The sequence below is a fragment of the Arthrobacter oryzae genome (genome assembly GCF_030812315.1).
GTDB classification, from domain to species: Bacteria; Actinomycetota; Actinomycetes; order Actinomycetales; family Micrococcaceae; genus Arthrobacter; species Arthrobacter oryzae_B.
The window spans coordinates 392931-450257 of record NZ_JAUSSM010000003.1 but is presented as its reverse complement, the minus strand read 5'-3'; the positions used below and the strand labels follow the sequence as shown (position 1 = coordinate 450257).

At 66.6% G+C, this 57327-nt stretch carries 50 protein-coding genes and 1 tRNA gene (2 of these 51 running past the window's edge); 30 read left to right on the top strand and 21 right to left on the bottom strand.

Going from position 1 to position 57327, the window contains the following annotated elements; translation table 11 throughout:
- The 5 genes from J2S97_RS08895 to dhaM form a co-directional block, all read left to right on the top strand.
- Positions 1-455 carry the 3' portion of an amino-acid N-acetyltransferase gene (locus tag J2S97_RS08895; RefSeq protein ID WP_307048430.1) on the top strand. 55 nt of this gene lie to the left of the window's left edge, so the window shows 455 of its 510 coding nt (coding positions 56-510); the start codon falls outside the window, past its left edge; it ends in the stop codon at positions 453-455.
- A gap of 134 nt (positions 456-589) precedes the next feature.
- Positions 590-754, top strand: coding sequence for a hypothetical protein (locus J2S97_RS08890; protein ID WP_307048428.1), 165 nt, complete (start codon positions 590-592; stop codon positions 752-754).
- Between the two features lie 185 nt (positions 755-939).
- Positions 940-1941 carry a dihydroxyacetone kinase subunit DhaK gene (gene dhaK / locus J2S97_RS08885; RefSeq protein WP_307048426.1) on the top strand — a complete coding sequence of 334 codons (1002 nt, stop codon included), beginning with the start codon at positions 940-942 and terminating at the stop codon, positions 1939-1941.
- A gap of 2 nt (positions 1942-1943) precedes the next feature.
- The gene (gene dhaL / locus J2S97_RS08880) at positions 1944-2576 is read left to right on the top strand and encodes a dihydroxyacetone kinase subunit DhaL (RefSeq protein ID WP_307048424.1); all 633 of its coding nucleotides are present in this window, start codon (positions 1944-1946) and stop codon (positions 2574-2576) included.
- Positions 2573-3256 (top strand): dihydroxyacetone kinase phosphoryl donor subunit DhaM, encoded by a 684-nt coding sequence (gene dhaM, locus J2S97_RS08875; RefSeq protein WP_307048422.1) that lies wholly within the window; start codon positions 2573-2575, stop codon positions 3254-3256. The genes dhaL and dhaM overlap by 4 nt, the downstream gene beginning before the upstream one ends.
- A gap of 5 nt (positions 3257-3261) precedes the next feature.
- On the opposite strand, the gene J2S97_RS08870 is transcribed toward dhaM, so the two are convergent.
- Together J2S97_RS08870 and J2S97_RS08865 are read right to left on the bottom strand one after the other, a co-directional pair.
- A complete protein-coding gene (locus tag J2S97_RS08870) occupies positions 3262-3759 on the bottom strand; it encodes a hypothetical protein (protein ID WP_307048420.1) in 498 nt (165 codons plus the stop codon).
- A gap of 77 nt (positions 3760-3836) precedes the next feature.
- Positions 3837-4655 carry an A/G-specific adenine glycosylase gene (locus J2S97_RS08865; RefSeq protein WP_373460532.1) on the bottom strand — a complete coding sequence of 273 codons (819 nt, stop codon included), beginning with the start codon at positions 4653-4655 and terminating at the stop codon, positions 3837-3839.
- Between the two features lie 255 nt (positions 4656-4910).
- On the opposite strand from J2S97_RS08865, the gene J2S97_RS08860 reads away from it, so the two are divergent.
- The gene (locus J2S97_RS08860) at positions 4911-5585 is read left to right on the top strand and encodes a hypothetical protein (RefSeq protein WP_307048417.1); all 675 of its coding nucleotides are present in this window, start codon (positions 4911-4913) and stop codon (positions 5583-5585) included.
- A gap of 78 nt (positions 5586-5663) precedes the next feature.
- Here J2S97_RS08860 and disA read toward each other — a convergent pair whose 3' ends face one another.
- Positions 5664-6740 carry a DNA integrity scanning diadenylate cyclase DisA gene (gene disA / locus J2S97_RS08855; RefSeq protein ID WP_307048415.1) on the bottom strand — a complete coding sequence of 359 codons (1077 nt, stop codon included), beginning with the start codon at positions 6738-6740 and terminating at the stop codon, positions 5664-5666.
- A gap of 358 nt (positions 6741-7098) precedes the next feature.
- On the opposite strand from disA, the gene J2S97_RS08850 reads away from it, so the two are divergent.
- Entirely contained in the window at positions 7099-8712 is a 1614-nt protein-coding gene (locus J2S97_RS08850; protein WP_307048413.1) for a peptide chain release factor 3, read from the top strand.
- Positions 8713-8840: 128 nt separating this feature from the next.
- Positions 8841-10241, top strand: coding sequence for a GAF domain-containing serine/threonine-protein kinase (locus tag J2S97_RS08845; protein WP_307048411.1), 1401 nt, complete (start codon positions 8841-8843; stop codon positions 10239-10241).
- Between the two features lie 8 nt (positions 10242-10249).
- Here J2S97_RS08845 and J2S97_RS08840 read toward each other — a convergent pair whose 3' ends face one another.
- Positions 10250-11452, bottom strand: a complete 1203-nt coding sequence (locus J2S97_RS08840) for a PucR family transcriptional regulator (RefSeq protein WP_307048409.1) — start codon at positions 11450-11452, stop codon at positions 10250-10252.
- Between the two features lie 99 nt (positions 11453-11551).
- Here J2S97_RS08840 and J2S97_RS08835 point away from each other — a divergent pair, with 99 nt between their 5' ends.
- Positions 11552-12676 carry a ferredoxin reductase gene (locus J2S97_RS08835; RefSeq protein ID WP_307048407.1) on the top strand — a complete coding sequence of 375 codons (1125 nt, stop codon included), beginning with the start codon at positions 11552-11554 and terminating at the stop codon, positions 12674-12676.
- A 13-nt stretch (positions 12677-12689) separates the two neighbouring features.
- Positions 12690-13931 (top strand): fatty acid desaturase family protein, encoded by a 1242-nt coding sequence (locus tag J2S97_RS08830; RefSeq protein WP_307048405.1) that lies wholly within the window; start codon positions 12690-12692, stop codon positions 13929-13931.
- 61 nt (positions 13932-13992) lie between these two features.
- Here J2S97_RS08830 and J2S97_RS08825 read toward each other — a convergent pair whose 3' ends face one another.
- The 3 genes from J2S97_RS08825 to J2S97_RS08815 all read right to left on the bottom strand — a co-directional run bounded on the left by J2S97_RS08825 (position 13993) and on the right by J2S97_RS08815 (position 17240).
- Positions 13993-14634: a class I SAM-dependent methyltransferase gene (locus J2S97_RS08825; protein WP_307048402.1), complete on the bottom strand. Its 642-nt coding sequence runs from the start codon at positions 14632-14634 to the stop codon at positions 13993-13995.
- Positions 14635-14652: 18 nt separating this feature from the next.
- A complete protein-coding gene (radA, locus tag J2S97_RS08820; RefSeq protein ID WP_307048401.1) occupies positions 14653-16026 on the bottom strand; it encodes a DNA repair protein RadA in 1374 nt (457 codons plus the stop codon).
- A gap of 86 nt (positions 16027-16112) precedes the next feature.
- Positions 16113-17240 carry an FUSC family protein gene (locus tag J2S97_RS08815; RefSeq protein WP_307048399.1) on the bottom strand — a complete coding sequence of 376 codons (1128 nt, stop codon included), beginning with the start codon at positions 17238-17240 and terminating at the stop codon, positions 16113-16115.
- A 235-nt stretch (positions 17241-17475) separates the two neighbouring features.
- Here J2S97_RS08815 and pstS point away from each other — a divergent pair, with 235 nt between their 5' ends.
- From pstS to pstB, 4 genes are all read left to right on the top strand, one after another.
- A complete protein-coding gene (pstS, locus tag J2S97_RS08810; protein ID WP_307048397.1) occupies positions 17476-18597 on the top strand; it encodes a phosphate ABC transporter substrate-binding protein PstS in 1122 nt (373 codons plus the stop codon).
- Between the two features lie 196 nt (positions 18598-18793).
- Positions 18794-19726, top strand: a complete 933-nt coding sequence (pstC, locus tag J2S97_RS08805; protein WP_307048395.1) for a phosphate ABC transporter permease subunit PstC — start codon at positions 18794-18796, stop codon at positions 19724-19726.
- Positions 19727-20839: a phosphate ABC transporter permease PstA gene (gene pstA, locus J2S97_RS08800; RefSeq protein ID WP_307048393.1), complete on the top strand. Its 1113-nt coding sequence runs from the start codon at positions 19727-19729 to the stop codon at positions 20837-20839.
- A gap of 45 nt (positions 20840-20884) precedes the next feature.
- The gene (gene pstB / locus J2S97_RS08795) at positions 20885-21664 is read left to right on the top strand and encodes a phosphate ABC transporter ATP-binding protein PstB (RefSeq protein ID WP_307048391.1); all 780 of its coding nucleotides are present in this window, start codon (positions 20885-20887) and stop codon (positions 21662-21664) included.
- Between the two features lie 90 nt (positions 21665-21754).
- Here pstB and J2S97_RS08790 read toward each other — a convergent pair whose 3' ends face one another.
- The 3 genes from J2S97_RS08790 to J2S97_RS08780 all read right to left on the bottom strand — a co-directional run bounded on the left by J2S97_RS08790 (position 21755) and on the right by J2S97_RS08780 (position 24404).
- A complete protein-coding gene (locus J2S97_RS08790) occupies positions 21755-22771 on the bottom strand; it encodes an inorganic phosphate transporter (protein ID WP_307048389.1) in 1017 nt (338 codons plus the stop codon).
- Position 22772: 1 nt separating this feature from the next.
- Complete coding sequence (locus J2S97_RS08785; protein ID WP_307048387.1) at positions 22773-23390, bottom strand: DUF47 domain-containing protein; 618 nt, start codon at positions 23388-23390, stop codon at positions 22773-22775.
- Between the two features lie 354 nt (positions 23391-23744).
- Positions 23745-24404: a hypothetical protein gene (locus J2S97_RS08780; protein WP_104176160.1), complete on the bottom strand. Its 660-nt coding sequence runs from the start codon at positions 24402-24404 to the stop codon at positions 23745-23747.
- Positions 24405-24628: 224 nt separating this feature from the next.
- Between J2S97_RS08780 and J2S97_RS08775 the strand changes: the two genes are divergently transcribed.
- Positions 24629-24701 (top strand) — tRNA-Lys (locus tag J2S97_RS08775).
- A 114-nt stretch (positions 24702-24815) separates the two neighbouring features.
- Here the strand turns inward: J2S97_RS08775 and J2S97_RS08770 are convergent.
- Positions 24816-25619 carry a dioxygenase family protein gene (locus tag J2S97_RS08770; RefSeq protein WP_307048385.1) on the bottom strand — a complete coding sequence of 268 codons (804 nt, stop codon included), beginning with the start codon at positions 25617-25619 and terminating at the stop codon, positions 24816-24818.
- A gap of 271 nt (positions 25620-25890) precedes the next feature.
- Between J2S97_RS08770 and J2S97_RS08765 the strand changes: the two genes are divergently transcribed.
- The 5 genes from J2S97_RS08765 to araA all read left to right on the top strand — a co-directional run bounded on the left by J2S97_RS08765 (position 25891) and on the right by araA (position 32704).
- Positions 25891-27549 (top strand): substrate-binding domain-containing protein, encoded by a 1659-nt coding sequence (locus J2S97_RS08765; RefSeq protein ID WP_307048383.1) that lies wholly within the window; start codon positions 25891-25893, stop codon positions 27547-27549.
- Between the two features lie 4 nt (positions 27550-27553).
- Positions 27554-28567, top strand: a complete 1014-nt coding sequence (locus tag J2S97_RS08760; protein ID WP_307048381.1) for a LacI family DNA-binding transcriptional regulator — start codon at positions 27554-27556, stop codon at positions 28565-28567.
- A 142-nt stretch (positions 28568-28709) separates the two neighbouring features.
- Entirely contained in the window at positions 28710-30470 is a 1761-nt protein-coding gene (gene araB, locus J2S97_RS08755) for a ribulokinase (RefSeq protein WP_307048379.1), read from the top strand.
- Positions 30467-31147 (top strand): L-ribulose-5-phosphate 4-epimerase, encoded by a 681-nt coding sequence (locus tag J2S97_RS08750; protein ID WP_307048377.1) that lies wholly within the window; start codon positions 30467-30469, stop codon positions 31145-31147. The genes araB and J2S97_RS08750 overlap by 4 nt, the downstream gene beginning before the upstream one ends.
- Positions 31148-31183: 36 nt before the next feature.
- Complete coding sequence (gene araA, locus J2S97_RS08745) at positions 31184-32704, top strand: L-arabinose isomerase (protein ID WP_307048375.1); 1521 nt, start codon at positions 31184-31186, stop codon at positions 32702-32704.
- An 18-nt stretch (positions 32705-32722) separates the two neighbouring features.
- Here araA and J2S97_RS08740 read toward each other — a convergent pair whose 3' ends face one another.
- From J2S97_RS08740 to J2S97_RS08725, 4 genes are all read right to left on the bottom strand, one after another.
- The gene (locus J2S97_RS08740) at positions 32723-33814 is read right to left on the bottom strand and encodes a S1C family serine protease (RefSeq protein WP_307048373.1); all 1092 of its coding nucleotides are present in this window, start codon (positions 33812-33814) and stop codon (positions 32723-32725) included.
- A 113-nt stretch (positions 33815-33927) separates the two neighbouring features.
- A complete protein-coding gene (locus J2S97_RS08735; protein ID WP_307048371.1) occupies positions 33928-34953 on the bottom strand; it encodes a LacI family DNA-binding transcriptional regulator in 1026 nt (341 codons plus the stop codon).
- A 17-nt stretch (positions 34954-34970) separates the two neighbouring features.
- On the bottom strand, positions 34971-36548 hold the full coding sequence (locus J2S97_RS08730) for a glycoside hydrolase family 43 protein (RefSeq protein WP_307048369.1): 1578 nt from the start codon (positions 36546-36548) through the stop codon (positions 34971-34973).
- The gene (locus tag J2S97_RS08725; protein ID WP_307048368.1) at positions 36545-37498 is read right to left on the bottom strand and encodes a DUF6807 domain-containing protein; all 954 of its coding nucleotides are present in this window, start codon (positions 37496-37498) and stop codon (positions 36545-36547) included. Before J2S97_RS08725 ends, J2S97_RS08730 begins: the two co-directional genes overlap by 4 nt.
- A gap of 257 nt (positions 37499-37755) precedes the next feature.
- Here J2S97_RS08725 and J2S97_RS08720 point away from each other — a divergent pair, with 257 nt between their 5' ends.
- The 6 genes from J2S97_RS08720 (at position 37756) to arfA (ending at position 46264) form a co-directional block, all read left to right on the top strand.
- A complete protein-coding gene (locus J2S97_RS08720) occupies positions 37756-39063 on the top strand; it encodes an ABC transporter substrate-binding protein (protein WP_307048367.1) in 1308 nt (435 codons plus the stop codon).
- Between the two features lie 47 nt (positions 39064-39110).
- On the top strand, positions 39111-40064 hold the full coding sequence (locus J2S97_RS08715) for a carbohydrate ABC transporter permease (protein ID WP_307048365.1): 954 nt from the start codon (positions 39111-39113) through the stop codon (positions 40062-40064).
- Between the two features lie 10 nt (positions 40065-40074).
- Entirely contained in the window at positions 40075-40971 is an 897-nt protein-coding gene (locus tag J2S97_RS08710; RefSeq protein WP_307048364.1) for a carbohydrate ABC transporter permease, read from the top strand.
- A gap of 55 nt (positions 40972-41026) precedes the next feature.
- Positions 41027-43036, top strand: coding sequence for a pectinesterase family protein (locus tag J2S97_RS08705; RefSeq protein ID WP_307048362.1), 2010 nt, complete (start codon positions 41027-41029; stop codon positions 43034-43036).
- A 1-nt stretch (position 43037) separates the two neighbouring features.
- Positions 43038-44561 (top strand): pectate lyase family protein, encoded by a 1524-nt coding sequence (locus tag J2S97_RS08700; protein ID WP_307048360.1) that lies wholly within the window; start codon positions 43038-43040, stop codon positions 44559-44561.
- A gap of 167 nt (positions 44562-44728) precedes the next feature.
- A complete protein-coding gene (gene arfA, locus J2S97_RS08695) occupies positions 44729-46264 on the top strand; it encodes an arabinosylfuranosidase ArfA (protein ID WP_307048358.1) in 1536 nt (511 codons plus the stop codon).
- A gap of 43 nt (positions 46265-46307) precedes the next feature.
- Here arfA and J2S97_RS08690 read toward each other — a convergent pair whose 3' ends face one another.
- Positions 46308-47357, bottom strand: coding sequence for a family 43 glycosylhydrolase (locus tag J2S97_RS08690; RefSeq protein WP_307048356.1), 1050 nt, complete (start codon positions 47355-47357; stop codon positions 46308-46310).
- A 163-nt stretch (positions 47358-47520) separates the two neighbouring features.
- Here J2S97_RS08690 and J2S97_RS08685 point away from each other — a divergent pair, with 163 nt between their 5' ends.
- The 4 genes from J2S97_RS08685 (at position 47521) to J2S97_RS08670 (ending at position 52620) form a co-directional block, all read left to right on the top strand.
- Positions 47521-48525, top strand: a complete 1005-nt coding sequence (locus J2S97_RS08685) for a LacI family DNA-binding transcriptional regulator (RefSeq protein ID WP_307048354.1) — start codon at positions 47521-47523, stop codon at positions 48523-48525.
- Between the two features lie 146 nt (positions 48526-48671).
- A complete protein-coding gene (locus J2S97_RS08680) occupies positions 48672-49967 on the top strand; it encodes a glycoside hydrolase family 27 protein (protein ID WP_307048352.1) in 1296 nt (431 codons plus the stop codon).
- Between the two features lie 50 nt (positions 49968-50017).
- On the top strand, positions 50018-50644 hold the full coding sequence (locus tag J2S97_RS08675) for a DedA family protein (RefSeq protein WP_307048350.1): 627 nt from the start codon (positions 50018-50020) through the stop codon (positions 50642-50644).
- Positions 50645-50808: 164 nt separating this feature from the next.
- Entirely contained in the window at positions 50809-52620 is a 1812-nt protein-coding gene (locus J2S97_RS08670; RefSeq protein WP_307048348.1) for an HNH endonuclease signature motif containing protein, read from the top strand.
- A 117-nt stretch (positions 52621-52737) separates the two neighbouring features.
- Here J2S97_RS08670 and J2S97_RS08665 read toward each other — a convergent pair whose 3' ends face one another.
- The 5 genes in view from J2S97_RS08665 to J2S97_RS08645 are tightly spaced (at most 22 nt apart) and all read right to left on the bottom strand, a layout consistent with a single transcriptional unit that may run on beyond the window.
- Positions 52738-53853, bottom strand: a complete 1116-nt coding sequence (locus J2S97_RS08665; protein WP_307048346.1) for a Gfo/Idh/MocA family protein — start codon at positions 53851-53853, stop codon at positions 52738-52740.
- An 11-nt stretch (positions 53854-53864) separates the two neighbouring features.
- Positions 53865-54563 (bottom strand): ThuA domain-containing protein, encoded by a 699-nt coding sequence (locus J2S97_RS08660; protein ID WP_307048344.1) that lies wholly within the window; start codon positions 54561-54563, stop codon positions 53865-53867.
- Positions 54564-54580: 17 nt separating this feature from the next.
- Positions 54581-55786: a Gfo/Idh/MocA family protein gene (locus J2S97_RS08655; RefSeq protein WP_307048343.1), complete on the bottom strand. Its 1206-nt coding sequence runs from the start codon at positions 55784-55786 to the stop codon at positions 54581-54583.
- 22 nt (positions 55787-55808) lie between these two features.
- Entirely contained in the window at positions 55809-56705 is an 897-nt protein-coding gene (locus J2S97_RS08650; RefSeq protein WP_307048341.1) for a carbohydrate ABC transporter permease, read from the bottom strand.
- A gap of 2 nt (positions 56706-56707) precedes the next feature.
- Positions 56708-57327, bottom strand: the 3' portion of a protein-coding gene (locus tag J2S97_RS08645) for a carbohydrate ABC transporter permease (RefSeq protein WP_307048338.1). The gene runs 271 nt beyond the window's last position; the window shows 620 of its 891 coding nt (coding positions 272-891); the start codon falls outside the window, past its right edge; it ends in the stop codon at positions 56708-56710.

The following is a 57327-nucleotide window of genomic DNA, read 5'->3' as shown; positions in this document are numbered from 1 at the left end:
AGAGTCTTGTGGCTCCGCTGGCGGACCAGAGGATCCTGATGGCCAAGGAAACGGTGGCCTATTACGAAAGCCTGCAGGAGTTCCGGATCGCGGAGGCGGCCGACGGCGAGGTGATCGGCTGCGGCGCCCTGCACGTCATGTGGGAGGACCTGGCCGAGGTGCGGACCCTGGCGGCCTCGGACGCATGGCGCGGCAAGGGTGTGGGCCACGTGCTGGTGGAAAGCCTCCTCGAGGAAGCCAGGGCGCTCGGTGTCTCACGCGTGTTCTGCCTGACCTTCGAGGTGGACTTCTTCAAGAAGCACGGCTTCGACGTCATGGCCGACCAGACCGCGGTGGATCCGGTGGTCTACTCCGAGCTGCTGCGTTCGCATGACGAAGGCGTGGCGGAGTTCCTGGACCTCGCCCGGGTAAAGCCGAACACGCTGGGAAACACCCGCATGATCAAGTTCCTCTAGGCACTTCGTCCAGGCACTTCGTCGCCCCAGAATTATGTCCGACTACAAGCTCTTCCCATATATCGAATCGATGTATAAAATTAATGGAGCTTGCCTAGTAGCACCCGAATCCCGAACCACATCAAAGGACTGAAATGAGCGAGCACGCCATTTTTCCGGATTTTTCGGCGTTTCAAATGGATCTGCCTTCGGCGATGACCCGGAGCGATCCACTAAGCCGGCCTCGTGAGGCGTCAGCGTTTCACATAGGCGCCGCGGCGTGGCCGGATTTCCTGCCGGCCGCCTGGGGAAAGCGCTGAAGCTGGCCGGGGGATACAGGCTGGGAAGGGAAAGGGACAGTCAGTTGGGGGCTGTCCCTTTTCTTATGCCCTCGGTTACCCGTTAGGCGGACGTTGGCCGGCCCGTTCGACAGGACGCTACCGCAGCCGGGGCGGCGGTAGTAGGGTCAAGACAAAGCCGCCCGGACACTCCAGGGAGTACTCCAATGAAGAAGCTGATCAACGATCCCCGCGCTGTAGTGGATGAGTCCGTGGAAGGCTTCGGCCTTGCCCATGCAGACCTCGTCACCGTCAGTTCCGAACCGAAATTCATCACCCGCAAGGACGCCCCGGTGGCGGGCAAAGTCGGCCTGGTCAGCGGCGGCGGCAGCGGACACGAGCCGCTTCACGGCGGGTTCGTGGGCGTGGGAATGCTCGACGCCGCAGTACCCGGCGCCGTGTTCACCTCGCCCACGCCCGACCAGATCATTCCGGCGACACTGGCCGTGAACTCCGGCGCCGGCGTCGTGCACATCGTCAAGAACTACACCGGCGACGTCCTCAACTTCGAAACGGCAGCGGAAATGGCGGAAGCCGAAGGCGTCCAGGTCCGGACCGTCCTGGTCAACGACGACGTCGCAGTGGAAGACTCCCTCTACACGGCCGGCCGGCGGGGTGTGGGCGGCACTGTCCTCGTGGAGAAGATCGCGGGTGCGGCCGCGGAGCGCGGTGATGACCTGGACGCGGTGGCTGCCATCGGAGATCGTGTGAACCAGAACGTCCGCAGCATGGGCGTGGCTTTGTCGGCCTGCACGGTCCCGCACGCAGGCGTACCCAGCTTCGACCTGGAAGAGAACGAAATCGAAATCGGCATCGGGATCCACGGTGAGCCCGGGCGGCACCGGATCCCGATGGAAAATGCCGATGCTATTACCGACCGCCTCCTCGAGCCCATCCTGGCTGACCTGGGCATCGCCTCCGGTGACAAGGTGCTGTTGTTCGTCAACGGCATGGGCGGGACGCCGCAAAGTGAGCTGTACATTGTGTACCGCCGCGCAGCGCAGGTGCTCGCTGAGAAGGGTGTCGCGGTGGAGCGTTCCCTGGTGGGCAACTACATCACTTCACTCGAGATGCAGGGCTGCTCCGTTACCGTGCTGCGGCTGGACGACGAACTCACCAGCCTGTGGGACGCCCCGGTGCACACGCCCGCGCTGCGATGGGGCATCTGACCGTGGGGCTTGACGTTGACTGGGCCGTGCGGTGGCTTACCCTTTCCGCCCAGGCCATGGCGGACCACCGGGTGGAGCTGATTGAACTGGACCGTGCCATCGGGGATTCCGATCACGGCGAAAACATGGACCGCGGCTTCAAGGCCGTGATGGACAAGCTAGCAGAGGCGCCGCCGGCCACGCCGGGAGCGGCCCTGAAGCTCACGGCCATGGCATTGATGTCCAAGGTGGGCGGCGCGGCAGGCCCCCTTTACGGCACGGCCTTCCTGCGCGCCTCCACCTCGCTGGGCGACGCGCCGGACATCGATCCTGCGGCCCTGGCCGCCGCCATCGAGGCCGCCCGTGACGGCGTGGTGGCCCGCGGCAAGGCCGAACCGGGCGACAAGACCATGGTTGACGCGTGGACCCCCGCCGTCGAGGCTGCGGCCGCCGCTGCGGCTGCAGGTGACGGTGATGTCCTTAAAGTGCTCCTTGCGGCCGCTGAGGCCGCGGAGGCGGGCGCCGTGGCCACCGACCCGCTCATCGCCCGCAAGGGGCGTGCCAGCTACCTGGGGGAGCGCAGCGCCGGCCACCGCGACCCCGGAGCGGTCTCCACCGCCCTCATCCTGCGCGCCGCGGCCGGGGCGGCCAAATGACGGTCCGCTTGGTGGTTGTCTCCCATAGCGAAAAGATCGCCGACGGTGCGGTGGAGTTGGCCGCCCAAATGGCGCCCGACGTCGTGATCCTCCCGGCCGGCGGCACGGACGACGGCAGGATCGGGACCAGCCTTGAGAAGGTGATGGCCGCGCTGGAACAGGCCGCCGGCGACGACGGCACGGTGGTGCTTACCGACCTCGGCTCAGCCGTGATGACGGCTGAATCGGCCGTCGAGTTCCTCCCGGATCCCGACTCGGTCCTGTTGGCCGATGCGCCGCTGGTTGAGGGGCTCGTTGCGGCCGCCGTCGCGGCACAGTCGGGTGGGGACGCGGCCGCCGTGAAACAGGCGGCCGAGGCAGTCCGCCGCGCCCCCGCGACTGAGGCTCCGGCCGCTCCGCCGGACGAGGCGCCGCTGGGGCCGCCCGAAGCCACGGGCGACTTTGAGCTGGTCAACCAGGCAGGTATGCACGCCCGGCCCGCAGCGAAGATCGCCGGGGGACTCTCGGGCCTGGACGCGGAGGTGACGGTCAACGGAGTGGACGGGGCTTCGATGACCGGTCTGATGACGCTGGGGGCGGGCCAGGGCTCGGTCCTCCATGTCGAGGCCTGGGGGCCGGACGCGGCCAGGGCAGTCAAGTACGTCGGCGGCCTGGTGGAAGCAGGGTTCGGGGAGCCCTGACGGGCTCAGCCGGCCTGCCTGAGGCCGTCGGCGTCCAGCACCAGGCTGGCCGTAACAAACTTCCCGCACTGCTCGCCGTACGGGTATTCCGCCCTCGGCATGAAGCTCACCCGCCGCTCGGGCAACGGTGCCCCCGCCGTGGACGTGCCTGTGGCGGTTGCGTCGATGCGCGATTCGGTCAGGACGTCCATCATCAGCATCCCCGTAAGCGTGCCGTCAGGCGAGGACGTAGCAGAGCAGGTGCCGTCAGGGCCGGCCGAGGGTTCGCAGCCCATGTCGACTGTGGTGCTGCCCGGCATCAGCTCCAGGTCGGCCTCCCGGCACGTGCCGTCCTGGCACGCCTTCAGGTGGATGGCTCTGACCGTGGGTGCATAGCTGGCCGCCACTGTCAGGGACACCACCGGGGCCTGTGCGATTGCCGGGCACGGCACTGCTTCGGGCAGGCACGCGGACGGGATCAGCGACGTCGTAACCACTGCCAGAAGCACGCCCAAGCTGCGCATGCTTCAGCGTAGATCCGCCAGGTGGGGCGGCGCCAGCACAGGGGGATTTCAGTCCCGGAACGAATGGGTAACGGGCGTCAGGCGGGGAGCCTGAGGCCGCCCAGGTGCAGCTCGGCCAGGCCGTCGCTGACCAGGCCTGTCAGGGCCCTCTCCAGCTGCTCGGGAGCGGAATTCAGGCGGTGCAGCGCCGCAAGCGGAACGCCGATGCCGTCCGCTTCGAAGCCAAGGTCCGCGGGCGGCTGATGGAACATTTCCGGTGCCACGGGGGAGTCCGCCAAGCGGAGGACAGCCATCACGGCACCCCGGACCTGCCGGTCAGTGCCGTGCCAGGACTGGCCTTTCGGCGTATATGACGGCGGCGGCTCGCCCGCCGCAAGCCACGCGCACGCCCCGCGCACCGGGCATTCAGCGCACTTCGGCGCCCTTGCCGTGCACACCACCGCGCCCAGTTCCATGACTGCCGCGTTCCAGCGGACCGAAAGTCCGACGTCGGCCGGCAGCAGTTCAGCGGCAAGCCGCATCTCCGCGGCTGTCAGCGACTGCGACGGCAACGCCGTGCCCGAAAAGAGCCTCGCATGGACGCGGCGGATGTTGGTGTCCACCACGGTCTCGCGCCGGCCAAAGGCGAATGCCGCGACGGCGGCTGCCGTATAGCTGCCCACGCCGGGAAGTTCCAGCAGTTCGGCATGGTTTCCGGGGACATCGCCGTCGTGCCGTTCCACAATGGCGACGGCGGCGGCGTGGAGGCGCAGTGCCCGGCGCGGGTAGCCGAGCCTGCCCCAGTGCCGGACGGCCTCGCCGGAGGCTTCGGCGGCGAGGTGTGCAGGCGAGGGCCAGCGGCGGAGCCATTCCTCCCAGACAGGAAGGACCCGCACCACGGGCGTCTGCTGCAGCATGATCTCGCTGACCAGGACCCCCCATGCGGTGCATTCGGGTTCCCGCCACGGCAGTTCCCTGGCGGTGGCCTCGAACCAGGCGTCAAGGGTTTCGTGGAGGGCGGCCAGCGGCGGTGGCGCGGGGCGACTCGCCGGGGGCGTGGCTGTGGGCAGGGCTAAGGCTTTGATGCAAATACTGTAGTGGATACTGGCCCGGGGTCCGCCTTCCCGGCGTGGTGGTGCGCCAATGTGCCCGGCGTTCTCTAGCCTAGAAGGATGGTCAGGCAAGGCACTTCAGGAAAGAGCGGTTCGAAACCGAAGGGCACCGCCGGCCGGCAGACGGGGCGGCCGCCGCTGAAAGCCGTGTACCGCCGTCGCAGGCTGTTCGTAGGCCTGGTGCTGCTTCTCATCGCCTCAGTGGCGTTGGGAGGTTTTGCCGCTGTGTCCGGCGCCATGCGCGCCTCCGAACAGGCGTCATCCACGGACCGCAAAGGTTCAGGCGGGGAAGCGGCCAAGCCCACCCCATCAGCTTCGGCAACTCCCAGCATTCCGGCGACGCCCACCTGCGACCAGAGCCTCGTGACGGTCTCCGCATCGACCGACAAGGCAGCCTACGCCGCGGGCGAGAATCCGCTGCTCACACTGAAGGTCACCAACGGCGGAAAGGTGGCGTGCGAGGTGAACCTTGGAACGTCCCAAATGGAGTACACGGTGACCAGCGGCTCCGACCGGATCTTCTCCTCCGTCGACTGCCAGGCCGAGAGCGGCGACCTCGTGAAGACCCTCGAGCCGGGCAAGAGCGAAACCGCCAACTTCCCGTGGCAGCGCAACCGGACCGTGCCCGGCTGCGGAGCGGTGTCCGCCAAGCCCGGTGCCGGCGGGGCCTACTACATGTTCGTCGCCCGGCTGGGCACCAGGTCCAGCTCGAAGGCCGTCTTCCAGCTCAACTGAGCCGCTCGCTGTATCGATTGCTCCGTGGGTGCCCTTATGGACGCCCAAAACGGCAGTTGTGGAGCAGTCGACGACGGTTTAGAGGAACCGGTCCAGCAGGCTTGCTTCCGCCATCCGGCTCAGGCCCTCCCGGACTGTCCGGGCGCGCTGGTCGCCGATGCCGTCCACGGTCATGAGGTCATCGATGGTGGCCGCCATCAGGAACTGGAGGCCGCCGAAGTGGTCAACGAGCCTGTCCGCCACGGCCTTGGGCACGGCCTTGAGGCCGGACAGGAGCCGGTAGCCGCGCGGCTGCACCACGGCGTCGAGCGTGTCCACGCCGCCTGCGAACCCGATGATGCCGGCGATTTTGCTGAGGTCGATGAGTTCGGTGGGTCCCAGGTTGAGCAGCGCGCTGACGGCGCCGTCGATGTCCTCGGGTGACGCGTTGGGGCCGGCGTAATCGCGGATGATCACATCGCTGCCGGGTCCGCGGCCCACCGTGAGCTCGTCCAGCTGAAGCGAAAGCAGGCGCCCGTCCTCACCGAGTTCAAGGACGTACTGGGAAATCTCTTCGGAGATCCGGCGCACCATTTCCTGGCGCTGCAGTGTGACGGCGACGTCGCGGACGGTCACCATGGCTTCGATTTCCAGCGCGGAGAGTGAGCTGGTGACCTGGTCCAGGCGGGAACGGTAGCGTTCGAGGGTGGCGAGCGCCTGGTTGGCACGGGCCAGGACCTTTTCGGAGCCTTCGAGGACGTGCCGCAGGCCGTTCACGTAGAGGGCGATGATCTGCATGGACTGGCTGACCGAGATCACCGGGACGCCGGTCTGGATGGCGACGCGCTCCGCGGTGCGGTGCCTGGTGCCGGATTCCTGCGTTTCGATGCTCGAGTCCGGAACCAGCTGCACGGCGGCCCGGAGGATGTTGCCGGCGTCCTTGTCGCAGATGATCGCGCCGTCCATCTTGGCGAGTTCGCGGAGCCGTGTGGGGGAGAAATCGATCCCGATATCGAAGCCGCCGGAGCAGATGGACTCAATGGTGCGGTCCGAGCCCAGAACGATCAGCGCGCCGGTGCGCCCGCGGAGGATGCGTTCCAGGCCATCGCGCAGAGCGGTGCCTGGAGCCACTCTGCCCAGAGTCGCCTTAAGCGAATCTTCAGGGCTCCGAGCCATAGGTTTTCCCTTCAAAGGTGCAGGCTGCAGCCTGCAGGTATGCCGGTTTTACGATTCCGCCGGCAGGATCAAAAGTACTCAATTTCCCACTGGCTCCATCCTAGAGGCAAAGATGCGCATTAACCGCACGGACAAGCCTCAAAGTGGCCCGTTGGGCCGGGTCCGGCCGGGGCTCCGGAAGGCCCTGTACGACGGCGGCGGGAGGCGGCAGTTGGCCGTCCAGGGGCGGCGCTTCCCGCCCTGCGATAAACTGGGAACCTTGGCTGCACAGTTCACGCCTGCCGGCCCCACGTTCAAATCACGTTCAAATCACGTTTACATCCCTGACCAGCCCCCATGTCGCAGCGAAAGTAGCACCGTGTCTCAAGAAGTCCTTAGCCCCGCCCGAGTCCACGAGATTCACAAACAGGCGGCCCGGCGTCGGACTTTCGCGGTCATTTCCCACCCTGACGCCGGCAAGTCCACGCTCACCGAAGCCCTGGCCCTGCACGCCAAGGTGATCGGCACTGCCGGTGCCTCCAGCGGCAAGGCCAACCGCAAGGAAACGGTGTCGGACTGGATGCAGATGGAAAAGGACCGCGGCATCTCCATCAGCTCTGCCGCCCTGCAGTTCGCGTACCGGGACACCGTGATCAACCTGCTGGACACCCCGGGCCACGCGGACTTCTCCGAGGACACCTACCGCGTCCTGGCCGCGGTCGACTGCGCCGTGATGCTGGTCGACGCCGCGAAGGGCCTGGAAACGCAGACCATGAAGCTCTTCGAGGTCTGCAAGCAGCGCAATCTGCCCATCATCACCGTGATCAACAAGTGGGACCGGCCCGGCCTGGATGCCTTGGCGCTCATGGACGAAATCACGGAGCGCACCGGCCTCCAGCCCATGCCGTTGACCTGGGCCGTGGGCATCTCGGGTGACTTCCGCGGCGTGTGGGACCTCCGCAACGACCGCTTTGCCCGGTTCCAGCGCAACAATGCCGGCGCCAACATCGCCCTCACCGAATACTTCACCCCGGAAGAGGCAGCCGCCAGCCAGGGCGACAACTGGTCCAACGCCGTGGACGAAGCCGGACTCGTGATCGAATCCAACCTTGAGTTCGACGTCGACGCCTTCCACGCCGGCAAGGCAACCCCCATCCTGTTCAGCTCCGCCGCGCTCAACTTCGGCGTCAAGGAAATCCTGGACGCCCTGGTGGACTTCGCCCCTCCGGCGGCTCCCCGGCCCGACGTCGACGGTGCCGCAAGGCCCGTCGATGCCCCGTTCGCCGGATTCGTCTTCAAGGTCCAGGCGGGCATGAACAAGGCGCACCGGGACCACGTGGCCTTCATCCGCGTCTGCTCCGGCATGTTCGAGCGCGGCATGGTGGTCACGCAGACCCGCACCGGCAAGTCGTTCGCCACCAAGTACGCCCAGCAGGTGTTCGGCCGTGAGCGCGAAGTCATTGACGAAGCGTTTCCGGGCGACGTCGTTGGCCTGGTCAACGCCTCCTCGCTCCGGGTGGGCGACAGCCTGTTCCTGGAGGATCCGGTGGAGTTCCCTGCGATTCCGCTGTTCGCGCCGGAACACTTCCAGGTGGCCCGCTCCAAGGACCCCAGCCGCTTCAAACAGTTCCGCCGCGGTATCGAGCAGCTCGAGCACGAGGGCGTAATCCAGGTGCTGCGCTCTGACATTCGCGGAGACCAGGCGCCGGTGCTCGCCGCCGTCGGCCCCATGCAGTTCGAGGTGGTGGAGGACCGCATGGCGCATGACTTCAGCGCGCCCATGCGCCTGGAGCGGCTCCCTTACTCCATGGCAAGAATTTCGACGGCGGACGCCATGCCTGCGCTGGCCAACGTGCCGGGAGCTGAGGTGCTGCTGCGCTCCGACGGCGAATACCTGGCCCTGTTCAACGACGTCTGGGCGCTGCGCCGGATCGAGAAGAACCATCCGGACCTGACCCTGGTGCCCATCGGGACGCACAACCCCGCGAAATAGCGGTTTCGCCACCCGACCTCGTCATCTGCCGTTGGTGACTGGCGACGTGTACTGGCCCGTGTAACCGTCACGGCGACCGGCGGGATATCATAAGTTTACTTATGGAATTACCAGCTGAGAGGGGGATCATGGCTGCGAGCATGGAACCCGGCTACCTCCTCAGCGGCCGGTACCGGATTGAGGCCCTCATTGGCCGGGGGAGCCAGTCCGGCGTCTACCGGGCCTTCGATGAACTCCTGCAGCGGGAAGTCGCGGTCAAGCTCTTCCGCGACGACCCCGGCAACCTGGACCACACGCGCCGCCAGAGCGGGGAAGTGCGTATCCTCGCAGAAATGAGCCACCACGCCCTAGTGACCTTGCTGGACGCGGGTGCGGACCTCAGCGATCCCCGGCACCGCCGCACGTATCTGGTCATGGAACTGGTCCGCGGTCCGGACCTGCGCGAACGCGCGGCGCAGGGGCCCATCGCTCCGGCACATCTGGCGCTGATCGGCCATGATCTTGCGGACGGACTCGCGTACATCCACCACCACGGCATCGTCCACCGCGACGTCAAGCCCGCCAACATCCTCCTGGTGGATTACAACAACGATGACCGCCGGCCGCGAGCCAAGCTGAGTGATTTTGGCGTGGCCATGATGCTCGGCGACGGCCAGCTAAGCGGGCCGGCGGAAAGCTCCGGCACTCCTCAGTACCTCAGCCCCGAACAGGCCGCCAGCAAACCGGTGGGCCCGGCTAGCGACGTTTACTCCTTGGGGCTGGTCCTGCTGGAAGGACTGACCGGCAAGCCGGCGTACCCAGGGGCGCCGATTGCGTCAGCAATGGCGCGGCTACTGCGGGATCCGCACATTCCCGATGGCGTCGCGCCAAAATGGGCTGCCCTGCTGACGTCCATGCTGTCCCGTGAGCCGACAGCCCGGCCCGGTGCCCGGGAAGTCTCCCTCGCTCTCCGGCAGGAGGTCATCAGCGCCGCCGGGCGCCGCCGGAGCATCGGAACACCGGCGGAAGCGCCGCCGTCGGACGTCGCTGCCGCGAATGAAGAGGCGCGGATGCGCGCCGTCGAGCGGTATCGGATCCTGGATACGCCGCCGGACGGCACGTTCGACCGGATTGCAGGCCTGGCCGCCCGGATGTTCTCCGTGCCCGTAGCCATCGTCAGTGTGGTGGACCATGACCGGATCTGGTTCAAGGCCCATCACGGCACCGACGTGGGCGAGATCGGGCGGGACCCCGGGCTCTGCGCTTCGGCCATCCTCCAGGACGACGCGTGGGTGGTCCCGGATGCAGTCTCGGACCCCCGCACGTTGGCAAACCCGCTGGTGGCAGGTGAGTTCGGCCTGCAGTTCTACGCCGGGGTTCCGCTACGCACTCCCGACGGCTACAACCTCGGGACCTTCTGCATCCTGGACCGGGAACCGCGGGAGTTCACCGCGGAGGATGTCCGCACGCTGGAGGATCTGGCAGCAGTCGTGATGAACGATCTTGAGCTGCGGCTGCAAAGCCGGAGCGCGGTGGCGGCGGGCAGATGACCGGGCTCCTAGCGGCGCCCCGCATGCAGTGCGAGTTCCAGCTCGAACCGGGCCCGCGGGTCTTCCAGCGCATCCCCGAAGAGCTCGCGCAGCTGCGCCGCCCGGTAGCCCACGGTCTGCGGGTGGATGCCGAGCTCGGCAGCCACGGGGCCGCGCTGGCCCCAGTGCCGCAGCCAGGAGAGGAGGGTCTCCGCCAGCCTTTCGCGCTGCGCCGGACGCAGCCCCTCCAGCGGCGCGAGCCTGCGTTCGGCCAGTTCCGCAATGGCCGACGGTTCGGAGCCGAGCACGATCTGCGCCAGGTGGTCATCAGCCCAGATGGGCGGATCCCCGGGGTCCTCCCGCGGCGGCAGTACCGAGGCGGCCAGCACGGCGAGCCGCAGGGAGTCGGGCACTTTTTCCCAGCCGCCAGCCGGCCCCACGGCGGCGGACCTTCCCTTCAAAGCCTTCTCCAGCCCTGCGCGACCGGCCTCGGACTCCCTTGCCGGTACGAGCGCCACGGCATCTGTTTCGCGTTCAACCACCAGTGTTCCCGGCCCCAGCTGCAGCCGGAGCCCGGCCGACCGGTCCAGCGGAAGCGTGACCACCACGAGCCGTGCCGGCAGGGACCAGTCGGCCATGGACGCCGCCTGCCGCAGGGCGGCCTCGTCCGCTTGGCCCATCAGCAGCAGCTCCAGCAGTTCGGTCCGACGCCGGTCCACCGCCCCGGCGCGCTCGGACTGTTCAAAGGCGTAGGCCTCGGCGCTCACGGCGGACAGTTCGTCGATGTAGGCCAGAATCGATTCCCCCAGGTCCACCACAACGCTTTGGCCCAGGTCTCTTTCCATCGAGATCCGCGACATCTCCCGGAACGTCACGCGGGCACCCATGCGGTAGGCGCTCAGCAGCGCGTCCATGCTCCGGCCCTGGCGGAATTCGCCGCTGCCGAGCCCCGCCACGAGCTGCCGGCTCTCCTCGGACAGGGCGGGCAGCCTGGTGCCGGGCAGCTGGAGGAACCGTTCCAGCGCCGCAGCCACCCCGCGCCGCAGGCCGCGTCCGAAGCGGCCTTCAATGGGCCGCGCGTAGGCAGGAACCAGCTGCGGGACTGCATCGATGATGGCCTCCACAATGCCGGGCATCTTGGGGCGCAGCAGGTCGCTGACCTCCCGGGGCAGGGCGAGCCACGGCGGATCGTACGCGGGAGCTGCGGGACTCTTCGAGGCCGGAGGGTTCATGAGAGACTTCCATAAGTTGTTTCGGGGGAACAGTTTAGAACGTTCGATCGTATGCCTTGGGAGAAGAAATATGCCTCGATCCAACATAAGGTTAATAACATGATCCGGCTCCGTAAGCTGGCGCGCGCCGCATCTGTACTCACCACCCCGCTAGCTCCAGAAGATATTCTGTCGCTTTTCAATCCTGTGTTCTCCGCCCGCCAGTTGCGCGGCGTGGTCACCAGGGTGGTAGCTGAGACGGCCGATTCCGCCACCATTTTCTTTCGTCCAGGCCGCGGCTGGAAGGCGCACCAGGCTGGCCAGTGGGCCCGTATCGGCGTCGAACTTGACGGCGTGCGGCACTGGCGTTCCTATTCCCTGAGCGCCCCCGCCGGCCAGGATCCCGCCATCACGGTGACCGACGTCGGCGCCGTTTCCGGTGTCCTGGTCCGCGACACCCGCCCGGGCGACGTGCTGTTCCTGGCCCCGCCGCAGGGCGACTTTGTCCTCCCCGAGCATCCCCGTCCGCTGTTGATGCTTACGGCAGGCAGCGGCATCACCCCCGTCATGTCCATGGTGCGCACGCTGGTGCCGCACCGCCCGGACGCCGACGTCGTGCTGATCCATTCGTCCCGGACCCCGGAGGACAGCATCTTCCGCGAGGAACTGTCCGAGCTTGCCGACCAGTTCCCCAACTTCAAGGTCACGCACTGGATCACCGGTGAGCGTGGGCGGGTGGACTTCTCCTCGCCGGCGGCGCTCGATGAACTCTGCCCGGACTGGCGCCACCGCGCAGCCTACGCCTGCGGACCCGAGGGTTTCCTGGACGATGCCGAAGCCCTGTGGTCCGCCGAAGCCGCAGTCGCCGCCGCCACGGAAGGTTCCGCCGCCGGTGAATCCCACCAGCCTGAGGGGCCGTTTGCGGCTGACCCGATCAACCTGATCATCGAACGCTTCACCACCAGCCTGGCCGCCGGGGCCGGGCACGACGGCGGACTGGTCACCTTTGAGGCCTCCGACCGCGAGGTGGAAGCGGACGGCAGCACTCCGCTCCTGGACGTCGGCGAGGACGCCGGCGTACTGATGCCCAGCGGCTGCCGGATGGGCATCTGCCACAGCTGCCTCACGCCCCTACGGGCAGGGCATGTCCGCGACCTCCGCACCGGCGAAGTCCATGGCGAGCCGGGCCAACTAATCCAGACGTGTGTTTCGGCAGCCGCCGGACCCGTTAACCTCGACATTTGAGGAGCACCACCGCATGGCAATAGTTACTAACCACGAAGCCGAGACCACGGAAGACGCCGTTGTGCCGTCCTCGGGCGACGACGCCGCTTTGCAGGCGAAGGAGGCAGCCGCGGCTGCCACCGGCGCGCAGGCTGTTAAGACGCGCCGCGGGGCGCTGGCCACCTCCGGCAGCCCCCTGGTCCGTCCGCCGGCCGCAGCGCACCTTTCCGACGAGCAGGTGGCCGAGCTGGGCCGCGAACTTGATGCCATCAAGGACGACATCCTGGCCAAGCGCGGCGCCTCAGACGCCGCGTACATCCGCCGGGTTATCAAGGTCCAGCGGGCTCTGGAGATCTCTGGCCGCGCCACGCTGCTGGTAAGCCGGAACAAAGGCGCCTGGGTTGCGGGCACCACGCTGCTGAGCCTGGCCAAGATCCTGGAAAACATGGAGATCGGGCACAACGTGCTGCACGGCCAGTGGGACTGGATGCGGGACCCGGACATCCACTCCACCACCTGGGAATGGGACTTCGTCACGCCCGCCCGCGCCTGGCAGCACACCCACAATGACCTGCACCACCGCTGGACCAACGTGGTGGGCAAGGACAACGACGTCGGATACAACCTCCTGCGCATGGACCCCGCCCAGGAGTGGAAGCCGTTCAACCTGGGCAACCCGGTCTACAACGCCATCCTGGCCCCCATCTTCGAATGGGGCATTGCGATCTACGACCTTGAGCTGCAGGACTACAAAGAGGGCAACAAGTCCAAGGAGGCCCTGGTCAAGGACCTCAAGGCCCTTGGAGTCAAGGCCCTCAAGCAGTTCACCAAGGACTATGCCGCGACCCCGGCTGTGGCAATGCTGACCGGCTCCGGCAAGCAGGCGCTGTACGGCACGCTGACCGCGAATGCTGTCCGGAATGTCTGGGCGCACGCGGTGATCTTCTGCGGTCACTTCCCCGACGGGACAGACACGTTCACCGAGGAAATGGTGGAAGGCGAGACCCGCGGTGACTGGTACGTGCGGCAGATGATCGGTTCGGCCAACATCTCCGGTTCCAGGTTCATGCACCTCATGACCGGCAACCTTTCGCATCAGATCGAGCACCACCTCTTCCCGGACATTCCGTCCAACCGCTATGCCGAGGTGGCGCCGAAGGTGCAGGAGATCTGCAGGCGGTACGGCCTGCCGTACACTACTGGACCGATGTGGAAGCAGGTCGGCTCCACCTGGGCCAAGGTCTTCAAGCTGGCGCTTCCGCCCAAGAAGGCCTAGCAAGTTCCATGACGAGGGGCGCCTGCCAATGCGGCAGGCGCCCCTTGTCATGCCCGGAACCTCATGGCCGGGCCTTCTCCGCTGCGCCAATAATGTGGGCCACCCGCGGATTGCCGGGGAGTGCTGAGAAGCCGAAGCGGTCTACGCGCTGCAAGGTGAGGCCCGCCGCTGCAATCCCGGCAGCGGTGTCGCGGTTTGGGTGGCAGCCGCCAGCCATCCGGCCCCACAGTGGCGTTATCAGGTCCTCGGCAGCTGCAAGCACACGGTGTGCCGAGCGGACATGCTCGTAAAACAGCAGCAGGCCGCCGGGCCGGAGGACGCGGTGCACCTCCGCCAGGACGGCGGTCTGGTCCGTCACGCTGCACAGCACGAGGCTCGAGACCACGACGTCCACCGATTCGTCCGCCGCCGGCAGTGATTCCGCCACGCCGTCGAGAACCGTGATGGGAACCGGTGCCTTGATCGCCTCGGCCAGCGCCAGCGCCCGGAGCGTCGGGTCCGGTTCGAGCGCCAGCACGCTGGTCACGGCGGAAGGATAGTAGGGGAAGGTGGCCCCGTAGCCCGCCCCGATTTCGACCACATCTCCGTACGCGGCCTCGACGAGGCGTTGGCGGTGGGCAGCTGCCCCGCGGGCGTCCATGCGCGGACCCACGCGTGCGAAGCATTGCCCGAAGGATGAATTTCGGCTGTTATGTCCCGGCATCCGTCGCTCCATCCGCCCCTAGCCGATAAGTAGGCTCAGCGCCTCCGTCAAGTGTTCCACTTCCCGGACGGAGAAGCCGGCCGGGATGGGGCCGGGGCCGTTGTGGCTGGCCGGGACCACGGCATGGGTGAAGCCCAGCCGGTGGGCTTCCTGGATGCGTTGGTTGATGCCGGGAACGGGACGGACCTCCCCGGCCAGGCCCACCTCGCCGAACGCGATCAGCCGGATGGGCAGCGGCTTCCGCGCCTTGGCCGAGGCCACCGCCAGCGCAACGGCCAGGTCCGTTGCGGGTTCGCTGAGCTTCACGCCCCCCACTGTTGCCACGTAGGAATCGTCCTTGTGCAGCAGGCAGCCGGCGCGCTGCTGCAACACAGCCAGCAGCATGGACACGCGTGAACTGTCCAGGCCGCTGGTGGCCCGGCGGGGCTGCGAATTCGGGCTTTCGGCGAGGAGGGACTGCACCTCGGCCAGCAGCGGCCGGCGCCCTTCCATGGTCACGGTGATGCACGTGCCGGACACCGGCTCCTTGGTGCGGCTCACAAAGAGTCCGCTGGGATCCGTAAGCCCCAGGATGCCGTCCTCGTTGAGGTCGAAACAGCCGACGTCGTCGGTGGGGCCGTACCGGTTCTTCACCGCACGCAGCAGCCGCAGCCTGGAATGCCGTTCGCCTTCGAACTGGCACACGACGTCCACCAGATGCTCCAGCAGCCGCGGTCCGGCGATGGAGCCGTCCTTGGTCACATGGCCCACCAGCAGCGTGGTCATGTTGCGCCGTTTGGCCGCGGAAATGATGGAAGCCGCAACCTCGCGGACCTGTGAAACGCCGCCCGCGCTGCCGTCCACATCCGCGCTGCTGAGAGTCTGGACGGAGTCCACAATCAGCAGCCGCGGCTCGATTTTCTCCACCTGGCCAAGGGCCTGGCCCAGGTCCGTTTCCGCCGAGAGGTACAGGGAATCCGCGACGGCGTCTATCCGCTCGGCGCGGAGCTTCACCTGCGCCGCGGACTCCTCGCCCGTGATGTAGAGGACGTCCTGCGCAGTGCGGGCGAACTTGGCCGCCACATCCAGGAGCAGGGTGGACTTTCCCACGCCGGGTTCACCGGCCAGCAGGATGACGGCGCCCGGGACCAGCCCGCCGCCCAAAACGCGGTCCAGCTCGTCCACGCCCGTGGGCAAAAACGCTGCCGTGGTGGCGTCCACCTCGGCGATCCGGCGGGCCGGCTCCAGGACGGTCGTGGCCGCCGTCGTGCGCGCAACGGCGGCGCCGGTTTCCTCAACGGTGCCCCAGGCCTGGCACTCGCCGCAGCGGCCCACCCACTTGACGGTTGTCCAGCCGCATTCGGCGCATTTATAGGCCGGGGCTTTGGACGCCCGGGAAGTCTTGGTTGCCATTCCTCCACACTATCCGGGGAGGCTGACACTACTGGCGACCGAGCCTGTCGGGATCTGGTTTCGACGAGCTCAACCACCGTGCCTTGCTACAGCGGCGGGAGGATGTCCCGGGCTTCTTTCGAGTCCATGCCGGTGGCCTCAAGCAGATCCACCATCAGCGGGCGGAACAGCATCACCACGGTTTCGCCTTCAAGGCGCTGCACGTCCAGCAGCCGCGGATGCAGCCGCCCGGCGATCTCGGCGAGCTCCAGCCGCGACGTCCGGAGATGGGCCCGGCGGGCGCCTTCGTGCATCTCTGCCAGGCCCAGGGACAGCTCGTCGATGGCCGCCGCGGTTTCCTGCAGGACCTCCGCGATGTTTTCCGTGGCCTCGTCGGAGAGGGCGGCGTGGTTGATGGCGCTGGTCAGGCGGCGGGCGAAAACGCGGCTGTTGCGGAGCGCGAGGTCGATGTAATCCAGCGACTGCTCCAGCCGGTCGATTTCGTCGCGGTGCCGCCGGTAGGCGGGGGCGAGCGTGGCCACCTCGCCGGAAGCCCGGAGGGACTGGCGCATCGCATCCACCAGCGGCTGGCAGTTCCGGCCGCGTACCAGGGCATGCCAGGCCTCGGTGGAATCGCTGTTCGTCAGGGCTGACGAACAATCACGCAGCACCTCGGCGAGCTCGTGCAGCAGCTTCTGCACGTCCTTCCGCGGTTCCCGCCGGGGATCCTTGGGCACAAGGATGGTGACGAGCAGTGCGAAGATCCCGCCCACCACGGCATCCAGGCTCCGCGTGAAGGGGCCGCCGGCCGGAGCCGGCAACAGTACCACCAGCAGGGACTGCAGGCCGAGCTGAGTGGTGAAGATGGTGCCGCTGTCCAGGAAGCGGGCAAGCAGGATGGAGAACAAAAGTACGACGGCGGCCTGCCAAATCCCGGCGCCCAGCCAGTGCAGCAGGAGGTCACCCACCGCAATGCCGATGGTGCAGCCCAGGCCCACTTCAATGACCCGGCGCAGCCGCGGATCGCGGGAAAAACCAAGGGCGATGAGTGAGGACGTGGCGGCGAAGAGCGGGCCGGAATGCCCCAGGACGTATTCGGCGAACGCGTACGCGCCCACGGCGCAGACCGTCATCTGGATGGCGGGCACCAGGGAGTTCCTGCTCCGGACCACACCGGTGCGGATCCTGGCTCGGAGGAATCTTCTGCTTGCGGAAATTCCTGTCGCGGGGGCCATGCGTTCCAGTCTATTCACTGGCGTTGCACTACGGCCGGAGATGTGATGTGCGCAATGGTGACGCTGCACATGTAAGCCGATGTCCCGCCGTCGTTAACCGTCCGTTCATCTTGGTCCACATATCCCGTTACCTAAGGCCCATAACTTCAGTAGAGGTACAAAAGTACGCAACTTCTTTTGTTCGGACGTCTCCGGTCCGGCACGCATCAGAAAATCCCTGGAAGGGGTACATCTAGTGAAGGCACTCCGCTTCGGCCGCCACGCGGCTATCGCTGTCATCGCAGCCGGCGCACTCGCGCTCACCGCCTGTGGTTCCGACAACGCCACGAACACGGCACAGACCGGCGCTCCGTCTGCCACGGGAGCCAACGTCACCGGCACGCTGACCGGCATCGGTTCGTCCGCCCAGGGCGCAGCCATGGATGTGTGGAAGACCAACTTCGCGTCCGCGAACCAGGGCGCCAACGTCCAGTACTCGCCCGACGGTTCCGGTGCAGGCCGCAAGGCCCTGCTGGACGGCTCCGCACAGTTCGGCGGCTCCGATGCTTTCCTCAAGGACGAAGAGTTCGCATCGTCCAAGGAAACCTGCGGCCCCGAAGGTGCCGTCAACATCCCGGTCTACATCTCCCCGATCGCCATTGCCTTCAACCTCCCGGATGTCAAGGAACTGAAGCTTGACGCCGCCACCGTGGCCAAGATCTTCCGCGGTGAGATCGCCAACTGGAACGATCCCGCAATCGCGGCCATGAACCCTGAAGTTACGCTTCCGGACCTCAAGGTCACTCCGGTGAACCGCTCTGACGACTCCGGCACCACCACCAACTTCACCGAGTACCTGGCCGCCGCCGCTCCGGAAGCCTGGACCGACAAGGCTTCGGGCGTATGGCCCGCCTCGCTGAAGGGTGAGAACGCCAAGGGCACCTCCGGTGTGGTCAAGACCGTCACGGACACCCCGGGTGCCGTCACGTACGCCGATGATTCGGCTGTCAGCGGCAAGCTTGGGATCGCGCAGATCAAGGTGGGCGAAACCTTCACCAAGATCTCGGCCGAGGCCGCAGCCAAGGCTGTCGATGCCGGCAAGCCGGTAGAGGGCCGTTCCGCCAACGACCTGTCCATCAAGCTGGACCGCAAGACCACCATCGAAGGCGCCTACCCGGTTGTCCTGGTCTCCTTCCACGTTGTCTGCTCCTCGTATGCCACCCAGGAAACCGTTGACCTGGTGAAGGCTTTCGAGACCTACGTAGTGTCCGACGCCGGCCAGCAGGCTGCAGCAGACGCCGCAAAGTCGGCTCCGCTCTCCAAGGACCTCCAGGAGAAGGCTGCCAAGGCCATCGAGACCATCAAGGTCAAGTCCTAGGGGATTCGCAGCACAGCAAGGCATAGTGGAAACACGAGCCTGAGCCAAGTTCCCTGTCCCGGACGGGACGGTCACAGACCGTCCGGCGGGGCAGGGAACTTGGGCGTTTGTCCGAAGTACAACCAGTTTCGCCGCTGCTGACACCGGATCGGTCCGGTCACGGCAGTCGGTTCTATCCGAACCCAGAGGATCGTTTGTGACCACCACCTCCCTGACACAGTCCCGGGGCGCAGGGCGCGCCGGTGACAAAGTCTTTTCCGGAGCCGCCCTGGCCGCAGGGTGCCTGATCCTTGCCGTGCTCTTTGGCGTTGCCCTGTTCCTGGTAATCCAGGCGATCCCGGCCCTGGTGGCCTCCCCGGACCAGATCCAGGGTGGCGAGGGTTTCTTCGCCTACATTTGGCCGATCGTCATCGGTACCCTGATCGCTGCCGTTATTGCCCTGGTCATTGCCACGCCCGTCGCCATCGGAGTCGCGCTCTTCATCTCGCACTTCGCTCCGCGCGGCCTCGCGTCCGGCCTGGGCTACGTGATCGACCTCCTGGCCGCGATTCCCTCGGTGGTCTACGGCGCGTGGGGTGCCGCGTTCCTGGCCAAGGAAATCTCCCCGGCCTACGAATGGCTGGCCGCGAACATGGGCTGGCTGCCCATTTTCCAGGGACCTGCGTCCGCCACGGGCAAGACCATCCTCACCGCCGGAATCGTGCTGTCCGTGATGGTCCTTCCCATCATCACCTCCCTGAGCCGCGAAATCTTCCTGCAGACCCCCAAGCTGCACGAGGAAGCCGCGCTGGCTCTTGGCGCCACCCGCTGGGAAATGATCAAGATGGCGGTCCTCCCGTTCGCACGCCCCGGCATTGTGAGCGCCGTGATGCTGGGCCTCGGCCGCGCCCTCGGCGAAACCATGGCCGTGGCCCTGGTGCTCTCCTCCGGCGCCCTCACCGCCAGCCTGATCCAGTCCGGCAACCAGACCATCGCCGCTGAAATCGCCCTGAACTTCCCGGAGGCCAGCGGCCTGAAGGTGAGCACGCTGATCGCGGCGGGCCTGGTCCTGTTCGTCATCACGCTGGGCGTCAACATGATTGCCCGCTGGATCATCAGCCGGCACAAAGAATTCTCGGGAGCCAACTAAATGACCTCCACCCTCACTCCTCCGGTCCGCAAGCGTTCCGCGCTCACCAAGGGCCAGCTGCCCAAGTTCGCCCCGTACGTGGTCCTGGGTCTCGCCCTGGTCATCGGCGCGGCCATCCTGGCCCTCATCGGCTTCAACGCGTTCGGCTGGGGCATTGTCTCCGCCATCCTGTTCACGGCCGGCCTCGTGGGCTGGAGCGCCGCTGCGGAAGGCGGGCGCAAGGCCAAGGACAAACTGGCCACCTGCCTGGTGGTCGGGTCCTTCCTGGTGGCCCTGCTGCCGCTGATCTCGGTGATCTGGACCGTCCTGGTCAACGGGCTTCCCGGGCTCCTGGACCCCGGCTTCCTCACCACCTCCATGAACGGCGTCACCGGCGCCTTCGACAACAAGAGCGTTGAAGAGGGTGCGCCCGTTATCGGCGGCATCTACCACGCCCTTCTGGGTACCATCCAGATCACCCTGCTGGCCACGGTCATCTCCGTGCCGGTGGGCCTGCTGACCGCCGTCTACCTCGTCGAATACGGCGAGGACCGCACGCTGGCCCGGGCGATCACATTCTTCGTGGACGTCATGACGGGTATTCCGTCGATCGTCGCCGGCCTGTTCGCCGCCGCCTTCTTCTTCGCCGTTGTGGGACCGGGCACCAAAACGGGGGCCGTTGCCGCCGTCGCGCTTTCCGTCCTGATGATCCCGGTGGTGGTGCGATCCAGCGAGGAAATGCTCAAGATCGTGCCCAACGAGCTCCGCGAGGCAGCGTACGCCCTGGGTGTCCGCAAATGGCGGACCATCCTCAAGGTGGTCATCCCGACGGCGATCTCCGGCATCGCGTCCGGCGTCACCCTGGCTATTGCCCGCGTAATCGGCGAAACCGCTCCGATCCTGGTGACCGCGGGCTTCGCCACCAGCATCAACAGCAACGTCTTCAGCGGCTGGATGGCCTCGCTACCCACGTTCATCTACACCCAGATCCTGAACCCCACATCGCCGTCAAACCCGGATCCGTCCTCGCAGCGGGCCTGGGGTGCCGCGCTGGTGCTGATCATCCTGGTCATGCTGCTGAACCTCGGCGCACGGCTGATTGCCAGGACCTTTGCACCCAAGACCGGCCGCTAGTCCGCCGGTACAATTCAATTCGTATCCAGCAAATGAAGGAATACCATGTCTAAGCGCATCGACGTCAAGGATTTGAACGTCTACTACGGCAAGTTCCTGGCCGTTGAGGACGTCAACATCAACATCGAGGCCAAGTCCGTCACGGCATTCATCGGCCCGTCCGGTTGCGGAAAGTCCACTTTCCTGCGCACGCTGAACCGCATGCACGAAGTGATTCCGGGCGCCCGCGTGGAAGGCGAAGTGCTGCTGGACGGCGACAACCTCTACGGCCCCGGCGTTGATCCCGTGACCGTACGCTCGCAGATCGGCATGGTGTTCCAGCGGCCCAACCCGTTCCCCACCATGTCCATCCGTGACAACGTGCTGGCCGGCGTGAAGCTGAACAACCAGAAGATGTCCAAGGGCGAGGCTGACGCGCTCGTGGAGCGCTCCCTGCAGGGCGCCAACCTCTGGAACGAAGTGAAGGACCGCCTTGCCAAGCCGGGATCCGGACTCTCCGGCGGCCAGCAGCAGCGCCTGTGCATTGCCCGCGCCATCGCCGTGGAGCCGCAGGTCATCCTGATGGACGAGCCCTGCTCGGCACTGGACCCGATCTCCACCCTGGCCATTGAGGACCTCATCAACGACCTCAAGGACCAGTACACGGTGGTCATCGTCACCCACAACATGCAGCAGGCAGCGCGTGTCTCCGACCGGACCGCGTTCTTCAACATCGCCGGAACCGGCAAGCCGGGCAAGCTGATCGAGGTGGGCGAGACGCACACCATCTTCAGCAACCCCACCCAGAAGGCCACGGAAGACTACGTCTCCGGCCGCTTCGGATAAAGGCCCCGTAAGGCCCCTTCCCTCATCGGTTGCTCCGTAACCGCCGTTTTGGCACCTCAAAACGGCACCTGTGGAGCAACCGATGCTGCGTTAAAGGTCCGCCAGCGGCGAGAGCGATAGTTCCAGCACAAAGGCCGCTGCCGCCGTGACGACCGGCGTGAAGACCCAGAAGGCCAGGATCCTGATCACCAGCCTCCGGTTGGTCACCGGGAATCCCTGGTTGCTCCCGGCGCCCAGCACGGCGGCCGTGACCGTGTGCGTGGTGGACACCGGCCAATGCAGCCCGATCGCGCCCAGCAGCAGGATGACCGAGCTGTACAGCTGCGCCACGAAGCCGCGGAGCGGATCGATCCGGGTGAGCTTGTACCCGATGGTGTAGGAAATGCGCCAGCCTCCGGCCAGGGTGCCGGCGGTCAGCATCGTGGCCGTGAGGAGTGCCACCCACACCGGCATGGAGGCGCCGTCGGACAGCCCCGAGGCGAGAAGCGCCAGGAGCAGTACCGCGCTGGTCCGCTGGCCGTCCTGCAGGCCGTGGCCGAACGCCACCGCACCGGCGGCGATGGCCTGGCTCCGGCGCGAGCGGCTGTTCACCACGTTGGGCGGCGTATAGCGCGCGGCCCAGGTGGCCGGCCACACCAGAAGGTACGCGCCCACAAACGCGATCACGGGGGACACCAGCAGGGGCAGCGCGACCTGGAACAGCAGGGAGTTGTTGACGCCGCCGACGTAATTGCCGCCCACAAGCACGCTGGCCAGCCCGGCTCCGGCCAGCCCGCCCACCAGGGCGTGCGTGGACGAGGACGGAATGCCGCGCCACCAGGTGTAAATGCCCCACAGAACGGCGCTGAGCAGGCCGGCGACGAGGATGGACAGGCCGTTTTCTCCGTCGGGCAGGGAGATCCAGCTTCTGCTGACCTGCAGTGCAAGGGCCGCGCTGAGCGACGCGCCCACGAAGTTGAAAAGGGCGGCCAGCAGGACAGCAACAGTGGGTGTCAGCGCCCGGGTCCGCACGGCCAGCGCGACGGACGTTGACGCGTCCCTGAAGCCGTTCAGGAAGGTAAACCCCGCAGTCACCGCCACAACTGCGGCGAAGAAGAACAGGGTCACGTCAGGATTCCTTGACGATGATGCTGCCTACCTGGGTGGCAATGCGCCGCATGTCCTTGGTGACATCCACCAGCTGGTTGGCGATGTCCCTGTTCCGGGCATACTGGGCGCCCTTCATGTCCTTGAGCATGTCCGCCACCCACACGCGGTGCGTCCGCTCGGCGCGCTTGGCGAGGCGCAGGATCTCGATCCAGTAGTCCTCCAGATCGTCCAGGTTGTTCAGCCTGCGCATGGCATCCACCGTGAGTTCCGCCTGCCGGGCGATGATCTCCAGCTGGTCCGCGGCGCGTTTGGAAAACCGTTCGATCTTGTACAGGGCAACCAGTTCCGCGGCGGCGTCCAGCTTCTCCATGGCGTCGTTGAGGTAGCGGGACAAGGCATACATGTCCTCGCGGGGCAGGGGATTCACAAAGCTGGTGCGCATGTGCGTCAGCAGCGCGAACTGCAGCTCAGCGGACTTGGCCTCGTGATCGTGCATGTCTTCAACAAGGCGGTTGTGCTCCGTGGCCGGGACGCCGAGGATTTCAGCCAGCGTTCCGGTGGCGACGACAATCTGACGGGCCATCTGCGAAAGCAGGTGCAGCCCTGCGGGCTCCTGCGGGAAGAGTCGGAGCTTCACCTTCGGGTTCCGGTGTGGGAAGGCGAAGGCATGGAATGTGGCCCCTGGGCCATGTGACTTGACGTTGACCCGCACATGGGGACTACTTTACCGGCAGATGTATCCGGGCATAAAAGTGGTGCCGAACCGGATACGCCTCTCGGCGGTAGGCCGCTCTAGGCGGCTAAATGTTGAAGCCCGGGGGTTTCGCGGTTCGGCACCAGTTTCAGTTTTCTACTTTGGCTGAACCAAGTCAACATTGACAGCCGGGCCCCTCCGTGCGTAACAGTGGTGGACTTGCGAAGCCGCCACTGCCGCGGAGCCCGCGGCCCGGCTGGCCCCGCGATTCCGCGGAGCCCATCGGGGTCCGGCTGGTCAGTCCAGTTCGCCCAGCCGCCATGCGTTCGCCGCGTGCTCCAGGTCCTCTGCAGTCTTCACCAGGAGGTGGGAGTTGCGGGTCAGTTTGCTCGCGTGGTTCTCGTTGCTGTGGTCGGCGCCGTCGGCCAGGGTTGCCTGGCCCAGGGCCACTACCCGGCAAAAAGCTGCGGAACGTTCCAGCGCGACGTCGAACTCGCCGTCGAACGCGCCGGAGAGGATGGCATCCGCCATCGTCTTCATTTCGTCCGCCCCCGGCGGCTCTGCGGCACCGGCAACCACATTGGAAACCTGTGCCGTGTCCTTGCCTGCCTTAAAGTACACGGAGATGCGTTCGGGATCCTGGATGGTGGCTGCCCGCAGGGCGTACAGGCGCCAGAGGGCGCCGGGCAGGGAGCGTGCCGGGCTTTCGGCCCACATTTCGGCAATGGCTTCCAGGCCCTGTTCGTCCGCGAGCTTGACCAGGCGCTTGGTGACCTTGGGATCATCGCTGTCGCGGCCGTGGCGGACCAGCGCCTGGGCGGCCAGGTGCGCTGCCTCGGACACCCGTGCAGGGTCTGCACCGCCCGCGAACGGCTCAAAGTCGATGGGCGCAAAAGGTTTCGGCTTGTGATGCCGGTTTGCGCCGCCGTAGGCCTTGGATCCTGCTTGCTCGCTCATGCCCCCACGCTACTCCTGTGCTGTTCTGTTATCGAGCTTGCCGACGGGCGGCTTAAGGAGTATTGGAGGCAGCTGCCGTACGGCCGTGAATGCACGACGGCGCCACGCGCCGTTTGTGTAAAACCCTGCCCCCGGCGTGCGGTACAGTATTTAACGTCCAGAAATGGACTGGGCTGACAGTCCGATTGCGTGCGTTCGCCGCCCGTTTTCATGGCCGTCAGCTGGGGCCTTTAGCTCAGTTGGTAGAGCATCGGACTTTTAATCCGTGGGTCGTGGGTTCGATCCCCACAGGGCCCACTCTTTTAGCGAAGAGTGGAAAACCTCCGGCTTCCTGGTAACAGGAGGCCGGAGGTTTTTTGTTGTCCGGAAACAGTTTGTCCGAGCCTGGGGTCCCTGCGCTACCTGCCGGTGCTATTTTCCGGTGAGCGTCCAGGAGCGCTTGGACAGGCCGAACCAGAAGCCGTCGATGGCCGTCCTGGCGTTCAGGTCCCCCGACTCGTAGGCGGCACCCAAGGCCACATAGAGCGGCGCCCAGTGCTCGCTGCGCGGATGCGCCTCGCGGGCCGCCGGTGCCTTGTGCAGGAAGTCCAGGATGGAATCGACGTCGCCGGCCGCCAGGGTTTCCTCTGCCCAGTGGTCGAACTCGCTGGAGACGGAAGGCGGCGCCGTGTCCGGTCCGGCCGACGGGTTGAACCAGCGCAGGTTGTGCGTCGTGAAGCCCGAGCCAACGATGAGTGTCCCGCGATCCCGCAGAGGGGCCAGCGTTTTGCCCAGGTTGAACAAGCCCTGCGGATCCAGGGTGGGCATGGACATCTGGACCACCGGGATATCGGCATCCGGGTACATCTCCACGAGCGGCACGTACGCGCCATGGTCCAGGCCGCGCCCTTCGTCGCGTTCCACGTGGTGGCCGTGGGTGGAAACGAGCTTCTCCACTTCGGTGGCGAGTTCCGCCGCCCGGGGCGCGTTGTAGGTGACGTCGTAGTACTTCTGCGGGAACCCCCAGAAGTCGTAGACGAGCCCGGGGTTCCGCGAGGTGGCGCTGAGGGTCACCGGCGCGTTCTCCCAGTGCGCGGACACCATCAGGATGTCCTTGGGCTTGCCGAAGGTGCCGGACCAGGCGCCGAGTTCGCTGGTCCAGCGGGCGTCGTCGGCCAGGGGAGGGGCGCCGTGGCTCAGGAAGAGTACCGGCGGGCGGTCAAGTGTCTGCGTCATGCCTCCAGTCTAAGACTTTTTACTTGAATCTTCAAGTAATTCTTTCCGACCATTTTTCCGTGGGCTACGCCGGGCCCCCGTTCGCGTAGGTGGTCCGGTCGTTGATCCCGTGGACCGTCCCCGCGGCGGAAGAGCGCTCCGATGTGATGACACTCACTTACGTATACTGGGACGGATTTGCAGCCAATCTTGGGGTTTCCCGCACTCGACGGGTAGTGGCCGGCAATCACCAACCGCCCACCAGGATCCCCAGCAGTTAGGTACCGCGCCCATGTCAGGTCGCCGAGCAGCAGGCCCGCAGCGCCACGGCCGATTTCCCCGTAAGTCACCGTTCTTCTGGCCCCGGATAGTGATGGTCGTCGGCCTCATGGTGGCCATCGCCGTCGCCGCCGCGGCCGTCATCTGGATCACGGGCAGCCGGTCACCCCTCGCGGCCGCGCGCTGTGACGTCCCCGCCGCAGTTCGTGTCGGCGCCGACGCCAGCATCGCCCCGGCCCTGCAAAGCGCGGCGGCAAAGGTGCCCACCGGTGCCTGTGTGAAGTACACCATCGAAACACGGACGCAGCCTGAGCTTGCCGGCTCGGTGACTGCGGGCAAGGATGCCCCGGACTTGTGGGTAGCCGATTCGGCGGTCCGGGTGCAGCGGGTGGTGACTGCCGCGGCGCCTGAAATCACTGTGCCGTCCCTCGCCTCGACGCCCGGCGTTATTGTCGGCCGCCAGGGGGAAGTCCCCGGCTTTGCCGCCTGGCTCAGCGCGCTGCAGGCTCCCGGCGTCAGGTTCAGCGATCCGCTGGTGACCGGCAGTGGGGAAATGGCGCTGCTGGGAGCCCTCTCCGAAGTGGAGGCCGGCCGCGCGGACGACAAAACGTTTCAGGCCGCGACCGCCCAGCTCGCCCAGAGCGAGAGTCAACGCACGGGAGAGAAGCTGACCGATGCCAAACAGCTCGAGGCGGTGGTTTCGGGCGGGGGATTCGCCATTGTTACGGAGCAGGCCTGGCTGGCCTTCGCGCAGACGGCTCCCGGGGCCGGGCTTTCAGCGTCGGTGCCGCACACCGGGTCCGTGTCGCTGGACTACCCGGTGGCCCTCACCGCCGCGGGTCGGGCACGCGGCGGTGCCGCAGCCGACGCCGCACAGGCGCTGGCTTCCGCCATGGCGACCGAGGACGGAAAGCAGGCGCTCGCCGACAGCGGCCTTCGGCCCGTGGGCGGCAGCCGCACCCCGGACCGGAAAGGCGTGGGAAGCGTTGCCGCCCTCAAGCCCGCTTCAACAGAAACCGTGCAGCGGACGCTGAAAGGCTGGTCCCTCCAGGCCATTCCGTTCAGGTCGCTGGTGGTGATGGATGTCTCAGGCTCCATGAACTTCCAGGCGGGGACACAGACCCGCATGCAGCTCACGCAGCAGGCGGCCATTGCGGGCAGCAAGCTGTTTCCCAACACCGCTGCGCTGGGGATGTGGGCGTTTTCCATTGGCCTCGGCGGCGGCAGCCAGGACTACGTGGAGCTCGATCCCATCAGGAAAATGGGCGAGGTGGTGGGCGGCGTGACGCAGCGGGACCGGCTCGTGGCCGACATCTCCGGCTTGGACAAGCGCACCGGCGGCGCCACGGGGCTCTATGACTCGACCCTGGCCGCCTACCGGACGGTCAAGGCGAATTACGATGCCCGCGCTGTCAACAGCGTGATCCTGTTCACCGACGGAGCCAACGAAGACCCGGACTCCCTGAGCCTGGAGGAGCTGCTGGAGGCGTTGCGGCGTGAACAGGACCCGGCCAAGCCCGTGGTGATCGTCAGTATCGGGATTACCGAAGACGCCGACGCCGAGACCCTCCGGAAGATTTCCGAAGCCACTGGCGGCACCAGCTATGTGGCCAGGAATCCGCAGGACATTCCGGGCGTGTTCGTGGATGCGCTGCAGGCTCGAGCACAATAGCTATATGGCCTACAGCAGCGAGCGGCGCCTTCCGCGACTTGAAGACGTGGCGGAACGCGCCGGCGTCTCCCACCAGACAGTGTCCCGGGTAATCAATAACCACCCCAATGTGAGCAAGGCAACCAGGGAACGCGTCGAGGCTGCCGTCGCCGAGCTGGGGTACCGGCGTAACACCGCCGCGCGAAGCCTGGTGACCCGGCGTTCGCACACCATAGGTGTCCTGGCCAGCGAGCTGTCCCAGTACGGGCCCGCCAACACGCTGCTCGGCGTGGAGCAGGCGGCACGGAACGCCGGCTACTTCGTGAGCATCGCCGCTCTCCGGGAGGTCAGCGCGGATTCGATCACCGACGCCGCACGCCATTTCATGGATCAGGGCGTGGACGGGATCGTGGCCCTGGTTCCGCACGCAGGAACCCTGCAGGCCCTGGAGGTGCTCAACCTGGACGTGCCGGTGGTGGTGGTCGGCTCCAGCGGAGAAGGCAGGTTCAGCGGTGCCATGGTGGACCAAAAGCTGGGAGCCAGGCTTGCCGTTGCCCATCTGATTGAGCAGGGCCACAAGCGGATCGGCCACATCTCCGGCCCCCAGGACTGGATCGACGCCGCGGAGCGGGCCGAAGGCTGGCGCGAGGCACTCACCGAGGCCGGACTGGACGACGACCTCCTCGTCGAGGGCGACTGGAGCGCCGGAAGCGGCTACGGCATCGGGCAGAAGCTTGCCGTCGAGCGCAGTGCCACGGCCGTTTTCGTCGGCAACGACCAGATGGCCCTGGGCGTCCTGAGGGCCTTCGGCGAAGCGGGCGTGCGGGTGCCGGAGGACGTCTCCGTGGTGGGTTTCGACGACCAGCCCGAGGCGGGCTACTTCATGCCGCCGCTCACCACTGTCCGCCAGGACTTCGAAGAGCTCGGCCGCCGGTGCATGGACATGATGCTGGCGCTGCTTGAAGACGGCGCTGGGGCCCGAACCACAGTGGTTGACCCCCGCATCGTAGTGCGCGCGAGCACGGCCCCGCCCGCCTGAGCAGGCCCACGCTCCGGCCCGCCCCGCCGGCGTTTTCCTGCCCTTGGCACCACATGCAGCGAGAGCCATGTCTTGACAGGTCGTTTGTTAGCGCTAACAATTAAGGACAACCGCAGAGCAGCGGAGACTATTGGAGGAATTGATGGACGTCACAGACGGTTCAGACAGCTTTGTGATCGGCGTCGACTACGGCACGCTGTCCGGACGGGCCGTGGTGGTCCGCGTCCGGGACGGCAAGGAACTGGGCAGCGGCGTATTTGAATACCCGCACGCCGTTGTCACCGATGCGCTCCCGGCCGATTTGGCGGATGGAACAGCCGCCCGCCTGCCCGGCGAGTGGGCCCTGCAGGTGCCCAACGACTACCGCGACGTGCTCCGCCGGGCAGTTCCCGCGGCCATCGCCGACGCCGGGATCGACCCCGCCGCCGTGGTGGGAATCGCCACCGACTTCACGGCCTGCACCATGGTTCCCGTCAAGGCGGACGGTACGCCGCTGAACGAACTGCCCGGATTCGCCAACCGCCCGCACGCCTATGTGAAGCTGTGGCGCCACCATGCCGCCCAGCCGCAGGCGGACCGCATCAACGCCCTGGCCGCGGAACTCGGTGAGAACTGGCTGCCTCGCTATGGCGGGCTTATCTCCTCCGAATGGGAGTTCGCCAAGGGCCTGCAGCTGTTGGAGGAGGACCCGGAAACCTACGCCGAAATGGACCACTGGGTGGAAGCGGCCGACTGGATCGTCTGGCAGCTGTGCGGCAACTACGTCCGCAACGCCTGCACCGCGGGATACAAGGGCATCTACCAGGACGGCCGCTACCCGTCCGAGGAATTCCTGTCCGCCCTGAACCCGGATTTCAGGGATTTTGTCAGCGCCAAGCTGGCCCACACCATCGGCCGGCTGGGCGATGCCGCCGGCTACCTGACGGCCGAGGCGGCAGCCTGGACCGGGCTGCCGGAGGGCATCGCCGTCGCAGTGGGCAACGTGGACGCCCATGTCACGGCGCCCGCAGCCAAGGCAGTGGAGCCCGGGCAGCTGGTGGCCATCATGGGAACCTCCACCTGCCACGTCATGAACGGCGCCGAGCTTCGTGAAGTCCCGGGCATGTGCGGCGTGGTTGACGGCGGAATCGTCGACGGGCTGTGGGGCTACGAAGCCGGCCAAAGCGGTGTGGGAGACATCTTCGGCTGGTTCACCAGCAACGGCGTCCCGCCCGAATACCACCAGGCAGCGGAAGCCGCAGGCCTGGGCATCCATGAATACCTCACGGAACTGGCCTCCCGCCAGGCCATCGGCGAACACGGGCTCATTGCCCTGGACTGGCACTCCGGCAACCGCTCCGTACTGGTGGACCACGAACTCTCCGGCGTCGTGGTGGGCCAGACCCTCGCCACCAAGCCTGAAGACACCTACCGGGCACTGCTGGAGGCCACGGCCTTCGGCACGCGCACCATCGTGGACGCCTTCCGCGACTCGGGAGTGCCCGTCAGGGAATTCATCGTCGCCGGCGGCCTGCTCAAAAACAAACTGCTCATGCAGATCTACGCGGACATCACCGGCCTGCCGCTCTCCACCATCGGCTCAACCCAGGGACCCGCCCTGGGGTCGGCCATCCACGCCGCCGTGGCCGCAGGTCACTACGAGGATATCCGTGCCGCTGCCGCTGCCATGGGTTCGGAGCCCGGCAGCATCTACATTCCCATTCCGGAAAATGTTGCCGCCTACGAAAAGCTCTTCCAGGAGTACCGCACGCTGCACGACTACTTCGGCCGCGGCACCAACAGCGTGATGCACCGCCTCAAGGCGATCCAGCGTGCGGCGAGGCCGTCGTTTGCCGCCGCCGCGGGCGCCCCTCAGCAGAACGCCGCGTCCGCCGAATCGGCCGCAGAGGAAGTGTCCGCATGAGCAGCCTCCTTGAAGCCATCGCGCAGATCCGGCGAGAGGTCTGCGAACTGCACGCCGAACTCACCCGCTATGAACTGGTGGTGTGGACGGCCGGCAACGTCTCCGCGCGTGTTCCCGGCCATGACCTGATGGTCATCAAGCCGTCAGGGGTCTCCTACGCGGACCTCACGCCCGAGAGCATGGTCGTCACGGACCTCTACGGAACTCCCGCTGACGGCGAGTGGGGCAACCCGCCGTTCTCGCCGTCGTCGGACACCGCGGCACATGCATACGTCTACCGGCATATGCCGGAAGTGGGCGGTGTGGTGCACACGCACTCCACCTACGCCACGGCATGGGCTGCCCGCGGCGAGGCTATCCCGTGCGTGCTGACCATGATGAGCGACGAGTTCGGCGGGAGCATCCCGGTGGGTCCGTTCGCGCTGATCGGCGATGACTCGATCGGCCAGGGAATTGTGGAAACCCTCCGCAACTCCACGTCGCCGGCGGTCCTGATGCAGAACCACGGGCCGTTCACCATCGGCAAGGACGCCCGCTCCGCCGTGAAGGCCGCCGTGATGTGCGAGGAAGTGGCACGCACCGTCCATATTTCCCGCCAGCTGGGCGAACCCCTGCCCATCGACCAGGGCAGCATCGATTCCCTTTACGCCCGCTACCAGAACGTCTACGGCCAGTAGCGCCGCAGCCCGCCCGCTTTCTTCAGGAGAACCCCCATGAGCAACGCCAACAACACGTCCCTCGAGCAGTACGAGGTCTGGTTCCTTACCGGCAGCCAGCACCTGTACGGCGAGGACGTCCTCAAGCAGGTCGCAGCGCAGTCGCAGGAGATTGCCGCCGCGCTGAACGCATCTTCCGATGTCCCGGTCAAGGTGGTCTGGAAGCCCGTCCTCACCGATTCGGAGGCCATCCGCCGCACCGCGCTGGAAGCCAACTCCGACGATTCCGTGATCGGTGTGACCGCCTGGATGCATACGTTCAGCCCGGCCAAGATGTGGATCCAGGGCCTGGACCTGCTGCGCAAGCCGCTCCTGCACCTGCACACCCAGGCCAATGTGGAGCTGCCCTGGGCGGACATCGACTTCGACTTCATGAACCTCAACCAGGCAGCCCACGGCGACCGCGAGTTCGGCTACATCCAGTCCCGCCTTGGCATTCCCCGCAAGACCGTGGTGGGCCACGTGTCCAACCCGGAGGTCTCCCGCCAGGTGGGTGTGTGGCAGCGCGCCTCGGCCGGCTGGGCCGCCGTCCGCACGCTCAAGCTGACCCGTTTCGGCGATAATATGCGCAACGTGGCGGTCACCGAAGGCGACAAGACCGAAGCCGAGCTGCGCTTCGGCGTCTCGGTCAACACCTGGTCTGTCAACGAGCTCGCCGACGCCGTGCATGGTGCCGCCGAGTCCGACGTCGACGCCCTGGTGGCGGAGTACGAGCGCCTCTACGAGGTGGTGCCGGAACTGAAGGAGGGGGGAGCGCGGCACGAATCGCTGCGCTACAGCGCGCGGATCGAGCTGGGCCTGCGCAGCTTCCTCGAGGCCAACGGCTCGGCCGCCTTCACCACGTCGTTCGAGGACCTGGGCGAGCTGCGCCAGCTGCCCGGCATGGCCGTGCAGCGGCTGATGGCCGACGGCTACGGGTTCGGCGCTGAGGGCGACTGGAAGACCGCAATCCTGGTCCGTGCGGCCAAGGTGATGGGCTCCGGCCTCCCCGGTGGCGCCTCCCTGATGGAGGACTACACGTACCACCTCACCCCAGGCCAGGAGAAGATCCTGGGTGCGCACATGCTGGAGGTCTGCCCGTCGCTGACCGCCACGAAGCCGCGGGTCGAGATCCACCCGCTGGGCATCGGCGGCAAGGAAGACCCCGTCCGCATGGTGTTCGACACCGACGCAGGCCCCGGCGTCGTGGTGGCCCTGTCCGACATGCGGGACCGCTTCCGCCTCGTGGCCAACGCCGTCGACGTCGTGGACCTGGACGAGCCGCTGCCGAACCTGCCTGTGGCACGCGCGCTGTGGTCTCCGAAACCCGATTTCGCCACCTCTGCAGCGGCCTGGCTCACCGCCGGAGCTGCGCACCACACTGTGCTCTCCACTGCCGTGGGAATGGACGTGTTCGAGGACTTCGCCGAGATTGCACGGACCGAACTGCTGGCCATCGATGAAGGCACCACCATCAAACAGTTCAAGAAGGAACTGAACTGGAACGCTGCGTACTACAAGCTGGCCGGCGGGCTGTAGACCACCGCCGCTGCCCGCTCAGCCCTCTGCGGCCGGGCGGGCAGCGAGGGTCACTTTGGCTTCCCTGGATTCGGTGCCCCGGCGGTAGCCGACGTTCACCGTCTGGTCCGGGGTCTTGCCGCGAAGCTCGGCCAGCAGGTCCTCGGGCGAGGCCACTTCCTTGCCGTCGAGGGCAATGAGGACGTCCCCGGGCCGGATGCCGGCATCGTCTGCCGGGCCGCCGTCGACCACCGAGAGCACCAGGGCACCGCGCGTGTCCTGGAGCCCCAGCTGCTCGGCGATCTGGGAAGTGATCCCGCCCGGGCGGAGGCCGATGAAGGCGTGGTCGGCGGTGCCGTCCTCACGCAGCTGTTCGGCCACCCGGACGGCCGTCGCGGCCGGAATCGCAAAGCCCAGCGCCACCGCCCCCGACTGCGGCGGAATGTATGCCTCGCTGATGCCGATCACCTCGCCCCTGGAATTGACCACGGCGCCGCCTGAGTTCCCCGGGCTGATGGCCGCATCAGTCTGAATCAGGTCCACCAGCGACTGGCTGCTGGCTGCCGAACCGGGAATTTCGCGATGCAGCCCGGAAATGATTCCCGCCGTGGCCGTGTTTTCGAAACCCAGCGGTGAGCCGATCACGATCGCCAGTTCACCCACCCTGGGCAGGTCGGTCTGGAACTTTGCCGCGGGAAGCCCCGTGCGCTTGGCCTCCACGAGCGCCAGGTCCGAGATCGCATCCACGGCCCTGACTGTTCCGGCGACCCGCTGGCCGTCGGCGAACGCGACTTCCACGTCCGTGTTGCCCCGCACCACATGCTCGTTGGTGAGGATCAGGCCCTCCGCATCGAACACCACGCCGCTGCCCACGCCCCCGTCTGTCAGGACCGTGACCACGGACGGCTGGACGTTCTCCACTATGGAAGGGATGTCCGCGGCCGTCTGCGGCGTGCCCGGTTGGGCGGTCTGCACCGGGCTGCCGCCAGCGGTGGCGGAGGCAGTGGACGGCGGAGCTGGCTGCGGACCCGCCGTGCAGGCGGACGCCATAAGGACGACGGCGGCAGCGGCGCCTGCGCAGGCCAAACGGAGGCGGGTCAGGCGGCAGGATTCGGCTTGCTGGGATCGCATGGGAAGTCCCCTCTCATGGCACCTGCTTAAAAAGTAAGCCCGCGCGCCGGAGTCCGGCCAGTGGCCCGGACAACGAGGTGGGGTTCAGGAGCGGGAGCGGGAGCGGGAGCAGGTCACGGTTTGCCGGCGTCCGGTGGAGCCGCCGTTGAATTCCGCACGATGAGTTCCGTGGCGAGCTCAACGGACTGCGGGCTTTTCGGCGCATGCCCGATCTGTTCCACCAGGATGCCCACCGCCATGGCTGCCATCTGCTCCAGCGGCTGGCGGACAGTGGTCAGCGGCGGAGATGCCATGGCCGCCTGCCCGATATCGTCAAAGCCCACCACGCTCAGCTGGTCCGGAACCCGGATGGACCGCATTGATGCGGCGCTCATCAGGCCGAGGGCCTGGAGGTCATTGCCGGCAAAGACGGCCGTGGGCGGGGCCGGAAGATCCAGCAGTTCGCCGCCGAGGCGGAATCCCGCCTCGATGCTGAAATCGCCGTCGCGGACCAAGTCATTGTCGAGGTGCAGCCCGCTGGCCTGAAGGGCGGCGGAGTAGGCCGCATACCGTGCGCGGCTGTGGACGGAACCCGCGCCGCCGCCTGTGATGATGCCGATCCGGCGGTGACCCAGCCCGAGCAGGTGCTCCACCGCATGCAGTGCCCCGGAAAACGCCGCCGGGCTGACGCTGGGGATGCCCATTGCCTCGTTCCCCTGCGGGTCCACGGCCACTGACGGAATGTTCAGCGAACGCAGCGTGGTCACCAGCCGGGAGCCGCGGTGCGGGGCGAGCAGGATGACGCCGGCAAGCTGGTTGGCCGAGGACTGGCGAAGTTTGCGCCAGTTGTCCTGGGTGGCGTGTTCCGCCAGGGTGCAGGCCAGCGTAAACCCCTGCCGGGCCGCGGCTTCCTCCGCGCCGGCGAGGATCTTCAGCATCCACGGGCTGTCAAAATTGTTGACCACCAGCTGCAGGAGCCCGGGAACGGGAGGAGCGGCGGTGCGCTTGCTGTAGTCCAGCTTCGCGAGGGCCTCGTTGACCTTTTCCCGGGTGGCTGCAGAAACGTAGGAGCGGCCGTTGAGAACTTTGGAAACGGTGGGAGCCGAAACTCCGGCAGCGGCGGCCACATCGGCAATTTTGGGTCGATTCGTGGCGGTCAACTGGGCTGTCCTTGGCGTCATGGCGTCGCAGCCGCCGCAAATTCCCCGGAGGGTTCGAGCGTGGCCGGTGCGGTATCCACCTGCACGGGTCCAACAATAACACCGCCGCTTTCGGCCGAACCGAGGGGAGAAGCCGCGAAGATGCCGAGTTCCGCGCCGATCCACTGGCCTTCCACGACGTCGAAGACCGCGTTCAGCATGCGCCATTCCGATGCGGTGCCGGTCCGCCACTCAAAGCGGGCCTGATGCCCGGCATCGACCCGGATCCTGACGTCCAGCGTTGGTGCCCGTAGCTCAACTGCATCCGTCAGCGGATCCTCCTGCGGCCGCTGTCCGCCCCGTCCTGAACCAAGGAGGTACCCGTCCGCCGTCCGCACTATGCCCAGCCAGGCATACTGCCTGCCCAGAATTACGACGCCGGCCCGTGTTCCGACCGGGACGCCGTCCAGTTTTAACGAGGTGCTGAAGGAGCACTCGACACCGGGCAGGATCTGGCCGAGGACGTTGGGCAGCTCGCGAAGGTTGACGGGATCGTTGGCCTTGGGATGCAGCAGCGCCCGCCCGTCTCCGGGCAGCGTCAGCCAGGCGGGGTCCGCATTGGCCTGCCAATGCCATTGCCGTCCCAGTTTGTCGCTGGTGAAAGCGTCGCTTGCCGGCGGCGCAACGTCCTCCGGACCGGTGCCGGTCGGGTAGGCATGCTGAAGGACCGGGGTGCCAGCGCCGCCGTCGGACGTCCTTTCGCCCATCCACGGCCAGCCGTCCGGGTCCCAGCCCATGGGCTGGAGGTGGACCACCCTGCCGTACGGGCCGCGGTCCTGGAAATGCAGGAACCAGTCCTCGCCCTCAGGCGTGGTGACCCAGGCGCCCTGGTGGGGCCCATTAACCGGGCTGGAATTCTGCGCCAGCACGCGGCGCCCTTCGTACGGGCCGAACGGTGACCTGGAGCGGAACACGGACTGCCAGCCGGTGGCAACGCCGCCGGCCGGCGCGAAGATCCAGTACCAGCCATCCCGCTTGTAGAACTTTGGCCCTTCAATGGTGGTGTAGCCCGCGAGGGCCTCGCCGTCGATGACGTGGACGCCGCCGTCCAGCAGCCTCCGTGCGTCCGGGCTCATCCGGTGGACGGTGAGCCTGTTCTTGACGCCGATCCGGCTTTTGGCCCAGCCGTGAACCAGGTAGGCGCTGCCGTCGTCGTCCCACAGGGGGCACGGGTCGATCAGCCCGCGGCCTTCGTACAGCAGGTGGGGTTCGGTCCACGGACCGGCGGGGTCGGTGGCGGTCACGACGAAGATGCCGTGGTCCGGGTCCGGGTAGAAGATCCAGAACTTGCCGTCGTGGTGCCGCAGGGCGGGTGCCCAGACCCCGCTCCCGTGGCGGGGAAGGGAGTAGTGGCGGCCCGGCAGTTCGGGCAGGGCATGGCCCAGGTGCTCCCAGTCCACCAGGTTCCGGGACCGCAGGACCGGGAGGCCGGGAACGCGGTTGAAACTGGAGGCGATGAGGTAGTACGAGCCGTCCACCTGGACGGCGTCGGGGTCCGGCCAGTCCGCGTTCAGGACCGGGTTGGTGTAGGCGGGGGCTGGAACGGGGCTGCTCATGCTGTCCTGTCGAAGATCTGGGTGTGGGCAAATACGGGGTGCTGGCACAGGAGTTTGCGGGCAAGTTCCGGGGTGTCCACTGTGCCGTCCATAACCACGGCGTGAAGGCTTAGTTCCAGTGGCCGGGCGGCGTCCACGGGGCGGATGCGGTCCCAGGCGACGGCCGGGCCGGCGCCGAGGTACCCGTCGGTGCGGACGAACCACGGCAGGGCCTGTTCCGCGTGCGGGGCTGTTGCCTCGGCCGGGGCTGTTGTTGTCCGGGGCAACGCGGGTCCTTGGGCAAGGACGAGGCTTGCAGGTTTTCCGGCCACCACGGCAGCGATGGACAGCCATGGTGAGCGGGAGCCGTGGGCTGCCTCAGTGCCGGCGCCGGATTCCGTCAGGACGACGTCGGCCCGGGAATCGCGGGGCAGCCGCCAGAAGATCCCGCCGTAGCCGGCACCCTTCCGGCCCTTCACCGCGGAGGAGGACAGCCGTAGCTCTGCGGTGTCCGCGCACGGGGCGAGCCGGGACGTCAACGACAGCGACCAGCAGCGCCGGTCCGGATGTGCCGACACCCTGAGGCTGCGGGTTTCCACGGCGTCCACGGTGCCGTCCCGCGCTGACCAGTGGATAGTCTCTGTGATCGAATCGGCGCTGCTTCGCGACGAAACCACCACCTGCCGCCCATGGTTGGGCAGCATCGCCGGGCCGCTGCCCGGAACGTAGGTGCTGCCGCCCCAGTAATTGGTGCCGCCCAGGTCCGAAATGGCCAGCGAGAGCCCCAGATGGTGCCGGTGGTCAGGCGGCTCAGCGTCGCTGACCATGGTGCGGCTGAGCGTCCGGACCGGGTGCAGGAAGGGGCGGGGCGCCTGCTGCAGAGCCAGGCCGGTGCCGCTTTGGTAGCGGGCCACCTCAGTGCCGTGCACGGCCAGGCTCTGGACGGTGCTGTGCTGGCGGATCAACTCCATGAGGCGCTCCTGCTGACGAATGGGATGAGGGTTCCAACAGAGTAGCCACATCAGAAATCATTCGGCAAGTAATCAGAAAGTTTCCTATTCTTGTTTCGGAGCAATTGTCCCGAATGTGTTGACAGTCACAAGAAGTTTTTGCTAGAAATCGTTTACTCACCCGTTTACTAGGGAGCAGATCAAACCTGTTGCGAGGCCTCCCAGTGGGAAAATGTTCAGAAACTTTTCAGGCCACCGTGCCAGAAAGAAGTCGATCGATGAAGACGACAGTGAAATTCCAACCACGGCGCCGGGCCATCCTTGGCGCGGCAATCACCGCGGCGGGCCTGGCCCTCAGCGGCTGCGGGGCAAGCGCAACGCCTGCGGGCGGTGGCGGCAACGTCGAACTGAACTTCGTGTTCTGGGGGGATGCCAACCGGGCCAAGATGACGGAGGCGGCGCTGCGGATCTTCGAGGAGAAGAACCCGGGCATCACGGTCAAAACGGAGTACCAGGATAGCGGGCCCTATGCCGACAAGCTGGCTACCCGGTTCGCCGGCGGCAATCCTCCGGACGTGCTGAACATGGCGAACAGGAGCCTCCTGGAGTACGCGCAGCGCGGCACGCTGGCTGACCTGAAGAGCATGCCCGAGCTCAACCTCGACGAGGTGCCGGAGTCCGTGCTCAGCCGCGGAACCGTCGACGGCAAGCTGTACGGCCTGGCTACCGGAGTCACCACCATCGGGATAGTGGTCAACAAAACCATCACGGACCAGGCAGGGGTTGCCATTCCGGACGACAAGACGTGGAGCTGGGAAGACTACGCCAAATTCGCAACCGAGGTGACGCAAAAGACGGGCGGCAAGGTTTACGGCGCCGGCTACGACGTAGCGACCGAAACCGGACCCATCATGCTCGCCAGGCAGCGGGGCGAGGACTTCTACACGGAAGACAACAAGCTCGGAGTCAGTGAGGAAACGATCCGGGACTGGTTCCAGTACAGCGTGGACCTCCGCAAGGCCGGCGGATATCCTCCCGCCGGCTTCTTCGAGCAAATCGGCGGTTCGCCGGCACAGTCCTACTTGGCCAAGGGCACCGTCGCATCGCAGATCATCCCCATCAACAACTTCAAGGGATACAACGACGCTGTGGAGGGGGAAGTCGTACTGCTGCGGATTCCAGGCGAAACCAGCGCTGAACGAAGGGGCTACTCAGCGGACCCCAGCATGTTGTGGTCCATCGCAGCCAAGTCCAAGCACCCCAAGGAAGCCGCCAAACTGCTGAACTTCCTGGTCAACGACAGTGACGGTGCTGCCGAGACCCTCACCCAGCGAGGCGTGCCGATCAACCCCGAAGTGGCCCAGTCGATCACGCCCAAGCTCAGCACGGACGACAAGACTTTTGTCGACATGATGGCCGCCATCCAGGAGGACGATCTCCCGCCGGCGTACGTCTACCCCAAGGGCGCCAGCGTTGTTGCGGACACCCTCAAGCAGCTCGCCACCGAAGTCGAGTTTGGCCGGATCAGCCCTGCCGACGCCGCGAAGACCTTCCTCGAGAAAAGCAATGCGGCCATCACCAAGTAGCCGCCTGATGCCCGGAACCGCATACACGCAGATAGGAGCCTGACCCGATGTCAGTGCTGACCAAGCAAGCCCCGGGCGCGGCCGCCACTTTGGCTGCGCCGGGGGACGCTAAACCCCGACGGGGTCCGTCCAGGCGCACCAACCAGCCCTCGGGCTACCTGTTCCTGCTGCCGTGGTTCGTCGGCATGCTGTTCACGATCATCCCGTTCTTCGCCTCGCTCTACCTCGCGTTCACGGACTACAACCTGTTCACGGAACCGAACTTCGTGGGCCTGGCCAACTTCCAGGCCATGTTCGAGGACCCCCGCCTCCTGCAGTCCCTGAAGGTCACGTTCATCTACACGTTCGTTTCCGTACCGATCTCGCTGGCAGCCGCACTGCTGATCGCCCTGGTGCTGAACCGCGGACTCCAGGGCCTGTCCATCTACCGTTCCGTCTATTACCTGCCTTCACTGCTGGGCGGCAGCGTCGCCATTGTCATGCTGTGGCGTTACATCTTCGGCAACGACGGCATCGTCAACGGGTTCCTGGGGTTCTTCGGCATTCAGGGCCCGGCCTGGGTCACGGACCCGGAGTTCGCCCTGAGCACCCTCATCGTGCTCAACGTGTGGACGTTCGGCTCACCCATGGTCATCTTCCTGGCCGGCCTCCGGCAGGTGCCGGCCATGTACTACGAGGCTGCCTCCATCGACGGCGCCTCAAAGTGGCGGCAGTTCCGCAGCATCACACTGCCGCTGATCAGCCCCATCATTTTCTTCAACCTCATCATGCAGCTCATCGGCTCATTCCAGACCTTCACGCAGGGCTACGTGATGAGCGGCGGCACCGGCGGGCCGGCTGATTCGACGCTGTTCTACAACCTGTACCTGTACCAGAAGGGCTTTACCGAATTCGAGATGGGGTATGCCTCCGCCATGGCGTGGTTGCTGCTGATGATTATTGCGATTTTCACCGCCATCAACTTCATCGCATCCAAGTTCTGGGTCTTCTACGACAATTAAGGCAACCGCAATGGCTCTCCTCGAATTACCCGCAAAACGCAAGCAAAAGAAGGAAGCGGCCCCGGAAGACGCCCTGACCGGGACGCCCCGCAGCCGGTTCTCCCGGCACCTGGTCCTGTGCCTGGTGGGCCTCGTGATGCTCTACCCGCTGCTGTGGCTGATCTCCAGTTCGTTCAAGCCCAGCAATGACATCTTCCGCCAGCTGGGCCTGTGGCCGGAGAACTGGGACTTCAGCAACTACGAACAGGGCTGGACTGCGTTGAACCAGCCGTTCCATGTGTACCTGATCAACTCGCTGATCGTGGTGGTGTTCTCCATTGTGGGCAACATCTTCTCCTGCGCCCTGGCCGCCTACGCCTTCGCGCGGATGGAGTTCACAGGCCGGAAACTGTTCTTCGCCCTGATGCTGGGAACCCTGATGCTGCCGGGCCACGTGCTCCTGGTGCCGCAGTACATTATCTTCTCGCAGCTGGGCTGGCTGGACACCTACCTGCCGCTGATCGTGCCGAACTTCATGGCCACCAACGCGTTTTTCATCTTCCTGATGGTCCAGTTCATGAAGGCGCTGCCCAAGGAGCTCGACGACGCCGCCCAGATCGACGGCTGCGGTCCCTTCCGGACCTTCCTGCGCGTCATTATGCCGCTGTGTGTTCCGGCCATGGCTACCACCGCCATCTTCACGTTCATCTCCACCTGGAACGAGTTCTTCGGGCCCCTGCTCTACATCCAGAACCAGGACCTCTACACGGTTCCGCTGGCGTTGCGTGCCTTTATGGACTCGGAGGGCCAGAGCATGTGGGGGCCTATGTTCGCCATGTCCGTGGTGTCCATCGCCCCCATCATCGGTTTCTTCATCGCCGGCCAGAAGTACCTCATCAACGGCATCGCCACCACCGGGCTGAAATAGCCCTCCGCACATCACTGACCGGCCTGTTCTGACCAACAAGACAAAGGAGTTTTGCATGAGTTTGCGACGCCTAATAGGTGCGGCAACCGCCGTCGTCATCCTGGGCAGTTTCACCGCCGTCCCGGCCCACGCGGGACAGCACCGCACCCAGCCCGGGGACCTGGCAGCGCCGGTTGCTTCCGAGGCCGCGACGGAACCGGCCGCAATGTGGAAGCAGAAGCCGGACGGCTTCGCGTCCCTACCCGGCTACGGGCTGGAAGGAACCACGGGAGGCCAGTCCGGCCGAATCGTCACGGCTTCCACGATCGGGGAGCTGCAGAATTATGCCGCCGCAGGCGAGCCGCTGGTCATCTTCATCCGCGGCACACTCAAGGCCACGGACTACGTGAAGATTCCGGTCAGCGCCAACAAGAGCTTCATCGGAGTCGGCGCCGGCGCTGAGATAGTCAATGCAGGCTTCAAGCTCATCAACGTCTCCAACGTGATCTTCCGGAACTTCACCGTCCGGGACTCCTACCTGCCCGGGGACTGGGACGGGAAACGGCCGGACAATGACCGCGACGGCATCCAATTGGATACCTCCCACCACGTCTGGGTGGACCACATGAAGTTCGAACGCATGGGCGACGGCATGATCGACACCCGTAAGGACTCCGACTACGTCACGTACTCCTGGAACATCTTCGCGGACACCAACAAGGCCCTGGGCGTCGGCTGGACCTCCAACGCCGTGACCAGGATGACCATCCACCACAACTGGATCCGCAATACCACCCAGCGCAATTTCAGCCTGGACAACACCGCGGCAGCCCACGTCTACAACAACTTCCTGCAGGACATCGGCCAGTACGGCATGATGGGCCGCAACGCGGCCAAGGTGGTCCTCGAAGGCAACTACTTCACCGCAGTTCCTGACCCCGTGGTGGCCAAGGACCCGGCCACGGAAGTGGTGAACCGGGACAACATCTTCAACTCCACGCGCGGCCGCAAGGACAACGTGGGCACAGCCTTCGACCCCACGCACTACTACGCCTACCAGAAGGACGACGCCGCCAGCGTACCCGGGATCGTCGCCGGCGGCGCCGGGCCGCGGCAGAGCAGCGAACCGAACAACACAACGGACATCACGGTTGCCCTGGACGGCACCGGCGACTTCGCCAGTGTCCAGGCGGCCATCGGATCCATCCCCAGCGGCAACACCCAGCCCCGCACCATCACGGTGAAACCCGGCACCTACCGGGAAGTCGTGAACCTCTGGGCAGACCGCCCGAACGTGACCCTCCAAGGCAGCACAGGCAACCCGGCCGACGTCGTCATCACCTATGACACCCCGGCAAACGGCGTGAAGTTCTTCGGCGGCACGTGGGGTGCGCAGGGCAGTGCCACGCTAACTGTTTCAGCCGCCGACACGACGGTCCGGAACCTGACAGTGGAGAACGCCTACGACGAAGCCGCCAACGGCGGAAGCCAGGCGCTCGCCGTGCGGACCGTGGGCGACAGGGTGACCTTTGACGGGACGCGCTTCCTCGGCAATCAGGACACGTATCTTGCGGACACCACCGGCCGCGATGCGACCGCCCGCACGTACCTCAAGAACTGCTACGTCGAGGGGGATGTGGACTTCCTTTACGGCCGGGGCACGGCGGTTTTCGACGGCTGCACCATCCACTCACTGGACCGGGGCAGCGACACCAACAACGGCTACATCGTGGCCCCGAGCACCAAGAACTCCAACCCGTACGGATTCCTGATCGTGGACAGCACCCTCACCGGCGATGGAGCCCCGGGAACGGTCAGCCTGGGCCGTCCCTGGTTTGCAAGCAGCGACCCCGACGCGCATCCCATGGCCCTAATCAGGGACTCCACGCTGGGCGGCCACATCGCAGTGCAGGGATGGTCGGACATGAGCGGCCATTCCTGGACCGAGGGAAGGTTCGCCGAATACAACAACGGCGGACCCGGGGCGTGCGTCAACGAATTCCACCCCCAGCTCACCGCGGAGGAAGCAGCCAAATTCACCAAGGAGACCTTCCTTGGTGACTGGAACCCGGCCGGACGGAGCTGACATGGCGGCACAGGAATGCACCTCCGGTCCCACACGGCGGTCGGTGATCGCCGCCGGGCTGGCAGGCACCGCACTGGTGGCGGCGTGCCCTGCCGTGGCGGCGGCCGCACCGGCGCCGGGAGTTCAGGCCTCGGAAAACCCGGCGTCGGAAAGTTCGACGGCGCACCGCTCACCGGGAGCCTGGGGCACCCCGGCCAACGGGTTCGCGGAGGCGCAACTGCCGAAACCCGGCGCCCTGGACGGGAGCATCTGGTCCGAAGCCCCAACGGGTTTCGCGTCGCTGCCCGGCTACGGGCTGCAGGGGACAACCGGCGGCGCCGGCGGGAAGATCATCCACGTCCGCACGGCCGCCGGGCTCCGCGAGGCCGCCAGGGCTGTGGAGCCCCTGGTTGTGATCCTGCACGGTTCCATTGTGTTCGGCAGCTACGAGAAACTCGTGGTCCAGTCGCACAAATCGTTCCTCGGCTTCGGTGCCGGGGCAGAGGTGGTCAACGCCGGCTTCAAGCTGATCACCGTTGGCAATGTCATCTTCCGGAACTTCACGGTCCGGGACTCGTACATCCCGGGCGACTTCGACGGCAAACGCCCGGACAATGACCGCGACGGCATCCAGGTGGACACCTCGCACCACATCTGGGTGGACCACATGTTCTTCGTCCGCCTGGGCGACGGCCTCGTGGACACCCGGAAAGACTGCGACCTGGTGAGCTACTCGTGGAACGTCTTTGCGGACCACAACAAGGCGCTGGGGGAGGGGTGGACTGCGAACGTGGTCACCCGGCTCACGCTCCACCACAACTGGATCCGGAACACCCACCAGCGCAATGCCAGCATTGACAACACCGCTGCCGCCCACGTCTACAACAACCTGCTCGAGGACATTTCCAGTTATGGAATGCTCGGGCGGAATGCTGCCCGGATGGTGGTGGAGGGCAACTACTTCTCGGATGTCCGCAATCCGCTGAAGCATCAGGGCGCAGGCGGCGGCCTCACGGTCCGCGGCAACGTCTTCTCCGGCTGCACGGGGGACACCGGCCCGGAGTTCGGGACAGCCTTCGATCCTGCCGAGAGCTACCCGTACCGGATCGGGCCCGCTGTTGCCGTCCCTGCGCTGGTGCGGAGGTTCGCCGGGCCCGCGGGCGGAACGCTTTCACCGGCGCCCGGACTCATCCGGGTGGCGCTGGATGGAACGGGCGACGTCGGCAGCATCCGTGCCGCCGTCGGACTTATCCCGGCCGGAAGCACGCGTCCCGTGACGATCGAACTGCAGCCGGGCGTCTACCGCGAGCCTGCGGTCATTTGGAAGGACCGCCGCAATGTGACCCTCCGGGGCGCCACCGGGCGTGCGGCGGACGTGGTGCTGACCGCGGAGGAAGGCGTGACTCTCTGGGCCGGCGGCGACGGGACGGTGGTCCGCGACCTCACCGTCACGTCCGATAGCCCCCAGGACGGTGACGTTGTCCGCACCACCGGTTCGGGCGTGGAGTACGTGAACGTGACGGTCCTGAACGGCAGGGCAGGCTAGCGCAGGAGGCCGGGATCCGGGCGCCACCCGCGCCGGGCCCGGCGTCCGCACCCGGTCCGGCCCGGCGCGAAGTCCGGTCAGTGGCGGTTTGCCCTTGACGGCGGCGGCCCCAGCACGAAGAATGATCTTCTATAACGTTGTAGAAGACTAGAAACGAGGATGTTTACGTGGGCACTTCCGAACACGCCACTGCCAAGATCACCCTGGACCCCGCCTTCACCGTGGGTCCGGTCCGGCGCCGTACCTTTGGCGCCTTCGTGGAACATCTGGGCCGCTGCGTCTACACCGGCATCTTCGAGCCGGGCCATCCCGAGGCTGACGCTGACGGCTTCCGTACAGATGTCCTGGAACTGACCCGTGAACTGGGCGTATCGACGGTGCGCTACCCGGGCGGCAACTTCGTCTCCGGCTACCGCTGGGAGGACGGTGTGGGGCCGGTGGAACAGCGCCCGGCGCGCCTCGACCTGGCCTGGCATTCCGCCGACCCCAACCATGTGGGGGTGGACGAGTTCGCCAAATGGTCCGTCAAAGCGGGCGTCGAGCCGATGATGGCGGTGAACCTTGGCACCCGAGGGACCCAGGAGGCCCTGGACCTGCTGGAATACTGCAACATCGACGGCGGGACGGCCCTCTCCGACCAGCGCCGGTCCAACGGGGCCGAGAACGGCTACGGCATCAAGATGTGGTGCCTGGGCAACGAGATGGACGGCTTCTGGCAGATCGGCCACAAGAACGCCACGGAGTACGGACGCCTGGCGGCAGACACCGCCCGTGCCATGCGGATGGTGGAGCCGGACCTGGAGCTGGTGGCATGCGGAAGCTCCGCCCCGACCATGGACAGCTTCGGCGAGTGGGAGCGGGTTGTGCTGACGGAAACCTACGACCTCGTGGACCTGATCTCTGCGCACCAGTATTTCGAGGACTTCGGCGACCTGCAGGAACACCTGTCATCCGGCCATCGGATGGAGGCCTTCATCAAGGACATCGTGGCGCACATCGACCACGTGAAATCGGTCAAAAAGTCCACCAAGCAGGTGAACATCTCCTTCGACGAATGGAACGTCTGGCACATGAGCCGCGACGAATCCAAGGCACCCACCGGCAAGGACTGGCCCGTGGCGCCGGTACTCCTGGAGGACCGCTACACCGTGGCGGACGCCGTGGTGGTCGGCGACCTCCTCGTCACCCTGCTCCGCAACACCGACCGCGTGCACTCCGCCAGCCTGGCGCAGCTGGTGAACGTCATTGCCCCCATCATGACCGAGCCCGGCGGCCGCGCCTGGAAGCAGACCACTTTCCACCCGTTCGCCCTCACCTCGCGGCACGCCAAGGGCACGGTGCTGCAGCTCGCCGTCGAATCCCCGCTGCTCAGCGGCGGCAAAACTGCCGACTTCGCCGCCCTGTCCGCCGTCGCCACCTTCGACGCGGACGCCGGCGAGGCCGTGGTGTTTGCCGTGAACCGTTCGGCCACGGACGCCGTCACCCTGGACGCCGCCGTCGCCGGTCTGGGGAACGCCAAGGTTGTTGAGGCGGTCACCTACACGAACAAGGACCCGTACTGGCAGGCCACGGCGGATGACTCCACCTCGGTGCTGCCCGGCGAGAACGTCAGTGTCAAGGTCGACGGCGGCCGGCTCACCGCCGAGCTACCCGCGGTGTCCTGGAGCATGATCCGCCTCTCGGTCGACGGAGTCGGGCACTAGGCCATAGGGAAGCCAGGCGCCGGAACTACGGCGTGTCTCCTAATCAGAGGCGCGCCGGATCCAGGTGGACGGGGGCGTCCAGGTCGCGCAGGCAGACCAGGACGTCCCCTTCCACGTGCAGCCGCGCCGCATGGATGCTGGTGCGCTGTTCACGGACCGCCCGGGCCGGATTCTCCAGGCCGTTGGCCATCTCCGTGTCCTGCCACTCCGGATGCGTGAAGTAGAAGATATAGGCGTGGTCGCCCTGGGTGACCACGTCGGCGTGCCTGCCGTAGGTGGCGTCGTCTACCCCGGCGCCGGGGGCGTCCAGGATGAGGCCGTTGTTGGCTTCCTGCCGGGTCCAGGCAAGGCCGTCGGCCGATCGGTGCACCGCCTGGCCGCGCCACTCGTCCGCCACCATCCAATACCAGCCGCCCAGGCGGAACACATTGGGGCCCTCGTGGGCGGGCAGCCCGACCATCTGCCCCTCGGCGCGCCAGTGGCCATCCGTTCCCGGCCGGCCGGGGCGTCCGACGGCGGTGCTGCCGCTGCCGCCGCCCGTTTCTTCCCGGCGGGCTGGTTCTTCCCAGACCGCCGACCAGGTGGTGGAGCCGTCCACTTCGTCCTTGAACCAGAGGCGTGCGCGGCCGTCCGCCACGACGGCGAAGGCGGCGTCAATGACGTTCTCGGACCCGACCTCCACCCGTCCGCCGAACTCCCACTGCTCCAGGTCGGCGCTGGTGAAGTGCACCAGCCGCCGCCGGGTCTGCTCGGCCCAGGTGCTCGGAGCGCCGGCGCCCCACGTCAGGAACATGTGGTACTTGCCGTTGTGCCACACCACCTCCGGGGCCCAGTGCGTGTTCAGGCCGGGGGAGTCCTCCGGATCGAGGCCCTCCACCACGCCGCGATACTGCCAGCTGGCGCCTGCGTCCGAGGACACTGCGATTCCGATCCTGGTGCCGGTGATCCAGTCCACCCCATCGGTGGTGAGCGTGGCGCGGCGCGCCGTGTAGAACATCCACCACTCGCCCGTGCCGCGGCGATGGATGACCGTGGGATCGGCGGCGCCGTCGAACACCGGGCAGCGGAAGAGGGGAGACGCGGTGGGCGGCATGGCGGTTCCTTTGTGACGTGCTGGCGGAGTGTGCTGGCGGAAGGCCGGTTCGAATGCCCGGCCCGCACCGATTCTATAACGTTGTATATGCTGCGGAAAGGGCAAAACCGGGGCTGGTCTGCAACGATGTAGCTGAAAGTGTTGACGGGGAAGGGAATCACCTGTGGCTGTGACCATGAACGATGTTGCGCGCGCGGCCGGCGTCTCGTTGAAAACGGTGTCGAATGTGCTCAATGATTACGAGTTCATCCGGCCGGCCACCAAGCAGAAGGTGCTCGACGCCATCGCCGAGCTGGGGTACGAGGCCAACCTGACGGCCCGGAGCCTGCGCTCCGGCAAAACCCGCATGCTGGGCCTGGTGCTCTCCGACCTCTCCATTCCCTACTACGCGGAGCTCGCCTCCAAGCTGATGACAGTAGCGTCCGGACGGGGCTACCGGGTCCTGGTGGAACAGTCGGGAGCGGCCGCCGGGCACGAGCTCAGTGCGCTCCAGGGTCCGTTCCGCCAACTCACGGACGGACTGCTGTTCACCCCGCTGGCCCTGGACGTCGAGACTATCGCCGCGCACCAGGGCAGCAAGCCGATCGTGATGCTCGGGGAGCACATCGCGGATCCGCGCTTCGACCTGGTCACCATGAAGAATGCCGAGGCGGCCGAAGCCGTCACCGCCCATCTCCTGGCCGGGGGCCGGCGCCGGATTGCCGTGCTGGGCGCGTCGGCAGGCGACACAACGGACAGCCCCGGCCTGCGCCTGAACGGCCACCGGAAGGCATTGGAGGCTGCCGGGGCGGAGTTTGATCCCGCCCTTGTGGTGCAGTGCGACTGGCGCCGCGACGGCGGGGCCTCCGCCGTCGGCAGCCTCCTGGACAGGGGCGTCCGCTTCGATGCCGTCTTTGGCCTCAACGACGCCATAGCGCTCGGTGCCATGCACGAGCTCCTGGTCCGCGGCATCAAACTACCGGATGGCGTTGCGGTGGCGGGTTTTGATGACATCGATGAGGCCCGCTTCGCGTCGCCGTCCCTCACTACGGTGGCTCCCGGAATGAAGGAAATCGCCGAACGGTCCATCCAGCTGCTCATTGACCGGATCGAAGGCATCGAGGCTGCGCCTGACGGACTCCACATCGCAGCGGGCTTCGAACTGAAGCTGCGGGACTCTGCCCCCTAAGACTCCGCCCTAAGCTGCCGGACCCAGGCTCCGGGAACTGAAGGCCGTCATCGAAGCACGCTAGGGCCCGGAGGAGGCCTTAAGGGTTCCCTTCGGGCGCAACCATCTATAACGTTGTATAAATGTTGTTGGCGCAAACTCCTCCCATGGGCTGGAACAGCTGGGACTGTTTCGGCACCACTGTCACGGAGGACGAAGTCCTCGCCAACGCCGAGTTCATGGCCGCCCATTTGGCACCGCATGGCTGGGATACCGTCGTCGTCGACATCCAGTGGTACGAACCCGATGCCAAAGCGGGCGGCTACAACGACGGTGCCGCCCTGGTCCTGGACGCTTTCGGCCGCCAGTTGCCGGCGCTGAACCGCTTTCCTTCTGCTGCGGACGGCAAGGGCTTTGCCCCGCTGGCCGCGAAAATCCATGCTCTGGGGCTGAAGTTCGGGCTGCATATCATGCGCGGAATACCGCGCCAGGCGGTCCGCGACCGGCTCCCCGTTGCCGGCACGGCGTTCACTGCGGACCAGGTGGCGGACACCGGCTCGGTCTGCGACTGGAATACGGACAACTTCGGCCTGGACCACAGCCACCCCGGCGCGCAGGCCTACTACGATTCGCAGCTGGCACTTTTCGCGGAGTGGGGCGTGGACTTCGTCAAGGCGGACGACATGCTGGGGCCGTACTTCGCTGCCGAGATCGCCGCGTACCAGGACGCAATCGCGAAATCCGGCCGGGATATGGTCCTCAGCCTCTCGCCCGGACGGGTGCTGTCCCTCGCGCACCTTGAGCACCTCCGTTCCAACGCCCAGATGTGGCGAGTCTCGGACGACCTCTGGGACAAATGGGACGACGTCGAGGCCCAGTTCGCGCGCATGGCGCGCTGGGCGCCGCACCAGCGGCCGGGGGCCTGGGCTGACGCGGACATGCTGCCGGTGGGCAGGATCGCCCACCGGGCGGAGCGCGGCCCCGAACGCCTCACCCGGCTTACCGTCGACGAGCAGCGCACCATGATGACGCTCTGGTGCATTGCCCGCTCGCCGCTCACGCTGGGCTGCGACCTGCCCTCCTCGCCGCCCGAGACCATGGAGCTCCTCACCAACACCGACCTGCTCGATGTCCTCAAGGCGAGCCGCAACAACCGCGAACTCCTCCGAGACGGTGAGCTGGTGATCTGGGCGGCTGAGAGCACGACGACGCCGGACCGTTTCGCCGCCGTGTTCAACACCGGGGGTGTACACCTTGAAGCGGCTTTGCCACTGGCGGATCTTGGGCTCGGCGGGAAAGCCTCGTGGGATGCCTGGTCCGCGGTTGAAGCGTGGTCCGGGGAGGACAGCCGGGCCGGGACTGCGGCCTCTGGAGGCGCCTTGCACTGCACGGTTCCCCCGCACGGCGTCCGGTTCCACCGGTTCACGCCGAGGTGCGGAGCGAGGGGTGGCTGCGCCGCGTGACCCGGATGAAAGTACTGACGAGCGCCGGCTGAACTGCCACACTGTTCCTGATGCAGGCATTCTTCGATGGGCTCCTCAACGCCAGCCCGCTGCTGGTGGCCTGTGTTGTGTTCGCGCTGGTTTTCGCCGAGGACGCCCTCTTCATCGGCTTCGTCATCCCCGGGGAAACCGCGGCAGTGGTGGCCGGCGTGTTCGCGGCAAAGGGCGGCCTCCCGCTCGCGGCGATGATCGCGGTGGTGGTCTCCGCCGCGATCCTGGGCGACACCGTGGGCTACGAAATTGGCAAGCACTTGGGACCGAGGCTGATTTCATGGAAGATCTTCGACCGGAAGCGCCCCCAGCTGGACAAGGCCCGGGAGTTCCTCAAAAGGCGCGGCGCACCGGCTATCTTCCTGGGCCGCTTCACCGCGTTCTTCCGCGCCGTGATGCCGGCATTGGCCGGCCTCAGCGGCATGCCCTACCGGCGGTTCGCGCTCTGGAACATCACCGGCGGCGTGCTGTGGGGGAGCCTGTTCGTGACGCTCGGCTTCCTTGCCGGAGACCTGTACGACGAGGTGGCCCGCACGGCCGGCGGCGCCGCCGCCGTCGTTGTGGCCGCCGCTGCCGTGACACTGCTGGTCGTCTGGAAAATCCGCCGGCACCGGGCCGCAAAGCCGGCGCCCAGCCGGGAACGATAGGCGTCGACACCAGGCCACTGCGCAACGATCACACACGCTAGTAAATGCGGAGTGGGGTGGGGCCTCCGCATGTTCAAAAGAGGGTCGCGATCACGGTTTTGCAGGGCCGTTTCGGGCAGGCCTATTTTGTCGGTGCCAAGTGAGAGAGTTATGCCATGGAGGCCATGGGGGAAGATCCAGCAGGAGGCGCAGGGCCGTGGGCGCTGTTGCCCCCGGCCGCTGGGCCCGCCGTGCTTCCCGGTGCACGCTTCCGTGGCCTGCGCAGGGTCCCGCCCGTGACGGAGCAGGAAGTTGGACTAGGGGCTGCTTACCGTTCTGAGGCGGCGTCCGGCGGCGGCGGTTGCGGTGATCTGGCCCGCTGCGTTGAGTTGTTGCGGGGTTTGGGGTCGAGGGCGGTTGCGGACGCCGCGTTGCTGGATTTTCGGGCGGCTGCTGCTTTCGCCGCCCGGGTCGAGGAAGCTGCCCGGAGCCTGGAGTTTTTGCAGGTGGTCGCGGCCGGGGCGGTGGACCGGACCCGGCGGGAGGCTGCGGTGGCTGCGCGTTCCGGGCCGGGTTCGGGGTCCGGGGCGGCGGCCGGGTGGGTCACGGGCTGGGGAGACGAGACGGCGGCAGTAGAGGGGCCGGTGGGCTGGACGGCCCGGGCTGACGGGTGGATCACCGGTCCCGGACCCGCTGTGGCGGCGGAGGTGCCCGAACCAACTCCTGCAGTCGTGAGGGCCGCTGTGCCGGGGCTGACCCGGGATCCGGCGGATGACGGGTGCCGGAACGCGGCCGAGTTCCTCCGGGACAGTTTGCGGATCGGCATCGCCGAGGCCCGCCGCCGCCTCAGCCTCGCCGGGACGGTGCTTCCGCGGACCGGGATCAGCGGGCACATCGAGCCGCCGGAACGGCCCGTGCTCGCGGCCGCCGTCGCCGCAGGGACTGTGGCGTCCCGGTCCGCGACCATCATCACCCTGGCCCTGGAGAAGGTCCGGCACCACGCCCCCGAGGAGACCGTGGCCCGGATGGAACACCAGCTGACCCGGCAGGCGGTGGAGAGTGATGCCGATCTGCTGTCCCGGGTCGCCCGGCGCTGGATCGAGGGGATCGACCAGGACGGGTCCGAACCGTCCGAGGAAGAACTCCGCCGCCGCCAGGGTGTGTTCCTGCGGCAGGCCCGCCGCGGGCTGCAGCACATCGAAATCTTCGCGACCCCGGACCAATGCGAGCCCCTCCTGACCGTGATGAACACCGCCACCAACCCCCGCACCCGCATGCTGGACGGCACAGGCGCCGCGCCCGATGATGCCCTGGACTTGCGGACCCGCCCCCAGCGGCTCCTCGACGGCCTGGTCGGCGCCACCAAAGCGTCCCTCACCACCGGAGCTCTGCCCGCGGCGGGCGGGTTCAAGCCCCAGGTCATGGTCACCATCGACTACCGCGACCTGCTGGACCGGCTGGGCCGCCTCAACCCGGATACCGGAACCCCAGGCCCCGGACGCACAGCCCCCGGCCCCGGCCCCGGCCCCGGGCGCGGCAACGGCGCCGAGAGCAGCACAGGCACCGGCATCCCGGGCACGGGGTCGTTCGCGTTCACCGGCCCGGTCAACGCGTCCACGGTCCGGAAGATCGCCTGCGATGCCGACATCATCCCCGTCCTGCTCGGCAGCGAAGGCCGCATCCTGGACATCGGCCGCACCACAAGGATTTTCCCGCCGCACATCCGCAAAGCCATCACCGCCCGCGACCAGGGCTGCGCGTTCCCCGGCTGCACGATCCCGGCACCCTGGTGCGAAGCCCACCACATCACCTACTGGTCACACGGCGGACCCACCGGCACCGATAACGGAACCCTGCTCTGCTCCCATCACCACCATTTGATCCACAAGGAACAGTGGCACATCCAGGACAAAACCGGGGTCCCGTGGTTCATCCCGCCACCCCACATCGACCCGCGCCAAAAACCAAGGCGAAACAACTACTTCAGACTCGAGTGAGGCTGTGGAGTTGCCCGCCCGCTTTCCAGCCTTTGTGCGGCCAGAGCTGTTGCCTCTGTGCCTGCCCACGCTGTCGCCGCTGTGTCCAATACAGCTAAACTGCGAGGTCCAATACAGCTAAACTGCGAGGTCGGTCAGCGGCACCGCCTCGGGCCGCGTGCACCGGCTGGCCACCTTCACCGCCTGCCCCAAAGCTGCCGATTCCAGTACGGATTCCATCACCTCGAGCACATGGAAGGCGAGCTCCCCGCCGGCCCGCGGCTCCTCACCGGCCGGAGTCCGGGCGAGGTCGTGCAGCCCGTAGCCGCGGGCTGAATCCACATATCCGGCCGAGACGGGAAGCACCTCCCAGCCCTCACCGCCCAGGCTGCGGAGCTTGACTTCGCCGTCGAAGTGGTTGGGATCGGGCACAATCAGCGAGCCGGTTTCGCCGTGGATCTCCAGGTTGGCGGACTGCGTGGCCACCGCGTCGAAGCTCATCACCAGCGTGGAGAGCGCGCCGGATTCATGCACCAGCACCCCTGTGACATGCGTGTCCGTGCCGACCGGAACGGTCTCGCCGGCGCGCGGCCCTGTGCCGATGGTCCGGCTGCTCCGGGTGTGGCTGGCCGCTCCGATCACGGAGGCCACCGGGCCGAGCAGCGTGACCAGGGCGGAGACGTAGTACGGGCCCATGTCCAGCAGCGGCCCGCCGCCGGGCAGGTAGTAGAAGTCAGGATGCGGATGCCAGCGCTCATGCCCGGGCGTCACCATCGTGGCCGTCGCTGAGATCGGCGCCCCGATCCGGCCGTCGTCGATCGCCTTGCGGGCGGTCTGGATGCCGGTCCCCAGCACGGTGTCCGGCGCGCAGCCGACGACGACGCCCGCGGCCGCTGCGGCCTCGAGCACCTTGCGTGCCTCTTCAGTGGTGGCAGCCAGCGGCTTTTCGCCGTAGACCGCCTTCCCTGCGGCGATGGCACGCAGTGCGATGTCCGCATGGGCTGCCGGGACGGTCAGGTTCAGGACCAGGTCCACCTCCGGGTCCGCGAGCAGCTGGTCCACGCCCAGCGCCCGCACGCCCGGTTCCCCGGCCGCTACGGCCTCCGCGCGGGAGGAATCGAGGTCCGCCACGGCCACCAGCCGGACGGTGGTGAGCCGCGGGAACGTGGCCAGGTAGGCGGCAATGATGTTGCCGCAGCCAACCACTCCGATCCTCAGCGGCGACTCCCGCGGTGACGCAGACGGTGACTCCATTGCGGTGTTTCCTAGCGGCTGGCCCACAGCATGCCCCTTTCGATGATGGTGCGGACGTTGTTGTCCTTGAGGATCTCCACGCTGTGGCCGGGCGTCGCCACGAAGATCCTGCCTTCGCCCCACGACCGCGTCCACACCGCCGGCGAGACCACGTCCCGGTGCCACGCATCCTTTTCCCGGGCGGGCAGCGTGGTGGTGGCCAACACGTCGATGTAGTCGTCGGACAGCACCCAGTACTGTTCGGTGAAAAGTTCAAAGTCGCCAATTCCCGCGGTGATCGGATGCTCCGCCGCGGCGGGGAGCATGTTCACCGTGTACGTCCGGAAGTTGTCCGTCGCGTCCCCGTGCAGCTCGCCGTGGTCCTTGACCGGGTGGCAGGCAAACTGCCCGCCGATCAGGTGCAGGTAGTCGGAGTTGTTCCGGTACGAATCGGCGATGCCGCCGTGCCAGCCGGCCATTCCGGTGCCGGCTTCGATGGCGGAGCGGAGCCCCTCGAATTCAGCCTTCTCGATGGTGGTCATGGTGTTGCACTGCAGGATCAGGTCCACGCCGGCCATGTATTCGGCGTCCGCGTACACCGCCGTCGACTCCTCCACCCGCACGGTGAAGCCCTCTTCGCGGAGGAACGGAATAAAGAGATCGGTGGCTTCGACGGGCTGGTGGCCGTCCCAGCCGCCCCGCACCACCAAAGCGTTTTTTGTAGCAGTCATTGTTATGTTCCTTCTCGTCAGTCCACTGAAGTCCAGCGGGAATCCTTGTCTGCGCTCTGTTCCACTGCCGCCAGCACCCGCTGCACCTGGAGGGCATCGGCGAACGACGGCGCGGGCTGGGTTCCGGCCCCGATGGCCGTCAGCAGGTCCACCACCTGATGGGTGAAGCCGTGCTCGTAGCCGAGCCCGTGGCCCACCGGCCACCAGTTGCCCGTGTACGGGTGGTGGGCCTCCGTGACGTTGACCCGGCGGAACCCGAGCGACTCCGGGTCGGCGCCGCTGCCGCCGTCGTAATAATTGAGGTAGTTCATGTCCTCGAAGTCGAAGGCGATGGACCCGCGGGAGCCGTTCACTTCAAGCCGCATGGCGTTCTTCCTGCCGAGCGCGGCCCGGCTTGCCTCGAAGACGCCGATCGGGCCGCCGTCGAACCGTGCGCTGAAGATCACCGCGTCGTCCACGGTCACCGGTCCGCGCTCGACGTCGGCACCGACAGCGCCGTTCCCGCCCAGGCCCACGAAGTCGCCGCCCACGGGACGTTCCTTCGTGAAGGTTTCCATGATGGCCGAGACGCCGGTGATGCTCTGGCCGGTGACGAACTGGGCGGCGTCGATGCTGTGCGCGCCGATGTCGCCGAGGGCCCCGGACCCCGATTTTGCCTTGTCCATCCGCCACGTCAGCGGGGCGTTCTCATCCGAAAGCCAGTCCTGCAGGTACTGCGCCCGCACCTGGCGGATGGTTCCCAGCTTGCCGTCGCGCACCATGGACCGGGCCAGGGCGAGGGCGGGGGTGCGCCGGTAGGAGTAGCCGCACATCGCGAAGACACCGCGTTCCGCGGCCTCGGCGGCAACCTCGGTCATCTTTTCGGCCTCCGCAACGCTGTTGGCCAGCGGCTTCTCGCAGAGCACGTGCTTGCCCGCCTGCAGCGCGGCGATGGCGATCTCCGCGTGGGTGTCGCCGGGGGTGCAGATGTCCACGAGGTCGACGTCGTCCCGTTCCACCAGCGCACGCCAGTCCGTTTCGGTGCCGGCCCAGCCCAGGCGGCGGGCGGCGGCGGCCACCCGGTCGCTGTCGCGGCCGGCGAGCACACTGAGCTCGGGGACCAGCGGAAGGTCGAAGAAACGTGGCGCCGTGCGCCAGGCGTGCGAGTGGGCGGCGCCCATAAACGCGTGGCCCACCATGCCTACCCGGATCGGCGGGGTATCTGTGCTTTGCGGCGTACTCATAGGTGTGTTCTCCATTGACGGGCTACTTACTGAAGCCGGCGGTGAGTCCGCTCAGCAGCTGGCGGCGGCCCACGACGTACAGGACAAGGATGGGCAGGGTGGTGAGGACCACGGAGGCCAGCACCGCGGGGATGTTCACGCTGTATTGGCCCTGGAACGTCCAGAGGGCCAGCGGAAGCACGCGCAGTTCCGGGCTCTGCGTGAGGATCAGCGGGAGCAGGAAGCCGTTCCACACGCCCAGGCCGTTGTAGATGGCCACGGTGACTATGGCGGGCTTCACCAGCGGCAGCGCAAGCCTCCACATGGTCTGCCATTCGTTGCAGCCGTCCAGGCGCATCGACTCGAAGAGCTCGTCCGGCACGTCCCGGATGAAGTTGGCCAGGATCAGCACCGTGAGCGGGATGCCGAACGCGATGGACGGCAGGATCAGGGCCAGGAGGCTGTCGTAGAGGTTGAGCCGGATGATGAGCAGGTACACCGGGATGATGGTGGCCTGCAGCGGAATGGCCAGGCCCATGAGGAACAGGCCGTTGACCAGCTTCAGGAACCGGCCGCGCCCGCGGACGATCGCGAAGGCCGCCATGAAGGAAAACAGCACCGTGGGCAGGACGGCTCCCGCCGTCACCAGCGAGCTGTTGAGGAAATACCGTGCGAAGTCGGCCTCCAGCACCATCCGGTAGTTGTCCAGCGTCGGGTTCGACGGCGGTGCCAGCGGGTTCTCGCTGAAGTATCCCGCCTGGCTCTTGAAGCTGGTGATGACGATGTAGTAGATGGGGATGATGATGACGGCGAGCCAGATCCAGCCGCCCAGTCCGCCCGGAAGGTTCAGTTTCCGGATATGGCGGCCCGGGCTCCGGTTGGGGGCCGGCTCCGTAGGCTTGAGGGCCGCAGGCGTTGCTTTGGTGAGGGTGACGCTCATGGTTAGAGTCCTTCCAGCTGGCTGCCGCCGGAGTTCTTGCCGCCCAGCCGCTGCAGCAGCAGGGCCAGGCCGAGTCCCACCGCGACCAGGATAACGGCGATGACGCTGGCGGGTCCCATCAGGTTGGCCCGGAACCCGGTCAGGTACATGTCCAGGGCCAGGATCCTGGTGGAGTTCCCCGGCCCGCCGGCGGTGAGCACGAAGATCAGGTCGAAGTAGGTCAGCGAGCCCACCACCATGAGGGTGGAGGATGTGATGATGGTGTATTTCAGCTGCGGCACGGTGATGTAGAAAAACTGCTTCACCCGGCCCGCGCCGTCGATCTCCGCAGCCTCATAGAGGGACTTGGGGATCTGCCGGACACCGCCCTGGTAGATCAGGGTGTGGAACGGAACAAACTGCCAGGCGATCACGAAGATCACCAGGAACAGCACCAGTTGGGGCTGGCCGAGCCAGTCCTGTGCCAGGAACGGCAGGCCGAGGCCTTCAGCCAGCCCGAAGTTGGGGTCCAGCAGAGCCTTGTAGGCGATGGCGATGGCTGCCGAGGAGAGCAGCAGCGGCAGGAAGTAGAGCACAGCGAGCACTGCCCGGTACTTCTGGCTGCCGGCAGTGAAAGTGCCCA

Excerpts from the sequence above, each read along its gene's own strand:
- disA (WP_307048415.1), bottom strand. The coding sequence starts at position 6,740 with ATGGCTCGGAGCCCTGAAGATTCGCTTAAGGCGACTCTGGGCAGAGTG.
- dhaM (WP_307048422.1), top strand. The coding sequence starts at position 2,573 with ATGACGGTCCGCTTGGTGGTTGTCTCCCATAGCGAAAAGATCGCCGAC.
- pstB (WP_307048391.1), top strand. The coding sequence starts at position 20,885 with ATGTCTAAGCGCATCGACGTCAAGGATTTGAACGTCTACTACGGCAAG.
- J2S97_RS08705 (WP_307048362.1), top strand. The coding sequence starts at position 41,027 with ATGAGTTTGCGACGCCTAATAGGTGCGGCAACCGCCGTCGTCATCCTG.
- J2S97_RS08825 (WP_307048402.1), bottom strand. The coding sequence starts at position 14,634 with ATGCCGGGACATAACAGCCGAAATTCATCCTTCGGGCAATGCTTCGCA.
- radA (WP_307048401.1), bottom strand. The coding sequence starts at position 16,026 with ATGGCAACCAAGACTTCCCGGGCGTCCAAAGCCCCGGCCTATAAATGC.
- J2S97_RS08665 (WP_307048346.1), bottom strand. The coding sequence starts at position 53,853 with ATGGAGTCACCGTCTGCGTCACCGCGGGAGTCGCCGCTGAGGATCGGA.
- J2S97_RS08840 (WP_307048409.1), bottom strand. The coding sequence starts at position 11,452 with ATGAACCCTCCGGCCTCGAAGAGTCCCGCAGCTCCCGCGTACGATCCG.
- pstA (WP_307048393.1), top strand. The coding sequence starts at position 19,727 with ATGACCTCCACCCTCACTCCTCCGGTCCGCAAGCGTTCCGCGCTCACC.
- J2S97_RS08865 (WP_373460532.1), bottom strand. The coding sequence starts at position 4,655 with ATGCTGCAGCAGACGCCCGTGGTGCGGGTCCTTCCTGTCTGGGAGGAA.
- dhaK (WP_307048426.1), top strand. The coding sequence starts at position 940 with ATGAAGAAGCTGATCAACGATCCCCGCGCTGTAGTGGATGAGTCCGTG.
- J2S97_RS08760 (WP_307048381.1), top strand. The coding sequence starts at position 27,554 with ATGGCCTACAGCAGCGAGCGGCGCCTTCCGCGACTTGAAGACGTGGCG.
- J2S97_RS08650 (WP_307048341.1), bottom strand. The coding sequence starts at position 56,705 with ATGAGCGTCACCCTCACCAAAGCAACGCCTGCGGCCCTCAAGCCTACG.
- J2S97_RS08890 (WP_307048428.1), top strand. The coding sequence starts at position 590 with ATGAGCGAGCACGCCATTTTTCCGGATTTTTCGGCGTTTCAAATGGAT.
- J2S97_RS08655 (WP_307048343.1), bottom strand. The coding sequence starts at position 55,786 with ATGAGTACGCCGCAAAGCACAGATACCCCGCCGATCCGGGTAGGCATG.
- J2S97_RS08765 (WP_307048383.1), top strand. The coding sequence starts at position 25,891 with ATGTCAGGTCGCCGAGCAGCAGGCCCGCAGCGCCACGGCCGATTTCCC.
- J2S97_RS08690 (WP_307048356.1), bottom strand. The coding sequence starts at position 47,357 with ATGCCGCCCACCGCGTCTCCCCTCTTCCGCTGCCCGGTGTTCGACGGC.
- J2S97_RS08725 (WP_307048368.1), bottom strand. The coding sequence starts at position 37,498 with ATGGAGTTGATCCGCCAGCACAGCACCGTCCAGAGCCTGGCCGTGCAC.
- J2S97_RS08720 (WP_307048367.1), top strand. The coding sequence starts at position 37,756 with ATGAAGACGACAGTGAAATTCCAACCACGGCGCCGGGCCATCCTTGGC.
- J2S97_RS08870 (WP_307048420.1), bottom strand. The coding sequence starts at position 3,759 with ATGCGCAGCTTGGGCGTGCTTCTGGCAGTGGTTACGACGTCGCTGATC.
- J2S97_RS08860 (WP_307048417.1), top strand. The coding sequence starts at position 4,911 with ATGGTCAGGCAAGGCACTTCAGGAAAGAGCGGTTCGAAACCGAAGGGC.
- J2S97_RS08770 (WP_307048385.1), bottom strand. The coding sequence starts at position 25,619 with ATGACGCAGACACTTGACCGCCCGCCGGTACTCTTCCTGAGCCACGGC.
- J2S97_RS08715 (WP_307048365.1), top strand. The coding sequence starts at position 39,111 with ATGTCAGTGCTGACCAAGCAAGCCCCGGGCGCGGCCGCCACTTTGGCT.
- J2S97_RS08700 (WP_307048360.1), top strand. The coding sequence starts at position 43,038 with ATGGCGGCACAGGAATGCACCTCCGGTCCCACACGGCGGTCGGTGATC.
- J2S97_RS08830 (WP_307048405.1), top strand. The coding sequence starts at position 12,690 with ATGGCAATAGTTACTAACCACGAAGCCGAGACCACGGAAGACGCCGTT.
- J2S97_RS08660 (WP_307048344.1), bottom strand. The coding sequence starts at position 54,563 with ATGACTGCTACAAAAAACGCTTTGGTGGTGCGGGGCGGCTGGGACGGC.
- araA (WP_307048375.1), top strand. The coding sequence starts at position 31,184 with ATGAGCAACGCCAACAACACGTCCCTCGAGCAGTACGAGGTCTGGTTC.
- J2S97_RS08780 (WP_104176160.1), bottom strand. The coding sequence starts at position 24,404 with ATGAGCGAGCAAGCAGGATCCAAGGCCTACGGCGGCGCAAACCGGCAT.
- J2S97_RS08730 (WP_307048369.1), bottom strand. The coding sequence starts at position 36,548 with ATGAGCAGCCCCGTTCCAGCCCCCGCCTACACCAACCCGGTCCTGAAC.
- J2S97_RS08675 (WP_307048350.1), top strand. The coding sequence starts at position 50,018 with ATGCAGGCATTCTTCGATGGGCTCCTCAACGCCAGCCCGCTGCTGGTG.
- J2S97_RS08845 (WP_307048411.1), top strand. The coding sequence starts at position 8,841 with ATGGCTGCGAGCATGGAACCCGGCTACCTCCTCAGCGGCCGGTACCGG.
- J2S97_RS08680 (WP_307048352.1), top strand. The coding sequence starts at position 48,672 with ATGGGCTGGAACAGCTGGGACTGTTTCGGCACCACTGTCACGGAGGAC.
- J2S97_RS08750 (WP_307048377.1), top strand. The coding sequence starts at position 30,467 with ATGAGCAGCCTCCTTGAAGCCATCGCGCAGATCCGGCGAGAGGTCTGC.
- J2S97_RS08740 (WP_307048373.1), bottom strand. The coding sequence starts at position 33,814 with ATGCGATCCCAGCAAGCCGAATCCTGCCGCCTGACCCGCCTCCGTTTG.
- J2S97_RS08670 (WP_307048348.1), top strand. The coding sequence starts at position 50,809 with ATGGGGGAAGATCCAGCAGGAGGCGCAGGGCCGTGGGCGCTGTTGCCC.
- J2S97_RS08815 (WP_307048399.1), bottom strand. The coding sequence starts at position 17,240 with ATGGCCCCCGCGACAGGAATTTCCGCAAGCAGAAGATTCCTCCGAGCC.
- J2S97_RS08835 (WP_307048407.1), top strand. The coding sequence starts at position 11,552 with ATGATCCGGCTCCGTAAGCTGGCGCGCGCCGCATCTGTACTCACCACC.
- araB (WP_307048379.1), top strand. The coding sequence starts at position 28,710 with ATGGACGTCACAGACGGTTCAGACAGCTTTGTGATCGGCGTCGACTAC.
- J2S97_RS08710 (WP_307048364.1), top strand. The coding sequence starts at position 40,075 with ATGGCTCTCCTCGAATTACCCGCAAAACGCAAGCAAAAGAAGGAAGCG.